This window comes from Amycolatopsis taiwanensis DSM 45107 (genome assembly GCF_000519205.1).
GTDB lineage: Bacteria > Actinomycetota > Actinomycetes > Mycobacteriales > Pseudonocardiaceae > Amycolatopsis_E > Amycolatopsis_E taiwanensis.
In genome coordinates, this window is sequence record NZ_JAFB01000022.1 from 1 (window position 1) to 57,671 (window position 57,671).

46 protein-coding genes and 2 pseudogenes (1 of these 48 running past the window's edge) are annotated in these 57,671 nt (G+C 67.9%); 26 read left to right on the plus strand and 22 right to left on the minus strand.

The genetic code is table 11. The annotated features are described in order from the left end of the window. Positions 1-616: 616 nt before the first annotated feature. Entirely contained in the window at positions 617-1,468 is an 852-nt protein-coding gene (locus A3CU_RS0116975) for a SwmB domain-containing protein (RefSeq protein WP_027943334.1), read from the minus strand. Between the two features lie 693 nt (positions 1,469-2,161). Between A3CU_RS0116975 and A3CU_RS0116980 the strand changes: the two genes are divergently transcribed. Next, on the plus strand, positions 2,162-3,667 hold the full coding sequence (locus A3CU_RS0116980) for a DUF7405 family protein (RefSeq protein ID WP_425388258.1): 1,506 nt from the start codon (positions 2,162-2,164) through the stop codon (positions 3,665-3,667). Positions 3,668-3,908: 241 nt separating this feature from the next. Here A3CU_RS0116980 and A3CU_RS0116985 read toward each other — a convergent pair whose 3' ends face one another. Next, a complete protein-coding gene (locus A3CU_RS0116985) occupies positions 3,909-5,114 on the minus strand; it encodes a hypothetical protein (RefSeq protein ID WP_027943336.1) in 1,206 nt (401 codons plus the stop codon). Between the two features lie 67 nt (positions 5,115-5,181). After that, entirely contained in the window at positions 5,182-5,706 is a 525-nt protein-coding gene (locus tag A3CU_RS0116990; protein WP_027943337.1) for a copper resistance CopC family protein, read from the minus strand. 951 nt (positions 5,707-6,657) lie between these two features. Between A3CU_RS0116990 and A3CU_RS0116995 the strand changes: the two genes are divergently transcribed. The 3 genes from A3CU_RS0116995 to A3CU_RS0117005 all read left to right on the plus strand — a co-directional run bounded on the left by A3CU_RS0116995 (position 6,658) and on the right by A3CU_RS0117005 (position 10,795). Beyond that, complete coding sequence (locus A3CU_RS0116995; RefSeq protein ID WP_211246441.1) at positions 6,658-8,805, plus strand: multicopper oxidase family protein; 2,148 nt, start codon at positions 6,658-6,660, stop codon at positions 8,803-8,805. Between the two features lie 114 nt (positions 8,806-8,919). Further along, positions 8,920-9,588: a hypothetical protein gene (locus A3CU_RS0117000; RefSeq protein WP_027943339.1), complete on the plus strand. Its 669-nt coding sequence runs from the start codon at positions 8,920-8,922 to the stop codon at positions 9,586-9,588. A 157-nt stretch (positions 9,589-9,745) separates the two neighbouring features. Continuing rightward, entirely contained in the window at positions 9,746-10,795 is a 1,050-nt protein-coding gene (locus tag A3CU_RS0117005) for a CopD family protein (protein WP_169739645.1), read from the plus strand. A gap of 5 nt (positions 10,796-10,800) precedes the next feature. Here A3CU_RS0117005 and A3CU_RS0117010 read toward each other — a convergent pair whose 3' ends face one another. From A3CU_RS0117010 to A3CU_RS0117040, 7 genes and pseudogenes are all read right to left on the minus strand, one after another. Then, a complete protein-coding gene (locus tag A3CU_RS0117010; RefSeq protein WP_027943341.1) occupies positions 10,801-11,304 on the minus strand; it encodes a hypothetical protein in 504 nt (167 codons plus the stop codon). 494 nt (positions 11,305-11,798) lie between these two features. Further along, a pseudogene (locus tag A3CU_RS55650) lies at positions 11,799-11,885 on the minus strand (SAM-dependent methyltransferase); the annotation flags it as partial. 54 nt (positions 11,886-11,939) lie between these two features. Continuing rightward, positions 11,940-12,824, minus strand: coding sequence for a bile acid:sodium symporter (locus tag A3CU_RS0117020; protein WP_027943342.1), 885 nt, complete (start codon positions 12,822-12,824; stop codon positions 11,940-11,942). 62 nt (positions 12,825-12,886) lie between these two features. Then, positions 12,887-14,215 carry a Dyp-type peroxidase gene (locus A3CU_RS0117025; protein ID WP_211246442.1) on the minus strand — a complete coding sequence of 443 codons (1,329 nt, stop codon included), beginning with the start codon at positions 14,213-14,215 and terminating at the stop codon, positions 12,887-12,889. A gap of 41 nt (positions 14,216-14,256) precedes the next feature. After that, positions 14,257-15,270, minus strand: a complete 1,014-nt coding sequence (locus tag A3CU_RS0117030; RefSeq protein ID WP_027943344.1) for a hypothetical protein — start codon at positions 15,268-15,270, stop codon at positions 14,257-14,259. A gap of 52 nt (positions 15,271-15,322) precedes the next feature. Then, entirely contained in the window at positions 15,323-15,853 is a 531-nt protein-coding gene (locus tag A3CU_RS0117035) for a hypothetical protein (RefSeq protein WP_027943345.1), read from the minus strand. 255 nt (positions 15,854-16,108) lie between these two features. Continuing rightward, positions 16,109-17,122: a YeiH family protein gene (locus A3CU_RS0117040; RefSeq protein ID WP_027943346.1), complete on the minus strand. Its 1,014-nt coding sequence runs from the start codon at positions 17,120-17,122 to the stop codon at positions 16,109-16,111. Positions 17,123-17,192: 70 nt separating this feature from the next. Between A3CU_RS0117040 and A3CU_RS0117045 the strand changes: the two genes are divergently transcribed. Then, positions 17,193-18,095, plus strand: coding sequence for a LysR substrate-binding domain-containing protein (locus A3CU_RS0117045; RefSeq protein WP_027943347.1), 903 nt, complete (start codon positions 17,193-17,195; stop codon positions 18,093-18,095). Positions 18,096-18,102: 7 nt separating this feature from the next. On the opposite strand, the pseudogene A3CU_RS51115 reads toward A3CU_RS0117045, so the two are convergent. Further along, positions 18,103-18,315: pseudogene (locus A3CU_RS51115) on the minus strand (transposase); the annotation flags it as partial. A gap of 477 nt (positions 18,316-18,792) precedes the next feature. Between A3CU_RS51115 and A3CU_RS0117060 the strand changes: the two are divergent. From A3CU_RS0117060 to A3CU_RS0117115, 11 genes are all read left to right on the plus strand, one after another. After that, a complete protein-coding gene (locus A3CU_RS0117060) occupies positions 18,793-19,218 on the plus strand; it encodes a cupin domain-containing protein (RefSeq protein ID WP_027943349.1) in 426 nt (141 codons plus the stop codon). A 72-nt stretch (positions 19,219-19,290) separates the two neighbouring features. Then, positions 19,291-20,505: an acyl-CoA dehydrogenase family protein gene (locus A3CU_RS0117065; RefSeq protein WP_027943350.1), complete on the plus strand. Its 1,215-nt coding sequence runs from the start codon at positions 19,291-19,293 to the stop codon at positions 20,503-20,505. An 18-nt stretch (positions 20,506-20,523) separates the two neighbouring features. Further along, positions 20,524-21,390, plus strand: a complete 867-nt coding sequence (locus A3CU_RS0117070; protein WP_027943351.1) for a fumarylacetoacetate hydrolase family protein — start codon at positions 20,524-20,526, stop codon at positions 21,388-21,390. A 45-nt stretch (positions 21,391-21,435) separates the two neighbouring features. Further along, positions 21,436-22,923 carry an MFS transporter gene (locus A3CU_RS0117075; RefSeq protein ID WP_156960402.1) on the plus strand — a complete coding sequence of 496 codons (1,488 nt, stop codon included), beginning with the start codon at positions 21,436-21,438 and terminating at the stop codon, positions 22,921-22,923. A gap of 532 nt (positions 22,924-23,455) precedes the next feature. Beyond that, entirely contained in the window at positions 23,456-25,282 is a 1,827-nt protein-coding gene (locus A3CU_RS0117085) for an acetyl-CoA carboxylase biotin carboxylase subunit (protein WP_084143316.1), read from the plus strand. Beyond that, positions 25,279-26,028, plus strand: a complete 750-nt coding sequence (locus tag A3CU_RS0117090) for an SDR family NAD(P)-dependent oxidoreductase (protein ID WP_027943354.1) — start codon at positions 25,279-25,281, stop codon at positions 26,026-26,028. The genes A3CU_RS0117085 and A3CU_RS0117090 overlap by 4 nt, the downstream gene beginning before the upstream one ends. Next, the gene (locus tag A3CU_RS0117095) at positions 26,028-26,909 is read left to right on the plus strand and encodes an HpcH/HpaI aldolase/citrate lyase family protein (protein WP_027943355.1); all 882 of its coding nucleotides are present in this window, start codon (positions 26,028-26,030) and stop codon (positions 26,907-26,909) included. Before A3CU_RS0117090 ends, A3CU_RS0117095 begins: the two co-directional genes overlap by 1 nt. A gap of 2 nt (positions 26,910-26,911) precedes the next feature. After that, positions 26,912-27,385 carry a MaoC family dehydratase gene (locus tag A3CU_RS0117100; protein ID WP_027943356.1) on the plus strand — a complete coding sequence of 158 codons (474 nt, stop codon included), beginning with the start codon at positions 26,912-26,914 and terminating at the stop codon, positions 27,383-27,385. A gap of 223 nt (positions 27,386-27,608) precedes the next feature. Beyond that, entirely contained in the window at positions 27,609-28,091 is a 483-nt protein-coding gene (locus A3CU_RS0117105) for a MaoC family dehydratase (RefSeq protein ID WP_043841389.1), read from the plus strand. Continuing rightward, complete coding sequence (locus A3CU_RS0117110) at positions 28,081-28,815, plus strand: SDR family NAD(P)-dependent oxidoreductase (protein WP_043841391.1); 735 nt, start codon at positions 28,081-28,083, stop codon at positions 28,813-28,815. Before A3CU_RS0117105 ends, A3CU_RS0117110 begins: the two co-directional genes overlap by 11 nt. Before the next feature lie 110 nt (positions 28,816-28,925). Then, positions 28,926-29,555, plus strand: a complete 630-nt coding sequence (locus A3CU_RS0117115) for a TetR/AcrR family transcriptional regulator (RefSeq protein WP_027943359.1) — start codon at positions 28,926-28,928, stop codon at positions 29,553-29,555. A 130-nt stretch (positions 29,556-29,685) separates the two neighbouring features. On the opposite strand, the gene A3CU_RS45085 is transcribed toward A3CU_RS0117115, so the two are convergent. Further along, entirely contained in the window at positions 29,686-30,153 is a 468-nt protein-coding gene (locus tag A3CU_RS45085) for a DUF2867 domain-containing protein (protein ID WP_052371800.1), read from the minus strand. 50 nt (positions 30,154-30,203) lie between these two features. Between A3CU_RS45085 and A3CU_RS0117125 the strand changes: the two genes are divergently transcribed. Next, positions 30,204-30,773, plus strand: coding sequence for a TetR/AcrR family transcriptional regulator (locus A3CU_RS0117125; protein WP_027943360.1), 570 nt, complete (start codon positions 30,204-30,206; stop codon positions 30,771-30,773). 104 nt (positions 30,774-30,877) lie between these two features. Here A3CU_RS0117125 and A3CU_RS0117130 read toward each other — a convergent pair whose 3' ends face one another. From A3CU_RS0117130 to A3CU_RS0117140, 3 genes are all read right to left on the minus strand, one after another. Then, entirely contained in the window at positions 30,878-31,258 is a 381-nt protein-coding gene (locus A3CU_RS0117130; RefSeq protein ID WP_245617135.1) for a nuclear transport factor 2 family protein, read from the minus strand. 92 nt (positions 31,259-31,350) lie between these two features. Then, on the minus strand, positions 31,351-32,469 hold the full coding sequence (locus tag A3CU_RS0117135; RefSeq protein WP_027943362.1) for an alkene reductase: 1,119 nt from the start codon (positions 32,467-32,469) through the stop codon (positions 31,351-31,353). A gap of 195 nt (positions 32,470-32,664) precedes the next feature. Further along, positions 32,665-34,227, minus strand: coding sequence for an acyl-CoA carboxylase subunit beta (locus tag A3CU_RS0117140; protein WP_027943363.1), 1,563 nt, complete (start codon positions 34,225-34,227; stop codon positions 32,665-32,667). Between the two features lie 145 nt (positions 34,228-34,372). Here A3CU_RS0117140 and A3CU_RS0117145 point away from each other — a divergent pair, with 145 nt between their 5' ends. The 5 genes from A3CU_RS0117145 (at position 34,373) to ligA (ending at position 41,006) form a co-directional block, all read left to right on the plus strand. Then, entirely contained in the window at positions 34,373-35,902 is a 1,530-nt protein-coding gene (locus A3CU_RS0117145) for a class I adenylate-forming enzyme family protein (protein ID WP_027943364.1), read from the plus strand. Positions 35,903-35,919: 17 nt separating this feature from the next. Continuing rightward, entirely contained in the window at positions 35,920-36,252 is a 333-nt protein-coding gene (locus tag A3CU_RS45090) for an EthD family reductase (RefSeq protein ID WP_043841394.1), read from the plus strand. 176 nt (positions 36,253-36,428) lie between these two features. After that, positions 36,429-37,823 (plus strand): four-carbon acid sugar kinase family protein, encoded by a 1,395-nt coding sequence (locus tag A3CU_RS45095; protein ID WP_043841396.1) that lies wholly within the window; start codon positions 36,429-36,431, stop codon positions 37,821-37,823. Then, positions 37,820-38,809: a D-erythronate dehydrogenase gene (gene denD / locus A3CU_RS0117160; protein ID WP_027943365.1), complete on the plus strand. Its 990-nt coding sequence runs from the start codon at positions 37,820-37,822 to the stop codon at positions 38,807-38,809. The genes A3CU_RS45095 and denD overlap by 4 nt, the downstream gene beginning before the upstream one ends. 145 nt (positions 38,810-38,954) lie before the next feature. Further along, positions 38,955-41,006, plus strand: coding sequence for an NAD-dependent DNA ligase LigA (ligA, locus tag A3CU_RS0117165; protein WP_027943366.1), 2,052 nt, complete (start codon positions 38,955-38,957; stop codon positions 41,004-41,006). Positions 41,007-41,063: 57 nt separating this feature from the next. Here ligA and A3CU_RS0117170 read toward each other — a convergent pair whose 3' ends face one another. Next, complete coding sequence (locus A3CU_RS0117170) at positions 41,064-41,585, minus strand: hypothetical protein (protein WP_043841398.1); 522 nt, start codon at positions 41,583-41,585, stop codon at positions 41,064-41,066. Positions 41,586-41,675: 90 nt separating this feature from the next. On the opposite strand from A3CU_RS0117170, the gene A3CU_RS0117175 reads away from it, so the two are divergent. The 4 genes from A3CU_RS0117175 to A3CU_RS0117190 all read left to right on the plus strand — a co-directional run bounded on the left by A3CU_RS0117175 (position 41,676) and on the right by A3CU_RS0117190 (position 46,088). Further along, positions 41,676-42,278, plus strand: coding sequence for a TetR/AcrR family transcriptional regulator (locus A3CU_RS0117175; protein ID WP_027943368.1), 603 nt, complete (start codon positions 41,676-41,678; stop codon positions 42,276-42,278). Between the two features lie 80 nt (positions 42,279-42,358). Then, positions 42,359-42,874 (plus strand): PH domain-containing protein, encoded by a 516-nt coding sequence (locus A3CU_RS0117180; RefSeq protein ID WP_027943369.1) that lies wholly within the window; start codon positions 42,359-42,361, stop codon positions 42,872-42,874. A gap of 23 nt (positions 42,875-42,897) precedes the next feature. Beyond that, positions 42,898-44,424, plus strand: a complete 1,527-nt coding sequence (locus A3CU_RS45100) for a PH domain-containing protein (protein ID WP_052371801.1) — start codon at positions 42,898-42,900, stop codon at positions 44,422-44,424. Between the two features lie 140 nt (positions 44,425-44,564). Then, the gene (locus tag A3CU_RS0117190) at positions 44,565-46,088 is read left to right on the plus strand and encodes an ArnT family glycosyltransferase (protein WP_027943370.1); all 1,524 of its coding nucleotides are present in this window, start codon (positions 44,565-44,567) and stop codon (positions 46,086-46,088) included. Positions 46,089-46,132: 44 nt separating this feature from the next. Here the strand turns inward: A3CU_RS0117190 and A3CU_RS0117195 are convergent, their stop codons facing one another. The 6 genes from A3CU_RS0117195 to A3CU_RS0117220 all read right to left on the minus strand — a co-directional run. Then, the gene (locus A3CU_RS0117195) at positions 46,133-51,646 is read right to left on the minus strand and encodes a type I polyketide synthase (protein ID WP_027943371.1); all 5,514 of its coding nucleotides are present in this window, start codon (positions 51,644-51,646) and stop codon (positions 46,133-46,135) included. 58 nt (positions 51,647-51,704) lie between these two features. Continuing rightward, a complete protein-coding gene (locus tag A3CU_RS0117200; RefSeq protein WP_027943372.1) occupies positions 51,705-52,868 on the minus strand; it encodes a hypothetical protein in 1,164 nt (387 codons plus the stop codon). Beyond that, positions 52,865-54,277: a cytochrome P450 gene (locus A3CU_RS0117205; RefSeq protein ID WP_027943373.1), complete on the minus strand. Its 1,413-nt coding sequence runs from the start codon at positions 54,275-54,277 to the stop codon at positions 52,865-52,867. Before A3CU_RS0117205 ends, A3CU_RS0117200 begins: the two co-directional genes overlap by 4 nt. A 365-nt stretch (positions 54,278-54,642) precedes the next feature. Beyond that, positions 54,643-55,683 (minus strand): alpha-ketoacid dehydrogenase subunit beta, encoded by a 1,041-nt coding sequence (locus A3CU_RS0117210; protein ID WP_027943374.1) that lies wholly within the window; start codon positions 55,681-55,683, stop codon positions 54,643-54,645. Further along, on the minus strand, positions 55,649-56,695 hold the full coding sequence (locus tag A3CU_RS45105; RefSeq protein ID WP_211246444.1) for a thiamine pyrophosphate-dependent dehydrogenase E1 component subunit alpha: 1,047 nt from the start codon (positions 56,693-56,695) through the stop codon (positions 55,649-55,651). The genes A3CU_RS0117210 and A3CU_RS45105 overlap by 35 nt, the downstream gene beginning before the upstream one ends. Next, a protein-coding gene (locus A3CU_RS0117220) for an activator-dependent family glycosyltransferase (protein WP_027943375.1) crosses the window boundary here: on the minus strand, positions 56,688-57,671 show its 3' portion. Its footprint extends 249 nt past the window's final position; 984 of the gene's 1,233 nt are visible here — the last part of the coding sequence; its start codon lies off the right edge, out of view; its stop codon occupies positions 56,688-56,690. Before A3CU_RS0117220 ends, A3CU_RS45105 begins: the two co-directional genes overlap by 8 nt.

Here is a 57,671-nt window from a genome sequence, read left to right on the forward strand (position 1 = left end):
TGCGAGACCTGGGCCAGATCAGCGATGTCGGGCACCGGCCAGCCCTGGGCGGAGGCCAGCACGACCATCGCCCGCCGCAGACGCACCCGGTCTTTCGCGGTCCGGTTGACCCGCTGCAACCGCTGTCCCTCAGCCATCGACAGCGGCCTCACAAACACTCCCGGTGGTCGAGCCACGATCATCCTTCCCGGTCCCGCCATCACGTTCGGGACCAGGATGGGACACCACTCCGGAAAGATCAATTACGACACCAACCAACATTGACGAGGCACTAGCGGACCGGCCCCCAGAACGAGGGTTCGTACCTCACTCTAATTCAGGCTCGGCCTGATCCCTACCGCAATTCGGCCGAATCCTCCGACCGGCACGCAACTCACCTGTCGACCCGCTCATCGAGCGGATCGGGAGGCCAGCGACTGGCTCGTTCTGCTAATTGTCCTCTCGATGTCCACAGTGGAGCGGGCTATGCGGCGGCGAGACCTTTACCGGACAACGAATACGCCGCGCAGCGCCGGGAGTTGCCAAAGCTCGCAACGCCCGCGCCGCCCCGGTGGCTCCGCGGTTGCGACGCGGGCTCCGGCCGGCGAGTGAGGAGGCGCCGGCCACAGTGGAACGGTCAGAAGGCGGGTATCGCGATCGGACCGAAGTTGGCCACGGTGTTCCCGTCGATGTCCTGCAATTGTGCCTGGTTCGCGGAGAGCGGCTTGCGGTAGGTCACCGAAACCGTTTGACCGGATGCCAGTGCCGCGCCATCGAAGGTCACGTCGACGACGGCGTCGGCCGGTGGCGAGTCGTTGACCACTTGAACGCCGGTGACGGTACGGGCAACCCCGTTGACCAGGATCTGGAATCGGCTGGCGGCCGGAATACCCTGAGCCGTGTCCAGCATCTCCTGGTCGAACTGCAGCAACACATCGTTGCTGCCGGAGTCGGCCTCCGTGGCCCCGGTGAGTGCCGGCGGGGTGTCCGGCCTGCCGATCGGGTTCGGCGGGGCGACCGGTCCGGGCGTGTTGGCCGGGGTGGTCCAGAAGCCCTGGGTCGTGCAGGTCAGCGGGGTCGGGGAGGTCCGCGTGGCGGTGTAGCTGTAGCCGTGGGTCAACCCGGATGTGTCGGTGAAGTTGGCGGTCGTGGTGAAGCCACCCTCAGCCAAGCTGAATGCGAGAGTCGGCATCGGGTTGGGCACGATGTCGACCGGGTTACCCTCGCGTCCGCCGGTCACCGCGTTGTAGTCCTGCTGCTGCGCGGTGAGCGTCCAGACCTCGTTCGGGTCCGAGCTCGGGATCGTGATCGTGACGATGAGCGAGCCGGCGACCCGTTCCCGCAGGTTCAGGATGTCACCGCACGCACCGATCACCTGGATAGCGCCGTTGCCGCCGGCCGCCGAGGCGGTGCTCGCTGACAGCAAAGGCAGTCCCGTACTGACCAGGGTCAGCGCCAGGAACAGCCCGACTTTACGTTTCAGATTCATATGTGCACCTGCCTGTGTGCCAGAGTCATAGGTGAATCGGGAATCCGCTGCAGCGTAGCCGGGAATCACTGCTGGTGGTTGAGCCATATGCCGTCATCTTCTGCGACATTCCGAAGTTCTGGGATTGGCCGTCGAACCATGTCGGGATTCCGGCCGGATCGACCGTTGTGCACGCTGAACCGGCTTAGCGCATAGGGATCGATTCGGAGTAGAGGACGACCCTCTACACGGAGCAGGGGACAACTCTTGAGGTAACTGGTCAGGTAGTTTGTCCGGTTTGATAATGGCGTTCGGGATTACCACTAGGGGAACAGTGTCGGAGGGCGTGACCGGTCCGGTGTGGTACGGGCCGCGGATCACGCGATCATCCTCGACTACAGCTACCTGCCCACCGCAGTCAGCAACCACGGAAAGCGCTTCCTCAAGGTGCTCGCCGAGGGCCGCCGCTATCCGCAATTCAGTAACCTGACCAGTTACCTCTTGCTTAGGATGGTGTCCTATGTGCTGGCGGATCCTTGGTCGTCGATCACGATGTCGAACTCCACCGGGACTTCGCCGCTGATGCCATGCCGTTCATCCTTCCTGGAACCAACGGCCTCCAGCGAATGGGTTGGTCCAAATGACTCCTCGACGCACCGTCTTGTTCTGGGTAGCTTTGCCGTATATTCGGAAATTTACCCTGGGGGAGTGGCCATGGAACAGGAGCATTTGGACCCGCGGCCACGGAAAGCGCTGCAGCGCCGCGCGGTGCTGAAGGCTGGGGCGGCCGCCGTTTTCCTTGCCATGCTGGACGAGCTGGCCTGGAGCCCGATGCGTCCCGCGGTGGCCGCGACCGCGCTGCCCGACATCCAGTTCGACCTGGGTCCCTTCATCGCCCCCGCCACCAGCGTCGACGGGGTGATGGTGCAGTTCCCGCCGGTGTTCACCGTTTTCCAGACGATCGATCTGCTGCGCCGGCCGACCAAGACGGAGCAGACGACCTTCGCCGACGCGCTGGCGACCATCGAGTCCGCCTATCCCTTCAGCCCCTCCGGCGTGATGCTGATCGTCTCCTACGGCCTGGGGTATTTCGGCTGGTTGCCCGGCGCGTTGGGCGCGGGCTCGGTGTCGTTCAACAACATTCCCCGCCTCACCCTGAACAACAGCCGTTTCGTGCTCGAAGAGGCGGTGCCGAGCCCGACCGACGCCGGCCAGCCCGGCATCGTCAAGCGCAAGTTCGACTTCACACCGGAGCTGGGCGGCACCGACATCCTGATCAGTGCGCGCAGTGACACCATGGCGAACGTCACCGACGTACTGGACTGGTTGGGCGGCAGCAACACACTTGCCGGCGAGTCGGTGCCGTCGCCGGCGCTGCCGTGGTTCTTCACCGGGCGCCGGGTGCAGTTCGTGCAGCAGGGCATGCCACGCCTCATGGCCATAGAGGACGGCCTCTATTACCAGGACCGGATCAACCCCGAGTCGCCGATGTGGATGGGCTTCGCCGATCAGCAGACCAGCGGCAGCGGCCCCGCCGACGCGGTGGTCTTCGGCGGTGGCAACGCGGGCAAGGAGCTGACCACCGCGACGCCCGGCAGCTATTTCGACAACGGCGCGATCCAGCACCTGTCGCACGTGATCCTCGACCTGGAGGCCTTCTACGCGCGAGCCGGTGAGGCGGGTGCGGCCGAGGACGAGACGTATCTGGAGCGGGTGCAGTACATGTTCCGCTCGGACCCGCCGCCGTCGCTCGGCAACGGCAGCGACCCGTTCCTCAATGGCGGTGGGCCCGCGTTCCTGCCCAACACGTTCAAGGGGATCAACGACGCCGCGCAGAACGCCCAGGGCATCGGCACCCTGAACAACGCCCACCGCATCGGTCACGTCACGGCGTTGCAACGGTTCTCGCGGGCCGACGACGGCACGCCGCTGCACATCCGCATGGACGGCCCCGGCATGGACAAGATGGACATTCCGTCGACGCTCGTGGTACCCGGGAACAACGGCACCGTGCCGAAGTTGCAGTTCTCCGCCTTCGTGCCTACAGCGGACTTCTTCGCCACGATGCGCGCCGACCAGGCCTCGCTCGACCTGCAGACGACGTTCGCGGTCAACCCGCTGGACAACGGCCTCGAGCGGTTCCTCACCGCCACCCGCCGCCAGAACTTCCTGGTCCCGCCTCGCCGCAACCGCGCCTTTCCTCTGTTGGAACTGACCTGACCCGACCGATACTCACCGGCCGAGGCAGGCGCCGCCGTTGACGTGCAGGGCCTGGCCGGGGATGTGCCCGGCGTCGGGTGAGGCAACGGTGTTTCGGCCCGACACACGCCGGGAGACGACCGAGCATCTCGGGCACGAGAAGAATCGTGCCGAGCCACGTCAGAGCCGCAGATCGTGAAGAAAATACAGGAATGGGCCAACCGTCCACAGCGCACCGCTGCCATGATCAACGTAGCACGCGTCACGTCTCCTCGGTCAGTACCCGCCATGCGGTCGAGTCGACGATCAGGTCGCCGGCCAGGGCCGCCCTGGCGCGACGGGCGATGGCGGCGCTGACCGGATCGAGGCTGTCGACCGCCCGCGAACTGTCGTCCTCGGGGCCGGCCTGGATCTGGCGCAACACGACCACCAGTTCCTGCCAGGCGTGCTGCTTTCCGAGTTCGGTGAGGGCGTCGTCCAGCAGGGCCGCGACCTCGCCGGCGTCCGGCTGCTGGGCGGCCACCAGCGCCGAGATGATCGGCTCCCACGCCGCGACGGACTCCTGGATCGCGGAGTTGCGTACGTCGGCGGTCAGCCGCATGATCTCGTCGACGGCGGCCTGGCCGCTGTCGGCGCGATCGGGCAGGGTGGCGAACAGTTCGGCGAACCGGACTTCGGGCAGGCCGTCCACCAACAGGCATACGTCGTTGAACGACAGCGGCGCAGACGTCTCCGCCTGCTGGCCGACCAGCCTGCCGATCGACCGGAGCGACGTGGTCAGGCGAGGGCTCTCGGTCTGGTAGCGGATTATGGCGGCCGCCAGGCGGTGTGCCCACACGGCCCGCGATTCCTGGCTGACCTGGAGGTAGTTGGCCAGGTTGTAGTGGCTGACCGCGATCGCCTCCGGATCCGAGCCCCGGTACTTGATTTGCAGCGCGTTGGTCTCCTGTGCCACGGCGCGTTCAAGGTGGCCCAAGTGGGCGTCCGCGTCGGCCAGCGCCGAGAGCGTGTGGCCCATCATGGTGACGTCCTCGGCCCTGCCGAATGCGGCACGACACTTGTAGAGCAGTTCACGCGCCTCCCGAACGCGGCCCAGCCGCAGCAGCGGACCGTAGTCGTTGAACCAGGTCACGGCCCGTTCCACCTCGGCGGCACTGCGGTTCTCCCGCGACTGCCGTATGGCGGCATTGAGCTCCAGTGCCTCTGGCCAGCGACCGAGGTCGTGGGCGGCGACGACGCCGAGGTCCAAGATGGACTCCCGAACCGCCCACGCCGCGCCAGTGCCAGTGCCGGTGTCGTTGTCGGTGTCCGACGCGTCGGCCAGGGTGGCCATGGTGGCGTGGTGCTCCGTCACCGCGGCCAGGACCTCGTCGAGGCGCCCCTGCTGGTACAGCGTCTGTAACCTACTGCCTTCGGCTGCCAGGCGGGCCCATGGTTCCAGCCCGGACCGGGTGTCGTGTTCGGTCATCGCGGCAGCGTCCTCCCTCTGTCACCCTCGTACCTGGTACATCACTCACGACAGTGGTCTCGTGAGGTCAGGAACTCGTCCGCCGCCGAGGGCGTAGCGCCGCATACAGCACCCCGGCCAGGACGACGACGGCGATCACGATCAACACCCAGGCCGGCACCGCGCCGGCACCGTCGCTGCCGGCCACCGATGCCGAGCTGACCGGGGTGCCCGGACCGGACCTGGTGAGCTGGAACGTGATGCTCCCCGACACGGGATGCGAGTCGGCCGAGAGGACGTGGTAGATGGCCGTGTACTTGCCGGCTGGGCCGAGCGGCGCCACCGACGTGAGCACCGAGCTGCCCAACACCGAGGCCTGCGAGGTGCGCTCCCAGTGCGTGCCGTCCGGCCCGATTACCATGATCGTGTCGTTGCCCTGCTGGACGGGCGCGTCGAAATCGAACCGGACCAACGACGGCCCGGTGGTCAGTTCCGCACCCGCCGCGGGTATCGAGCCGACCAGCACGTCGTGCGCCGACGCCGGTGCGGCGAGGCCAATGGTGGTCAGCCCGGCTATCAGCGCGCCGGCGACGAAGACAACGAGACGCCTCATATCAACGTCTCCTCGCTGGCCAGTATTCAGGCCGTGCCGGGCAGAACTTCACGGCACACCTGGAATGGACCCAGGCACCGGTCACAGGTCGAAGTTCGGTTTTGCACAACTGGCGACCCAACCTCCCCAATTTGGTTGGTCACGACACGTCCACACGATCGATCCCGAATCGATCATCCACAATGGATCAAAAAGCTCTGCGCAAACGTTACTCGCGTGGCGCACCAATGTCTATTGTTCGAATTGGTTCGACATAAACTGAAGGATCTCACCGGCTTTCGGGCGAGTCGGCCGTGCTCGAAATGGGTGAACGAGCGTGCCCTTTATGGCGAAACCGGACAACCGGTCCCGGCTCCGTACAAAGGGCGCAACAAGCCCAATTCCCAGTGGCACGCCAGTCGTGCCCACGCCCGCCTGCGTCGAGCCGAGGTCTTCTTCCACGATCGGTGTCACGAGAAAACCATGAGTGTCAAAGCGAAACAGATTGATCTATGGTGCTCCGAAAGTCCACGAGCACGGCCATATCGAGCACGGTCGACTCACCCTGAAACTCGATGGGATCGCCTCAATGGACCAATTGCGGCTGGTCCAATCGGTTGCATCCCCAAAGTATGGTCGGTCTTCCAGAAAGTAGGTGCACCGGCCGGGTCCGGGATGTAATGTATTCCCACTTAGTTCACGTCACCCGTACTCGGAGTGTGGTATGACCGCCCGCCGGTCATCGACGCTGCCCGCGCGTCGCCCCGCGCCGGGGAATTCGCAGGTATTTCGCTGTCCTGGCTCGGTCAACGAAAGGAAAGCAGATTATTCCTGAATCGCCGGCCTGCCTGATCGGCATTCTGATGAACCCGAAGACCGAAACCCCGGGAAAGGAAAGCGGATATGCCTGAATCGCCGGGATTGCCTGATCAACACCCTGATGAACCCGAAGACCGCAACGCCAGGAGAGGGTTGTCTCGCCGCATAGCGCTGAGGCTCGGCGCCGCCGGCGCGGCCGCGGCCGCCGTCGGGGTCGGGCGAGCGAAGGTCATGCCAAGGCTGCGCGAAAGGGGTCTCGCCAACCCCGACGGAATGATCGACGCCGCGTCGATCCAGCTCACGGACGCGACGTTCACCGAGGTCTTCCCGACCAGCCCGCTGATCCTCAACCCGTTCACCGACTTACTGCTCGTGCAGAAGGCAGAAGCTCCGATCCCGGTCACCGACCTGGACCCGCCGCCGGGTCCGGGCATCGGCCAGCAGAACTCGTTCGGCAACGAGACCCACCAGCTGTGGACGAGCGACATCGGCTTCCCCGACCCGATCTTCTACCGGCACAAGTGGGAACTCGCCACACATTCCTTCACCTCCTCCCAGGTGCTGCCGATCGACGACAACGGCAAACCAACGCAGTCGTTCGACGCCCAGGGCCACACGTTCCCGGCCGGTACCGTGCGAACCCTGCCCGACAGCGTGATCTTCAGTCACAACGGCCAGATGCCCGGACCGCTGATCAATGCCGAGTACGGCAAACCGGTGCTGGTGCGGTTCGAGAACCATCTGACCGAGAACCCCCAGAACCTGGACACCCAGGACTTCGGCGCCCCGGACTTCTCCGCCCTGATCCACCTGCACAACGGGCACACGGCGCCGGAGAGCGACGGCAACCCGCACTACGCGATGACCGCCGGCCCCAAGCACCGAGGCTTCCCACCTGGGTCATATGTGGACCAGCTGTACCTCAACTTCCCGGCGGGCTTCGACGACCGGGAGAAGGTCAGCTTCTGGTGGTACCACGACCACACCATGGATCACACCGCGGCCAACGTCTACAAGGGACTGTTCGGGATGTACCCGTTCTATGACCCGAAGGACGGCAGGGACGACGGCGACGAGACCACCGGCCTGCGGCTGCCCGGCGTGCGCACCGACCGCCCGGACGGTGCGTTCGATGTCGATTTCGACATTCCGCTGGCCTTCTTCGACGTCAGGTTGGAAGACGGTGTCACGCTGCACAACGACTTTCACGACGTGGAATACCCCGCTGCGAAAAACCCGAGGACGCACCCGGAGTGGTGGGGCAAGACCTTCTTCCGGCACTTCCCCGACCACGGCTTCGTCGGCGACGTCTTCACGGTCAACGGCACGGCCTACCCGGTGCTGGAGGTAAAGCGGCGCAAGTACCGCTTCCGGTTCCTCGACGCCTCGGTCTCGCGGATCTACGACTTCCAGTTGATGACCTCGACCAAGGGCCCGAAGTCCGCTGTGTCGCTCGGTTACGGCGGCGACGAACTGCAGGGCCAGTACCGTATCCAGGACGGACAGCAGTGCATGCAGTTCCACGAGATCGCCACCGACGGTGGCCTGCTGCCGCTGCCCATCGTCCGGGACAACTTCGAGCTGTGGCCGGCCAAGCGCCGTGAGGTCATCATCGACTTCACGAAGTTCATGGACGGCACGCCGACCACCAAGGGCGACGAGATCTACCTGACCAACGTGATGAAGATGAAAGACGGCCGGATGTGGGACAAGTCGTTGCGCTTCTCACCGGACCCGAACTACAAGATTCCGGTGCTGAAGTTCGTGATCGGCGACATCGCCGAGGACAACAGCCTGATCCCGACGACCCCGATGCGCGAGATCCCGCCGGTCCCGTCCAACTGGCAGAGCATGCTGAACGACCGGCTGATTTTCGAGGTGCAGCGCGGCAGTGCCAGCGGTGAAATCGAGTGGCTCATCAATGGCAAGCCGTTCGACCCGTTCAACGTCCTGAACAGCATGCAGAACCCGGCAGGCCAGTCCCCGCCGGCCACGCCGAGGAAGAACAGCTTCGGCATCTGGGAGATCCGCAACGGCGGTGGCGGGTGGGTCCACCCGATGCACCTGCACATGGAAGAACATCGGACGTTGATGCGCAACGGCAAGTCGATCCTGCCGAACTCGCCCGACCGGGCCCACCCGGACGACATCTCGATGGAAGACCTCGTCGCACTCGACCCGAGCGAATCGGTGGTCATCTATCGCGGCTTCCGCGATTTCGTCGGACCGTACGTCGTCCACTGCCACAACCTGATGCACGAGGACCACGCGATGATGTTCGCCTGGAGCATCATCTCCTAGCCCAACCGGCGGTGGTGCCCGATCAGCAGATTGATCGGGCACCACCGCCTACCACTGCCGACCACCACTTTCCGCCACGGAACCCGCAGAGCGGCGGAGGAAAAGCGAGTCACCATGCCGACGAGACCCTTCAAGGACCGACTCCGCGCATTTCTCGATCCACGGCCGGCCCGGTGGCGCACGGTCATCGTGCTGGGCATCGTGCTGGGCTATGGGGACGGCTACGTCCTGGTGGCGCTGACCGGCGCCGCCGGCGCCATCGAGCGCACCAACCATCCGTTCTCCTCGTGGCTGGAGGAGTCTGCCTTCTTGGTGCCGCTGTTCATTCTGGCCGAGCTGCTGGTCCTGCGGCGCATCCGGCGCCGGAGCGGACCGGTGCTGCGGTCGGGGAAGGCGGTGCTGGGCACGGCTCTGCTGATCGCGGTCGCTGGCACAGTCACCGGCTTCGTCGGCGTGGCCGTGAGCGCGGCGTTGGACTACCGCCTCCAGACCCAGCTGATCGAATTCTCGTCCCGGTTCGGCGACCAGAACGGGGATCCCCTGATCACGGCCGGCAGTACGGCGGCGCGGGGCAACTGCAACAGCATGGTCTGCAACGAGGAGCGCCTCTCGCTGGCCAGTGACGCTCGCGGCGTCGCGATCTCCGCCCCGATCCTGCTGGGCGTCAACGTGGTGCTGGTCGGCTGGGTGCTCGCCGGTTTCGGTGGCCGGCTGGGCGCGCCCGCTGGCCGCAGGGCCACCACGACCATCGCGGTGCCTACCTCCTCCACCGAGAAGGTCTGAGCTTCCGGTCAAAAGTCTACTTCAGCTGGCGTCTCGACCGGTCTTCGCCGTTTGCCAGGCCTCGAAGGCGTCTGGCAAATCCCAATGCGGTGGCCCGGTGGCCACCCTTGCCGAACAGTCCTGTGTGGAGCCTTAGATGAACCGGAGATTCGCAACCTTGACGTCGCCCTCGACCACCACCGGCCAAGCGGTCATCGATTCCCGGCCTCGGTACGTCTTGCTGGTCGTGCTCGCGGGGGGTGTCCTCGCCGGTGCGCTCATCGGCCTGGCGATCACCGCGACGGCGACGCGCGGTGCGGTGACCTCGGGCCCATTGGTCGCGGTCGGGCTGGCGCTGTCGAGGTCCGTCCTCGACGGAGCGGCCGTGGTCACGGTCGGCATGAGCCTCCTGCCGAAGTTGCTCGTCCCCGAGCCGGCCGCGAGCGTGGCGGCACCGCTCGCCCTGGCGCGATTGATCGCCACGGTCAGCTCGGCGGTGTGGCTGGTCGCGGCGTTGGTGTCGATGGTGCTGGAGGTCGTGGACATCAACGTCGGTGAGCCGTTCACGATCGCGGCGATCGGCCGGTACGTGCGAGGAGCCGGCGCGGGACAGGCACACCTGGTGGTCGCCTGTTGCGCCTTCGTCTACTTGGTCGTCACCGTGCTCGCGCTGCGCAGGGGCGAGGAGGTGCCTGCCGAACTACGGATCGCCGTCGCGGTGTTCGCACTGTTGCCGCTGTCGACCGCCGGGCACGCGGCATCCGGCGCGCAGGGCCTGGAGAATCTCGCCCTGGTCTCGATCGAGCTGCACGTGATCGCCGCCGTGTCGTGGACGGGTGGCCTGCTGGCAGTGCTGCTCCTGCTCGGCTTGGACCGGAACCTGCTCGCCGGGGCGCTGCCGCGGTTTTCCAAGCTGGCTACCGTATGTGTGTTCCTGACCGCGTTCACGGGCCTGTTCGACGGCTGGTACGAGCTGCACAGGACGCCCGGCATCCTGTGGTACCTGGCGCTGTTCACGACACGCTACGGCTGGGTCCTGATCGGCAAGGGCGCCTGCGTCGCCGCTGCCGGCCTGCTCGGCGGGTACACCCGGCTCCGGCTCCTGCCGAAGATCGTCGAGCGTCGGACGACCGCCGTGGTCACCTGGACGACCGTCGAGATCGGAATACTCGCCGAGGCGTTCGGATTGGCTGCCGTGCTGATCAGGGCTCCGGTGGTGACCGGGTAGCGGTGTCAGTTCGAGAGTCCGGAGCCGACGACGATGACGCTCCAGACCAGCCATGCGACGGAAACCAGACCGACGAGGCTCCACGCCACGCGACGTCGCGCCGGCTGCGGCAGCGACCTGCACAGGGCGACGACGCTCGTCGCCTCCAAGATGGCGCTACCCAGGTCCAGCACGTCGATCGGGTAGGGGCCGTTCATGATGGGGTACAACGGAACCATCGACAAGGTGGCCACGAGCCACAGCCCGATGAACACCAGCGTGATCATCATTGCCGCTACCGCTACTGGCGTGGCCGTCGTCCGCCGACCGCCGATGCTCAGCAGCACGCCGAATGCTATCTGCGCCACGGCGGCGACGAAGAACAGCACCCCGAAACCCACGGACACGCCGAGTTGTTCGGCGGCCGCGGTCAGCCGCAGCGCGCCGGCCAGGACGAACGCCGTCGCGGCGACGATCACGGAACGGCTGAGACTGGTCCGTACGGCCGACAGTTGTGATGACGCGGTCATGGCGCGTTGCCCCCTTCGGCGTGGCATGCCGCCCCCGGCATGGAGAACGGGTCGGCCCCCATGATCGGAGGGTCGATCATCCCGGTTCGGCGACGCAACCCCAACGAGGTGGTCTCGCCAAATTCGGGATGGGGTAGCTGAGTCCTGGCGCACCCTCCAGCACATCACCGCCGGCACCAGCAAGCTCGGTCCTGCCGTCAAGGCCGCATTCGTCCTCACCCATTTCGAGCACGGCCGACTCGCCGGAAAGTTGTTGGGACACCTCAATATACGGCAAGATTGCCGGGATGTCACGCTGGGCAAAGTCGGCCAACTCGACAATCCACAACGGACCGTTCGGGGTTCGGCGCCGGATGTCCTTCCATTTGTGATCCCGAGATCCATCAAATCAAATTCCCCGGCCACCGGCGAAACGCGATCTTTTTTCAGACCTGGAAGGTCTGGGACTCCGCGAAGTTGTAGATCTCGACGATCGAGGGAAGGTATTCGGACGTGGCGTGGCGCGGCACCATAGCGTCCACGAGGCGAGCTTCCCCGGCGAGGTCGTCGCCGGCCTGAGCCATGGAACGGAAGCGTTCGATATACCAGTTGGAGTGACCGGGTCCGCACCGATTCGTAGGGACCTTGTGGCCTGTTCAGTGCGTCTGTCTGGTTGCCGTGGGGCGGTTTCTGCGGCTGTTGAGTACCGCAGCGATCGGGAGGGCTGCTGCCAGGCCGCTGAGCAGAACTGCGGCGAGTGCGCCGAGGATGGCGGGCTGGTCGGCGAAGGCGATGCCGATCGCGGCCAGGGCGGGCCCGGCGTTGCGTACGGCGGCGACACCTCCCATGGTCGTGCGGCGTACCGCCGGTCCAGTGGCGAGCAGGGTGCCGGCTGCGAAGGCGGCGGCTGCGAGGACGAATCCGGCCAGCAGGGTGAGTGAGCCGAGCAGGGCGAGGATGTCACGCCAGTTGCCGAGAAGCATGCCCGCCAGCACGATCAGGAAGGTTACGTTCGAGACCGCGGCCGCGGTGGGGTGCCACCCTCGTGCGGTGGGCGTTGCGTAGCGGCGCAGAAGCAGGCCGACCGCGAACGGGAGGAGTTGTAGCAGGGCAACGGTTCCCACCAGTGCCGCGACGTTGAGGGCGACTCCCTGGCCGATGTCGGCGGCGTTGAGGATCCCGTTGGCGGTGGGGGCGAAAGTGAGGCTGCCGATGGTGGCGAGCAACACCTGCGTGGCCGAGCCAGCGATGACGTCGCCGCTTTGCACCATGGCCAGCTTCGCCCCGATGGGCCCGCCCGGTGAGCAGGCGGCCAGGACGAGGGCGATGAACGCCGCATTGGGCAGGCCGAACAGCGCGCCGGTGCCCCAGCCCAGCAGCGGGACGACCACCAGGTTGACGAGCAAGGCCAGCGCGAGCAGTGGGATGTTGGTGAAGACGCTCCGCAGGGCCTCGACGGTGGTTCCGAGGCCGGCCGCGAACATGGTGGTCGCGATGAAGATCACGGTGATGGCGTTGAACAGCAGACGCAGTGTCTCCATGGTGAAATCCCTTGGGCCTGCGGAGCGCCTCGAGCGGTGCCGGGGCGCTCCGCGCCGCAGCGTTAGTCCCCTAGATCGCCGAGCCAGCGCAGGGCGCGCAGGCCTGGCAGGAAGCAGTACTCGCCGCCGCGGGTGATGACGAACCGCGTCAGTGGGGGCAGGCGCCGGCGCACCGGCCGCCAGGGAATGGTGAAGCGGCCGCTGCCGTCGTGGGACCCGGTTATGGGGTCTTTGGCAGCGCCCGCGCCGAAAAACACACCGTCGTTCATCCACTGGGACTGGACGAACTCGAACTGCCGCCCCGGGTGGGCTCCGATGAACGTGAACATCAGGCCCCGGTCCACCCCGTCGTCCTCCAGGTCTCCGTCGGGCAGCGGCGGGCCGTAGACAGCGCCGCGTCTGATCATGCGGTGCAGACGCACCTCGCCCGCCACCGAGGCGTCGCGGGGGTTGGCCCGGCGGATGTGGCAACCGCCAGGGGTGATGAATCCCGCCGGATCCTCCCGCGCGTACCGGAAGGTGTTACGCCGCCCCGGGGCCGCACCGAGAGCGGGGTCGTCGTGTTGCGGGCTGAGCGCCAGCGGAGCTCCGCTGCGCCAGCGTCCCATGATCTTGGCGGCCAGCAGTTCCTCGTCCTCCGGACCGGTGGCGGCCTGGCGCAGGTAGCTGCGGAACGCGGCGACGTCCTGGTGGAGTTTGCGGAAGATCGCGTAGCTGCCGTTGCGTCCCAGCACCTCCGGCTGCGGCAGCTGGATGCCACCGATCTCGTCCCGGTAACCGCACACGAACTCGCCCGCCTTCAACGGCGCCTCCAGCCGGTTGGACCCTGCGATGCCGCTGCCTTCGATGGCCGGGTTGCTCACGCCGTCGCGGTATCCGAAGTGCTCGGCCTCGGTGGGCAACGCATAGCAGTCCTGCCGCCAGATCGGGGTTACCCCGGTGAGCTGGTCGTAGGCAAGGCTGGCCCGGTCGACAGCCGCCTCCAGCCCCGCGACGTCGGGTGCGACCGCCGCGAGAACCACATGAACATCCGGCGTGCCCAGCGGCGCTTCCCAATGCTCGGGGCTGCTTTCGCCGTCATCGCCCAGCGCTCTGGCGCGGGCGGCCATCCCCTGTCGGAACTCCCACGCGAACGTCTCCAGCGAGGCGCTGGGCACGCCGAGGGCCTCCAGCCCGCGGCAGGTGACCGCGACACTTACCCACGTCTGCTGGGGGCTGACCGAGTCGGCGGCCGAGGTCACCCCCGCGCTTGCGCGCCGCATCAGCTCCCGCCCGTGTGCTCGGTTATCGACGCGGAACACCAGATAGGTCGCCGCGTACGGGGTCGGCCGGGGGCTGAGCACTCCGCGCTGAATGTCGTCGAGTTCCAGCGCCACTCGCGTTTCGCTCACGAAAATCGCCTCCTCGCCGCTCTCTGCGGTGGCCTGCGGCGTTACTTGGTGACGAGGTTCCGCCAGAAATTGCGCAGGCTCTCATCGCCGCCGAACAAGGAGCTGAAGATCGTGGAGTCGGCGAGCAGGATGTCGCCGGCCCGCTCACTGTCGGGGGGCATCCACAGGAACATGTTGAACTCGGTATTGCCGGCTTCGGTGAACGGATGCGGCCTGGAGGTGTCGATCGGCTGCCTGGCCAGGACGTGGACGATGCCCGGCTTGTCCGTCGTCACGGCGTAGTGCGGCAGGTGCTGGTGGAAGTTGAAGTTGGTCACTCCTTCCAGCCATCCCTTGGCGTCGGAGTCTCTGAACGCGGAAAACGGGGCGATCTTGTTCTGCTCCCGCGCGGCGGGCCGCAGACCGTAGCGGTTCTCCACCGGCACGCCCAGCCCGTGCATCACGCCCCGCAGGTGTCCGGCGAAGCGCTGCTGCCGGGGGACCAGGGGATCACCGTGATGGTGGTACTCGATGTCCCGCACCGCCAGGTCGTCCGATGCCCCCACGTCGTGGTGTGGCCCGAGGACCAGGCGGGCATCCTCCCTGTCGAGGAACGCCCGCAGCGCCTCAACCTCGCCGGGCTCCGCCTCCTGACCGGTGACCATGTGATCCAGCCCGAACACGAACAGGGTGTCGGTGTCGGCCAGTACCCGCTCATCGAGCGGAGTGCGGAAACCGGCCTGGTCGATGCGCTGGTACACCGGGACGGGGTGTCCGGTGACCTCCTCGACGAACTGCTGGAACGGCACCCACGCCAAGAAGAACAACTCCAGCGATCCCGCGATGCCCTGCTGGAACCGCAGCGGGTCGGACCACTTCGGGTCCTCGTAGGCAGGCCAGGCCACCCGCCGGACCTCGGTCATCGTGGAGAACCGGTTGTCCAGTTCGGCCGGGTTCCTGCCCGCCTCGGCCGGATAGCTCCACGAGACATAGATACTCACCCGCCGCCGGCCAGGTGTGGGGGCGCGCGGGATGTGGTTCTGGTTGTAGGTGCGCGCGCTGGCGACCTCGCTCATTCCGCCTCCTTGCGGCAGTCGGCTGTTCGCGTGTCAGCCGCGCCGAGGGCGCTCACTGCAACTGGTCGAGCATTTCCGACAGGGCGTTCTTGATCCGTAGCGCCTTCTTGATCTCGTCGGCCGTGACGTAGGGGTATTCCCCGTACTCGATGAAGCTCGGGCAGTGGTGCTCACGCACGAACCTGCCAAACGCCTCAGGGTTGGTCTTCCAGTCCTCGGGAAACCCCTCGAGGTTCTCGAAAGCCGTGCTCACCCCGGCCTTGGTGAACAGCGCGATGGCATCCTCGGTGTACTTGTCGAAATCCGTGTCGAAAATCGCCTGATACATGAACCGCGTGTCATCGTCGAAGAGCACCCAGCGCAGGTAGTGCAGCTTCAACGGCGCGAGAAGATACGGATCGTTCTCCAGTGCCCTGGCCAGGGTGTAGCCGTACTCCCGGATGGCCTCAGCGTGGCCCGGCTTCACCCTCGCGACGATCGTGAAGCCGTAACACGCGGGCGTCTTCGGGAAAATCGGGCCGTACTTCCCCTGTTCGAAGTCGCTCTCCTTGGGGATGACGGCCGCCTGCGGCTTGATCTCCATGTTCATTCCTCCCGCCGCTTAACGGCCGGGCAGGCCCCCTTATTGTCGCACGCGGCGTCGAAGTCCGCGCGCGAGCACAGAACGTCATCAATGCGATCCGTCCGTACAGGGTGGGCCGCCCGCACCGGACCGCAGTGGCGGGGGGACTCGCCCGATCTTCCTATGATCAAGACCCCCGAGTGTCAACGCTCTCCGTCAGTTTTAGGCCGACTGCGCTGCCGCTGTCGGTCGCCCGCTGATCGTGGACCGCGCAAGTCACCAGAGACTGCCGGTCACGGCAAGGGCCGCATAGCCCGCCAGTCCGACGAGGACGGTGGACAGTGCGCCGAGGACCAGTCCGCGGCGCCCGGTGCGCAGCAGTGTGCCGATGCGGACGGCGCTGCCCAGGCCGAACAGAGCGGCGGCGAAGAGCAGCGTGGTCGTGACGTTGGCGACCGACAACACTGCTGACGGCACGACGTCCGCCGTCCGGACGGCCATCATTGCCAGAAAACCCACCACGAACAGCGGCACGATCGGTGGCCGTTTGCCGGTCGTCATCCCGGTGCGCCGGCGTTGGGCGATGCTGACGCCGGCGACCATGGGTGCCAGCAGCACGACGCGGGTGAGTTTGACCACGACGGCGATCGCGACCGCGGCGGCGCCGGCTGGGGAGGCAGCCGCGACGACCTGCGCGACCTCGTGCACGGTCAGGCCGGCCCATTCGCCGAGGTGGTACGGGCCGAGCCCGAGCGCGTGCCCGATGAATGGGACAAGGGCGATTGCGGCGCTGCCGTATAGGGTCACCAGGGTCACCCCGGTGGCCACGTCCTCTTTGTCGGTATCGGTGACGCTGTCCATGGCCGCGATGGCGGACGCACCGCAGATGGAGAACCCGGTGGCCACCATCAGCGTCAGGCCTCGCGAGGTACCGACGATCCGACCCAGCAGCAGGGTTCCGAAAAATCCTGTGAGCACGGTGAGAACAACCGCCAGAATGGTGCCAAGCCCCAGGCCCAACATCTCGCCCAGGCCCAGCTGAAGTCCAAGCAGCACGACACCCAGCCGCAGGAACTTTTTCGTCGCCCAGGCAAGTCCGGCGCGAGTCGTTTGTGGCAGGAAGCTTCCCACTGCCACTCCGAGCACGACAGCGACGGTCAGCGCGGAGAGTGCGGGCACTAGCTTGTTGAGTCCGAACGCGACACCTGTTCCGCCTGCGGCGACCAGTAAGCCGGGGAGGAGCCGGCGCAAACCCGAGGTCGCGCGGTCTGCTCGTGTTGTGGCGGTCATGACCCGATCCTCACCGCGGCCGTGGCGTTCCGGTACCCGCCAATCGCAGTGGACGTCATAACCTATGTGCATGGAACGGCTTCCGGACATCGAGTCCTTGCGGCTGCTTGTTCTCGTCGGCCGGCACGGCAGCCTGACCGCCGCGGCGGCCGAGTCCCGGACAAGTCAGCCCTCGGCCAGCAAACGCATGAGCGCTTTCGAAAGGATGCTCGGCGTGCAGCTCCTCGACCGCAGCCGCCGGGGATCGGCGTTGACGCCGGCCGGGATGCTGGTGAGCGGCTGGGCAGAGCGGGTCCTGGAGGAGATGACCGTCTTGCTCGACGGGGTCGAGGCGCTGCGCCGCGAACGCAGTGCCCAGCTGTCGCTGGCCGCGAGCCTGACCGTGGCCGAGCATCTGCTGCCCTCATGGATCGGGGAACTCCGCCGCAGCACGCCGGATCTGCACGTGGGGCTGCAGGTGATGAACTCCAGCCGGGTGCACGAGCTCGCCCGCCAGGGCGAGATCGACCTGGGTTTCGTCGAATCGCCGGGCGGGCTTCCCGGCGTGCGGTCACGCGTGGTGGCCAGGGATCGTCTCGTGGTGGTGGTGTCGCGTGAGCACAAGTGGAGCCGTCGCCGCCGCCCGGTCGGTCCGGCCGAACTCGCCGCGACACCGCTGATCAGCCGCGAACGGGGATCGGGGACCAGGGACACGGCCGAACGGGCCCTCGCGGCGGCGGGCACCGAAGCGGTGCCGCCTCTGCTCGAACTGGGTTCGGCGACCGCGGTGCGCAGCGCGGTCGCCGCCGGGGCGGGGCCGGCGCTGCTCAGCGAACTGATCGTGGCGCCCGACCTCGCCACCGGGCTGCTCGTCGAAGTCCCGACTGCCGACGTCGACTTCAGCCGGACGCTGCGTGCCGTGTGGAACGCGGCCAGGCACCCCACCGGCGCCGGCGCCCAGCTACTGGCACTCGCACTGCGCCGACTCCGCTGAGCAAATTGTTCAGACGCCCCAATGGGTTAGTGGACCAGATCTTCTTCCATCGCGGGACTGGCAAATCGGCGAAGGCAAGCAGATCGGGTGCTGCGTCGCAGCATGGCCTCGACCTTGGCCGACTGCCGCCCGAGCATTCCGGCGATCACGTTCAGCTGCTCACCGACCATGTCCGCCTTCGGTTGTGCGAAGATGGTGAGATCGGCGCGGCGACCATCTCCTTGAGGCGCGCGATCAGGATGTCGGGCTCGCTGCCGGCGAGCACCAGCTTCGACATGTCCTCAGTGACCTCGCCGTTGACCGGGCTGTTCGAGGCGCCCTTGACGGTGCGTGGCGCGGGATGAGCATTTCGGCGTTCTTGGCTGCGGTGGACCGGCACAGCAGAGCGAGCCACCCGAAGATCCGCGGGGCCGGCAGGTGGCTCGTCCGTACGAGCACGAGAACTGATCGCGCCGAACTGTTGGTCTATCGCATCGCACCAGGTCGGCGATGGTGAAGCAGTTTTGAAGCGCTACCGGCGCAAGCCCTGGGAAGGATCGTGGGGACTGACGCCGACGACCGTCGCGTCGTCGCTGATAGGCGAACGTGCGCTCGTCTGGACATCTTCTGAACTGCTGTTCGACGTCAAAATGATGCTAGACGAGCGATCGCACGTTCGTTACGCTTCGGGCGTCCGAGTCGATGAGGAGGAGCAAAGATGGCCGAGGACGACGTCCCCGTTGTGACCCGGAAAGGTCAGGAGCACACCGGCACCGGACAGTCCGGTGGTGCGGTGCGCATCTCCGGGGTCGGGCCGCAGCACACGCCCGCCACGAAGATCTGGTACGGCAAGGTCAGCAACGAGCCGGGTTACCGCTCGCTGCCGCACCACCACGGCGAGGCCGAGACCGGTGGGTACGTGCTCAAGGGGAAGGGCCGGATCTGGTTCGGCCCGAACTACTCGAAACACATCGACTTGGAAGAGGGCGACTTCGTGTTCGTGCCGCCGTTCATGCCGCACGTCGAAGGCAACATGAGCACCACCGAGGAACTGGTCTGGCTGACCTGCCGGACGCCGGACAACATCGTGGTCAACCTCGAGGAGGTCGACGACAGCACCCTCGAGGGTTACCGGCGTGCCTAGCCAGGTGGCTCCGAAACACGATCGGAACTGAACTCACGCCGCGCGGCGGCAGGTGGCAGAGAGAGGGGCGGCATGCGGAGCGGTACGGTGCGCGGGCAGGATCGCCCCGCGGGATGGCACGTCGAGGCGGTCACGACCGACTCGCCCGACCAGGCCGAGATCCGGGAACTGACCAGGTCGATACTGGCCGATCGCGCGCCCGACGACCGCGTCGCCCGGCTCGACGAGTCGGAGACCTTCGACGAGGAGTTCTACCGCCACCTCGGTGCCGCCGGCCTCATCGGCCTGGATGCCGATCCCGCGGCCGGTGCCGATGCCGATCCCCGGCACGAAATCGTCGTGCTGGAGGAACTCGGCGCCGGCCACACCTCGATGGCCGTCTGCCTGGTCGTGCAGTACATGGCTCTGCGCCTGCTCAGCCACTACAGCGGCGACGACCAGCGCAAGCGGGTCCTCGTGCCGCTCGCTGAGGGTCGCGGCCGCGTCGCGTTCGCGCTGTCGGAGGAGGACGGCGGCACCGACATCGCCCGCGCCATGCGGACGAAGGCGGTCCGCGACGGCGCGGGGTGGGTACTCACCGGCCGGAAGACGTGGATCTCGGGTGCCGCGACGGCCGGGCACGCGATAGTCCTCGCCCGCACGTCGGAGGAGACCCGCTCGGCGATCGACGGGATCACCATGTTCCTGGTGCCGCTGGACGCCGACGGGATCTCCGTGCGGGTGCTGGACACCGCCGGCATCCACGGCCTCGACACGTGCGAGGTCACCTTCGACGACGTCCGGCTCGACGACTCGACGGTGCTGGGCGAGGCCGGCGCAGGCTTCCGCCAGGTCATCGGCACCCTCAACGGCGAACGTCTCAACGCCGCCGCCGTGGCGCTGGGCATCGCCCGTGGGGCACTGCGCAGCGCGATCGAGTACGCCTCCCAGCGACAGGCGTTCGGTCGGAGCATCGGAAGTTTCCAGGCCTTGCAGCACGGCCTGGTCGACGGAGCGGTGCAGGTCGAGTCGGCGCGCGGACTGTTGACCAGGGCAGCCGAGGCCGCGCACGCCGGGGACGGGAGGTCGGAGGCCCTCTCCGCGATGGCCAAGGTCGCGGCCGCCGACGCGGCGACCGACATCACCGACACGGGGATGCGGGTCATGGGCGGCGCCGGGTACAGCCGCGAATACCCCATGCAGCGCTACTTCCGCGATGCCCGCCTCTACACGTTCGCGCCGCTGACGAACGAAATGCTGCGCAACTTCATCGGCGAGCGCTGGCTCGGCCTGCCGCGCTCCTACTGAACCGGAGTCTGGAAGACCATGAAGCTGCTGTCCTACCGAACCTCTGACGGCGAGTCGTGGGGCGCCCTCGTCGACGGCGAAATCGTCGACCTGGCAACCGCAAACCCGGGGTGGTCCTCGCTCGCCGCCGCGCTCGCCGACGCGGGTACCGACGGCATCGTGCGGGCGGTCACGGCGCGGGTGGGAACCGCACCCAGGCTCGCGCTCGACTCCGTGACGCTCCTGCCCGTGGTGCCCGCCCCAGGGAAGATCCTCTGCGTCGGGCTGAACTTCGAGAAGCACCGCATCGAGACCGGTCGCGAACGCACCGAGCACCCGGTCATCTTCACCCGGTTCCCGGACACCTTCGTCGGGCACGGCACACCGCTCGTCCGCCCGGCCGAGAGCGAGCGCTTCGACTTCGAGGGCGAACTCGCGCTCGTCATCGGACGCGGCGGCCGTCGCATCGCGCGGGAGAACGCCCTGAGCCACATCGCCGGGGTCACCTGCCTCAACGACGGCTCGATCCGGGACTTCCAGGCGCACACCCACCAGTTCACCCCCGGCAAGAACTTCCCGGCGACCGGGTCGATCGGACCGTGGCTGGTCACGCTCGACGACATCGGGGAGATCGCCGACCTCGAACTCGTCACCCGCCTCAATGGTGTCGAGGTCCAGCGGGCGCCGCTGTCGGACCTGACCTACTCGATCCCCGAGATCGTCGCCTACTGCTCGTCCTGGACCCAGCTGCGGCCGGGAGACGTCATCGCCACCGGAACCCCCGGCGGGATCGGCGCGCGCCGCGAGCCTCCACTGTGGATGCGGCCGGGAGACCTCTGCGAGGTGGAGATCTCCGGCGTCGGCGTCCTGCGCAACACCATCACCACTGAAGACGTGACCCCGTAAGGGGCCGGAACACCGACGGTTCTCCATCCGAGGAAACGTACGTTCGTGCTTAGGAGGTCCAGTTGGATCGCTCGTTCGCTGAGCGAGCGTTTGTCCGTATCCAGGCGAATCCGACCTTCGCCCCCGTGTCTGTCGCCTTCCTCCACGGTCGGTCCATCCCAGTCCGAGAAGAAAAGATCTCCTATGTCTGATTTCACTGAACGAACTGCACAGGCAGCGCAGCCCGTGCCAACAGTGTCCGCAGACCGGCAGGCTTCGCGACGAGCTGTGGCCAGCGGAACATTCGGGACCGCCCTGGAATGGTTCGACTTCGCCGTCTATGGCACGTTGTCGGCCACCCTGTTCCCGACCCTGTTCTTTCCGAGCTTCGACGCCAACACCGCCGTTCTGGCCTCCTTTGCCACCTTCGGCGCCGGCATGTTGGCTCGACCGCTCGGCGGCATCGTCTTCGGAGCACTCGGAGACCGAATCGGCCGGCGCAACGTGCTGATGTTCACCCTCGTGCTCATGGGCCTGTCCTCGGTCCTGATCGGACTCCTCCCCACCTACGCCGCCGTCGGGATCGTGGCGCCGGCTCTGCTCGTGTCGCTGCGGTTCCTGCAGGGCTTCGCCCTCGGCGGCGAAGCCAGCGGCGCGCAAATCCTCGTGGTCGAGCACGCGCCCGACGGCCGCCGCGGCATGTTCGGCGGGATCCTCGCCATCGGTTCACCGGTGGCCCAGACGCTTGCCTCGGTCGTACTCACGGGACTCGCGGCGTTCCTGTCCAAGGACGCCTTCGCCGCGTGGGGCTGGCGAGTGCCTTTCCTGCTGGGAGTGCTCCTTCTCGTAGTGGGCATGTTCATTCGTCGGCGCATCGAAGAGTCGAGTGCGTTCAAGGAGAGCAAACAGCGGGCAGCGGAGTCGGATACTCCGCAGGAACGCGCGCTTTCCGTGCTGCGGCGACGCCCCGGGACGGTCATCAAGCTGGTTCTGTCCTGGGCCGCCCCGACGGGCCTCTTCTGGATCTGCGTCACCTACGCCGTGAACTACATGACCAAGGAGTTGCACTACGCCAACTCCGTGACCTTCTCCCTCCTTATCATGGCGAACCTCATCTCCGTACCCGCCGCGATCTTCGGCGGCCGCCTCAGCGACCACATAGGACGCAAGAAAACCTTCATAATCGCCCTCACGATGCTGGGCATCGCCGCCGGAACCATGTTCCCCATCATGAAAAGCATGAACTTCGCGGCGAGCGTCGCTGTCGTCGCGCTTGCGCTTTGCGGCATCCAAGCCGCTGCGGGCACCCAGGCGGCCTTCTTCTCCGAATCGCTCCCGACGAGCATGCGGTACACCGGCTCTGCGCTCGGCATGACCTTCGCCGGGCTCATTTTCGGCGCCCCGATCCCCTTCGTCGCCGCCTGGATCTTCCAAAACACCAGCAACGGAACATTCGCGCTCTCGGCCATCGGCGTCGGACTGGTGGTGATCTCTATCATCGCTACGATTCTGCTCCCGGAAAACTACAAGAGGCCGCTTCACGAGGACCTCTGACTCGCTTTCCGCGAGCGTGGCTCGACTTCAGGCGAGCCAACCGGTCCCGCAGCCATCAGACTGACAAGAGGCCGGAATCTCGACAAGGAGAACGGTGGCCTGCCCAGCGGACGCGAGGCCGGTCGCCGTTCTCCAACGCCGGTCTGCCGGCACTGCCCGTCCACGACGGTGTGACAACGGAATGAAGCCCGCGCTAGGAGAGCTTCTCGCCGAGATCCGTCCGGTCATACCGGGGCTTCGCATGTTGTTCTATCGTGCTGAGCTGCCGTTTTAATATCAGGCCCTGAAGTCTCCGGCGTGCCCCGTCGTGATCATCGACGGCACGCTGATCCCGATCGGCCGGATCGCCGTCGACATCATCGTCCGGCAACCGGGCCCAGCCGCTACGTGAGCGCGGTCTCCCGAGGCAAGTTCCAATATGTACGAGTGACCGTTCGTTTTCATACTGGTCTTGATCAGCCCTTCTTGACCAGGATTCATGGGTAAGTCTACATTGCAAACGAGCGCACGTTCGTTAGAGAGGGAGGGGTCGATGGGCCAGGTGCCGCGACAGCAGGCAGAGCGAGGGCCAGGGGTGTCCGGCGGGTCCGCGGGGCGCCTGTCCAAGGTGCTGGTCGCCAACCGCGGCGAGATCGCGGTCCGGATCATCCGCGCGCTGGCCGAGCACGGAATCGCCAGCGTCGCCGTGCATTCCGACGCCGACGAGAAGGCCCTGCACGTGCGTCTCGCCGACGAGGCCATCGCGCTTGGTGGGACGGCCTCGAACGAGAACTACCTCGACATCGAGAAGATCGTCCGGGCGGCCAAGGAGACCGGCGCCGACGCGGTGCACCCGGGCTACGGGTTCCTGGCCGAGAACGCCGCCTTCGCTCGCGCGGTCACCGACGCCGGGCTGGTGTTCATCGGTCCGAGCGGGGACGCCATCGAGGTGATGGGGGAGAAGGTCGCCGCCAGACGGGTCGCCGCTCAAGCCGACGTCCCGCAGGTTCCGGGCACCACCGAGCCCGTCACCAGCGCGGACGAGATCCGCGCCTTCGGCGCCGAGCACGGCTACCCGGTGGCGGTGAAGGCCTCCTTTGGTGGCGGTGGACGCGGGATGCGCACGGTCGCCGGTCCGCATGAGGCTGATGACGCGCTGGAGGCGGCCCGGCGCGAGGCCGGAGCGGCGTTCGGCAACTCCGAGGTCTATCTGGAGCGCTACCTGTCCGCGGCGCGGCACGTCGAGGTGCAGATCTTCGCCGACACGCACGGCAACGTCGTGTGGCTGGGCGACCGCGACTGCTCCGTGCAGCGCCGCCACCAGAAGCTGGTCGAGGAGTCACCTGCCCCGGGCCTGCCCGATGACCTGCGGGAGAGCATGGGCGAGGCCGCCGTGCGGCTGGCGACGGCGGTCGGCTACGTGGGCGCGGGGACGGTCGAGTACCTCGTCGAGGACGGCCGGTTCTACTTCTTGGAGATGAACACCCGCATCCAGGTCGAGCACCCCGTCACCGAGGCAGTGCTGGGGATGGACCTGATCGCCGAGCAGTTGCGCGTCGCGGCGGGCGAACCGCTGAGCGTGCTCACCTCGGGCCCAGCCCCGCGGGGTCACGCGATCGAGTGCCGCATCAACGCCGAGGACACGGCCGGCGGGCTGTTCGTGCCGAGCCCGGGACCGATCCATGCCCTGCAGGTCCCGACACGGGCCGGGGTGCGGTTCGACTCCGGGTACGAGAGCGGCGACGATGTCGCGCCCTACTACGACAGCATGATCGGCAAACTGGTCGTGTGGGGCCCGGACCGCGACACCGCGATCCGGCGCACGCTCGCCGCGTTGGACGAGTTGGTCGTCGATGGCGTGCCGACCACGATCCCGGCCGCGAAAGCCGTTCTAGCGCACCCGGACTTCGCCGGTGTCGCCTTCACCACCCGCTGGCTGGAGAGCGCGGTCGAGTTCCGCGCCGCGGCCGAGGCTCCGCCGGACGCCGTCGAAGAAGACAGTGACGAGAGCAGCCGGGATGAGGTCTGGGTCGGTGGACGCCGTTACGTCATCCCGTTCTTCTCTCCGACCGCGGCTGTCGCGGCTGCCGAGCCACCCGCGCGCCGGTCGCGGGGGAGCGGGACGAGGCGCAAGGCCGCCGGACGTCCCGGGGCCGGTGGCTCCGGCGCGGTCAGCAGTCCGATGCAGGGCACGGTCATCGCGGTCAACGTCGTCGACGGCGACACCGTGTCCGCCGGTCAGGTCCTGTTCGTTGTGGAGGCGATGAAGATGGAGAACCCGGTGCGTTCCACTGTGGACGGAACGGTCGGTGAAATCGGGGTGGCGGTCGGCGATGTCGTCACCGCCGGTTCGCGGCTCGCTGTGGTGGTGCCCGCATGACAACCCTTGTGTCACTGATTACCGGTGCCGGCGGCGGTTTGGGGTCCGCGATCGCGCGTCGTCTCGCCGCGCAGGGCCATCCCGTGGTCTGTCTCGATCTGGAGCGGGCAGCCGCGGAGCGTACGGCGGCCGCTCTCACGCAGACCGGCGCGACCGCCGTCGCGTATGAAGTCGACATCACCGACGAAAAGTCCGTGATGGAGCTGCGCGAGTCGCTGGCGGCCGCGGACATGCTGCCGCAGCACGTCGTCAACGCGGCGGGCATCTTGTTCCGCGGCCAACTGGACACCACCGACACCCCGACTTTCCGCAAGGTGCTCGACGTCAACGTGACCGGGGCCTTCACGGTGACGCGCACTTTCGCCGCCGACCTGGCCGCGTCCGGCGCGGGCCGGGTGGTCAACATCGCCTCGATCGCCGGGATAAACGGCTACGAGTTCACCGCCTACGCCACTTCCAAGGGGGCGCTGGTCAACCTCACCCGGGCGCTGGTGCTCGACTTCTGGGGCAAGGGCGTGACCGTGAACGCGGTCTGCCCCGGGCCGATGCACACCCCGATGCTGAACACGGCGGCCATGGCGTCGTTCCTCCGTAAGACGCCCACCCGCCATATCCCGAGCGCCGACGAGGTCGCGGGCGTGTGCGCCTTCCTGCTGTCCGAGGACGCCGCGAACATCAATGGCCAGACGGTCGTCGTAGACGGCGGCGCGACCGCCGTCTTCCGGTACACCGACGAGGAGGCGTGATGAAGCCGTACCGCTCTCTGCTTTTTGTTCCCGGGCACAAACCCGACTGGGCGGACAAGGGCATACGAGCCGGTGCTCACGCCTTGATCCTGGACCTCGAAGATGCTGTTCCGGTGGAGGCGAAGCACGCCGGGCGAGCTGCGGTCACCGCCACGCTCGACCGCCTCGCCGGGGGGCCGACCGGTCTCGTGGTCCGGGTCAACCCGCTCGACACCGACCTGTTCGGCAAGGACATCGCGGCCGTCGTCCGGCCGGGACTGACCGCACTGCTGCTGCCCAAGGTCTACGGGCGTGACGACATAGTCGCCTACGACGCGCTCGTGACCGCCGCCGAGGTCGAGCGCGGACTGCCGCGGGGATCGGTGGGGCTGATCCCGTCACTGGAGACGGCCCGGTCTCTGTCCAATGTGGACGCCATTGCTTCGGCGCCCCGCGTGGTCGGTCTGATGGCCGCGGCGGCCAAGGACGCCGACATCTCCCGCGAGGTCGGGTTCACCTGGAGCCCCGCGGGCCTGGAAACGCTGTACCTGCGCAGCAAGGTCGTGCTGGCCGCCCGGTCGGCCGGGCTCGGCCACATCGTGCTCGGCCTGTGGCAGGACGTGCGTGACCTCGACGGTCTGCGGGCCTTCGCGCAGGCCAACCGTGACCTCGGCTTCGGCGGCCAGGTCGTGATCCACCCGTCGCATGTCGGTCCGGTCAACGAGGTCTACACCCCCAGCGACGCCGAACTGGACCGGTTGCGCCGCCTCGTCGCGGCCTACGAGGAGGGCGCCCGTGCCGGGCAGGGGGCCGTGATGTTCGAGGGTGAGCACATCGACCTCGCCCACGCCCAGAGCGCTCGATCCATCCTGGCCGTGGCCGGGCAGAACGAGGAGGAATGAGCATGGCAGGCCTCTACTTCGAGGAGTTCGTGGTGGGTGAGGTCCACCGCCACGCCGTCACCCGAACGGTCACCGAGACCGACAACCTGTTGTTCACGACGCTGACCATGAACCCGCAGCCGTTGCACCTCGACGAGGAATTCGCCAAGGGCTCGATGTTCGGCACCCGGATCGTGAATTCGGTGTTCACGCTCGGGCTGGTCGCGGGCATCCACGTCAACGACCTGACGCTCGGCACCACGGTGGGCAACCTCGGTTTCGAGGACGTTCAGTTTCCCAAGCCGGTGTTCATAGGCGACACGCTCCGCGTCGAGAGCGAGGTACTGGACAAGCGGGAGTCGAAGAGCCGCCCCGAAACCGGCATCGTGAAGCTGGAGCACCGTGCGCTCAACCAGCGTGACGAACTGGTCTGCCGCCTGCGTCGCGCCGCCCTGATGAAGCGCCGCCCGGCTGAGGTGTCAGAGGAGAAGGCATGAGTAGCCCTGTGTCAAGGCGCGGCAAGCAAGGTGACCAGCACGCGCGCGCCCCGAAGGCCCGCTATCGGGGCGGCGGGGCGCCCCGCGTTGAGCACGTGACTCGATCTCGAATGGAGCGCCCCGTCGACACGATCAAGGGGGTCTGGGGGCTTGCCCCCAGTTGGGGTGTGGGGGCCGAGCCCCCACAAGGCAGAGTCGCGCGCAAACTTGCGGAGGAAACAGCATGAGTAGCGTGACTGGGCAGGGGCACGTGTTCTGGGAAGATCTGACCGTCGGGGACACATTGCGCGGTCCCGGTGTCACGATCACCGACTCGCACCTCGTGCAGTGGGCGGGCCTGACCGGGGATTGGGTGTCGCTTCACTTGGACGAGTCCTATGCCCAGGCGGCAGGTTTCGCGGGCCGGATCGCCCACGGGCCGTTGTCGCTGTCGCTGTCGCTCGGGCTGCTCACTCAGACGGGCATTTTCGGCAATGTGAAGGCCTGGCTCGGGCTCGACGAGGTCCGGGCGACGGCGCCCGTGCTCATCGGCGACACCGTCCACCCGGAAGCCGAGGTCACCGCCGCCCGCCCGACGAGCAAGCCGGGACAGGGGATCTGGACGCTGGCGTACCGGACGGTCAATCAGCGCGGTGAGACGGTGATGACGTTTTCCAGCAGCTTTCTCCTCCGCCGCCGCCCGGGAGGTGGGTCCGATGCGGTCTGATCTGGTCGCTGTCGTCACCGGGGCCGGTTCGGGCCTGGGGCGGGCCACCGCGGAACTGCTGCTGGAGCAGGGGGCGCGGGTGGCCGGGTGGGACCTCAGCCAGGAAGGCCTAGGGTGGCTGTCCGGCCGCGAGGGCACGCTCACGGCGGTCGTCGATGTCACGGACCCGGCCCAGGTCGCCGCCGCCTCGGCCGCGGTCCGTAGCGCATGGGGCCGGGTGGACTTCCTCGTGAACTCCGCCGGCGTGTTCGTCGTCGGCTCGCTCGCCGACATCGAGCCCGCCTCGGTGCGGCGGCTGTTCGACATCAACGTCACCGGAACGACACTGGTGACGCAGGCGCTCCTGTCCGACCTGATCGCCTCGAGGGGTGCGGTGGTCAACCTCTCCAGCACGGTGGCGTTGCGGGCGTCGGTGTCCAACGCGCACTACGCGGCCTCGAAAGCGGCGGTCGCGCAGCTCACGCGCTGCTGGGCCCTCGAGTTGGCGCCGCACGGGGTACGGGTGAACGCCATCGCTCCGGGGCCGACCAACACCGCCATCTTCGCCGCGGCGGGGATGGACCCGGCCGCGACGGCGACGTTCCTGGCCGAGCGGGCGTCGACCATCCCGCTGGGCCGCACCGGGGAACCGGCCGAGGTCGCCCGGTGGATCATCCGCCTGATCGACGACGAGTGGGTCACCGGCCACGTCATCCCGGTCGACGGTGGCATGTCGATCGCCTGATCGCGACACCGCCAGGATACGAACGGCTGCTCGTTCGCTATCCGATAGACTTGCAGGTCAGGCACATCCACCGAGGCCACCAGGCTTCCCGCCCGGATCGGAGCACCCGCATGCCGCGCCCCACGAACGGCGTTCGCACGCCCGACGCGATCCGTGAGGCCGCGATCGAGCTGTTCTACGAGCACGGCTACGAGGCCACGTCGCTGCGTGAGGTGGCGGCCAAGGTCGGGATCCGGGTCGGCAGCCTGTACAACCACATCAGCGGCAAGGACGAACTGCTCAGCTCGATCATGCTGGGCATCATGGACGATTTGCTGGCCGCCCTGCGCGGCGTGTTGCGCGAGCACAAGAACGATCCGGTCGCCGCCCTGCGCGCCTGCGTCGACACGCATATCCGGTTCCACGCGCAGCGAGCCCGTGAGGTGTTCATCGGCAACTCCGAACTGCGTGCCCTGCCGGCCAAGGAACGCCGGCGGGTCGTCGCCAAACGCGACCAGTACGAAAAGCTCATCCGCGGGGTCATCGAGACGCTCGCCGACCAAGGGGCGGCCGAGGTCGTCGATGCGCGGCTGCAGACCTACGCGATCGTCGCGATGGGGACGCACGTGTCGTCCTGGTACAAGCCGCGTGGCGGGATGTCGCTCGAGCTGATTGTCGAGGCCTACACGGAAATGATCCTGCGGCAGGTCGGGGTCGGTTCGGGGGCCGGCGCCGAGCCGGCGGCCGCGACCGGGGCCTGAACCAGCCGGACGAACTGGGGTGGCCGGGGAAGATCTCGGCCACCCCAGTTCGTAATGCCGGTCGATCGCGGCTGGGCCGGTAGGCAGTTCGCACCCCGGGCCGCCCCGATTCAGGTGAACGCGAGCAGGTTCAACGGGTGGCGCGGGCGAGCAGGTAGCGAAGGGTCAGGTGGTGTACCGGCACCAGGGCCGGCCACAGGATCCGGCTGGCCCGGCGGTGATGCTGCACGAAGGTGGCGAGGGTGATCGCGGACGCCTCGGTGGATGTTTCCGTGCGCAACACGAGGTTCGCGCGCAACCCGACCGTCCAGTCCACTACCAGCCGGATGCGGTCGGGCAGGTTCTCCTCGATCCGCCAGCCCGCCAGGTGCGTCGGAGTCGTCGCCCACGGCCCGAGCCGCGCGCCGAACATCGACCAGCCGATCCGGAGGAACATCCGAACTGGAGCCGGCGCGGCTTCGAACACCTCCCGCATCCACCGCTCCGCACTGCCCGACGCGCCGTCGTCGACCTGGACCGTGAAGGTGTCGTGATAGTCGACGCTGGTCAGCGAGGTGTTGAGGTTGTCGGGTAGGTCGATTCGGCGTACGCGTGACATCGCACGACGCTATCGTCACTACGAGACACGTGTCCAGTAGTGTTGCCTGCATGGCCCGACGCCGACTGCCGCCCGACCAACGTCGCAACGAACTCTTGGACACCGGAGCGCGGTTGTTCGCCACCCGGCCGTACGACGAGGTGCATGTGGAGGAGGTGGCCGAGCAGGCCGGCGTTTCCCGCGCCAACCTGTACCGCTATTTCCCCAGCAAGCGGGACCTGTTCGCGGCGATCTACCGGCGTGCCGCCGACGACCTGCTGGCGGTGAACACCATCGACCCGGCCGGCTCGATCCTCGAACAGGTGTCGGCCGGCCTGGACGCGCACCTCGACTACTTCGTGGCGAACCGCCAAACCGTGCTGACCGCGAACCGGGTCCTGTCCGGCGACCCGATGATCCAGGCGATCATCTCCGACGAACTGGCGGAACTCCGCCGCCGCCTGATCGACGCCGTGGTGTGCGACGGCCGACGCCGCGCGGTCGCCGCGGCCACCCTGCACGCCTGGCTGGTGTTCGTCCGCGCGCTCAGTGTGGACTGGCTGGCCGAGCAGAACTTCGCTCGCACCGAACTACGCGACATCTGCCTTGGCGCGCTCCAAGGAGCACTGGACCGGACGTAACTGACGTGGACCCTTGGCGTCTGGTGAGTTCGATTTGCTGACGTCCGGCCGGCCGGCGGCCGTCGAGCGGACGCCGGCCAGTAAGCACTGACCAGCGTCCTTGCTCAGCTCGCCGGGATCGGAGTCGGTTGAAACGCCAGAAAACGCCAGCTGCGGTCGGTGTTCTTCCACACGGCCAGGGAGCGGTTGTGCAGCGTGACGGGCTTCCTGTTGATCGTGAGCTCCGCGTGCATCTCGCCGACGACGAGCGCGACGTCATCGACGACGGTGATGAAGTCGATGGGGTGGTTGATGGAGTGATAGGTGTAGAAGCCCGAACGGCACTTGTCGAGGTATGACTCGAGGCTGTCGGCCGCGCCGGAAGAGTGAGTGTAGATCAGGGCGGGGTGGCTGAGGTCTCGAAACGCCTCGAAATTACCGTTGAGGACGGCGGTATAGCGCATATCCTCCAGGTCACGGATGGTCTGTTCCACGTTCGGGGTCACGGTCTGCACCTCTCGGTTGGTCGTTTCCGAACCCGGCGCGCTGCTTCGCCGGAGACAGCCAGCAAGTGCAGTATGGACAAGTTCCGCGCACCCTACGCGCTCGCGGCCTCCTCGAGTGTGGGGTAGTCGATGTAGCCCGCGTCGCCGCCGCCGTAGAACGTGGCCCGGTCGGCTCGGGCCAAGGGGGCGCCGGCCGCGAGCCGGTTCGGGAGGTCGGGGTTCGCGATGTAGGGGCGGCCGAACGCGACGGCATCGGCGTGGCCCTTGACGAGTGCCGACTCCGCCGAGGCGGCCTGGTAACCGCCGGCGGCGATGATCTTGCCGCGGTAGCGTTCACGTGCCCAGGCCGAGCCGAGGGCGGGGAAGGACCGGTTCTGATCGTCCGAGATGTTCTCCGAGCCGTCGATCCCGGGTTCGACGATGTGCAGGTACGCCAAACCGGCCTCGTCGAGCATGTCGAGAACATGGCCGAAGAGCGCCGCGGGGTCGGAGTCGGCCATGTCCCCAAAGGTGCTGGCCGGGGAGATGCGGACGCCCACCCGGTCGGCGCCGATGGCCGTGCTGACCGCTGCCACGATCTCCGACAGGAACCGGACCCGGTTCTCGATGCTGCCGCCGTAGGCATCGGTGCGGATGTTGGCGTTGTCATGGAGGAACTGGTCGATGAGGTAGCCGTTGGCGGCGTGGATCTCCACACCGTCCAGTCCGGCCCGGATCGCGTTGAGCGCGGCGCGCTCGTACTGCGCGACGATGACCGGGATCTCCAGGGTTTCCAAGGCCCGCGGCGTGACGTGCGGAGTGCGGCCGCCCCGCGCGTAGGTGCACCCGTCGATCTTGATCGCCGATGGCGCCACCTGGGGCAGACCACCGGGCTGCAGCGACGGGTGCGAGGCGCGACCGGTGTGCCAGAGCTGGGCGACGATCGAACCGCCGGCCGTGTGCACCGCGTCGGCGACCTTCGCCCACGAGGCCGTCTGGTCGCCGGTCCAGATCCCCGGCACCTTCGGGTTGCCGACCGCCACGGGTGAGATGCAGACTCCCTCGGACACGATGAGTCCGGCCGTGGCGCGCTGGGCGTAGTAGGTGCTCGTGGATTCCGGCAGGGTGCCGTCCCGGTGCGCGCGGCTGCGTGTCATCGGGGCCATGACGAACCGGTTGCGCAGCTTTATGGCTCCGAGGTCGACCGGCTCGAAGAGCGAGCTGAGGGCCATGCGTGTGCTTCTCCTGGGTTTCGGGGCTCAGTGTTTGTTTGCAGACGCGCCCAGCCGATCTCGTGGACAGGGCTCCCCTGTGTGCCTATCTTCCGTTTTCCTTGGCCGGAGCCCTGCCCCCGAGATCGACTACCTTCGGATGGCGCGTGCGAGGACTCACCTTGACCAGGAATCTCAGGGTTCGCAGCCGGTCTCTCAGACGGGGGTGACGGCCTGACGGCGCGCGGCGGGCGGGGTGACGCGGCGCCGGTAAACGGAGAGGCGGCGGTGCAGCTCACCTCGCAGGTCGTTCGCCGGGACAACGGCCTCGACAGCGTTCTCGTTGGCGATTTTGAAGACGTCGATGCCCTCGGCGTACTCGGCCTGCTTTTCGGCGATGAAACGCTTGCGTTCCTCCGGGTCCTCGATCGCCTGGATCCGGTTGTAGTGAACGCCGTTGACCGCGGCGTCCGGACCCATCAGGGCGGGCTTGGCGGTGGGCAGGGCGATCACGGCGTCCGGCTTCATCGGCGCACCGGACATGGCGAGGTATCCGCCGCCGTAGGCCTTCCGCACCAGGACGGCGATGCGCGGCACCCGGCTTTCCGCGACGGCGAACAGCATCTTGGCGCCGTGCCGGATGATCCCCTGTTTTTCGACCTCCGAGCCGATCATGTAGCCGGCGATGTCGACCAGGAAGATCAGCGGGATGTTGTAGGCGTTGCAGGTCCAGATGAACCGGGCCGCCTTGTCGGAGGAGTCCGGGAACAGCACGCCGCCGCGGTGGATCGGCTGGTTGGCGATCAGGCCGACGCTGTGGCCCTCGATCCGGGCGTAGCCGGTGACCAGCTCGGGGGCGAAGAGATCCTTGTAGGGCAGGAACGAGTCCTCATCGACCAGCGCGTCGATGAGCTCGTGCACGTCGTAGACCTCGGACTCGCGTTCCGGCACGATCTCCTGCACCGTGCGTGGCGAGGCCGGGTTCGCGGCCGGGGCCACCGGCGGTTTCTCTTCCCAGTTCGACGGCAGGAACGACAGCCACACGCGGATCGCCGCGATTGCTTCCTCGTCGTCTTCTACCAGGCAGTCGCCGAGACCCGAGGTGCGGCAGTGCATCTCGGCGCCGCCCATCTCCTCCAGCGTCACTTGCTCACCGGTGACCATTTCGGCCAGGCGGGGTGAGCCCAGGTAGGCCGTGGCGTGACCGCGGACCATGATCGTGAAGTCGCACAGTGCCGGCACGTAGGCCGATCCGGCGGGCGAGGGCCCGAACAGCGCGCACACCTGCGGGATCCGGCCGGAGATCTGCACCTGGTTGTAGAAGATGTTGCCCCAGGCGCGCCGGCCGGCGTAGCTCTCGAACTGCTCGTCGATCCGGGCGCCGGCGGAGTCGAACAGGTACACCAGCGGGATGCCGTTCTCGTCGGCGATCTCCTGGGTGCGGGTGATCTTTTCGAAGGTCCGCTTGCCCCAGGTGCCGGCCTTGACGGTGAAGTCGTTGGCGATCACGGCCACCTCGCGCCCGTCGACCTTGCCGATGCAGGTCACCACGGCGTCACCGGGCAGGCCCTCGTCGTAGCGGGCGAGCAGCCCGTCCTCGAACGACCACCCGTCGTCGAACAGCAGCTCCAGCCGTTGCCGGACGAGCATCTTGCCGGACTCGAGCACCTTTGTGCGGTTCTTCTCCGAACCGCCCAGCCGGGCTTGTTCCAGCCGACGTTCGAGTTCGCCGTGCACGTCCCCGGCGCTGGTGTCGGGGCGGTCCTTGACGTCGGTCATCAGCACTCCTGGTCACGCGGTCAAAAACGAACGAGCGACCGTATGTTACCGCGACTTGCTGGGAAGACAAGAAATCGACATAGACAAACGTGCATTCGTTTCTTAAGCTCTCGGGGCGAGTCCGGAGTGTGCGGAGGAGACGACGATGTGGACCCTTGCCGACTGTGTGCGCCTCAACGCCCGCCGGCGCCCCGATGCCGACGCGCTGGTCGACGAGGCCGGCCGGCTGACGCACCGCGAGCTGAGCGCCCGGGCGGAGGGCATTGCCCGGGGCCTGCGGGCGGCCGGGATCGGCCGCGGTGACCACGTCGGGATCCTGGCCGGCAACTCGATCTTCTGCGCCGAGGCGTTTCTCGGCGTCATCGCCGCCGGTGCGGTGGCCGTGATGTACAACTGGCGCTGGGCCACCGCCGAACTGGTCCAGGGGATCATGTCCACCGACGCCCGGGTCATCCTGGCCGAGTCGCGGTTCGAAGACTCCCTGGACGCCGCGCTGGCGACCGGAGACATCGAGTCCCCGCCGACGGTCTTCCGGCAGGGCAGTGAATTCGAGGCGCTCGCGGCGACGTCCGGCCAGGCCGTCGAGCCGGGCGTTGGCCCGGACGATCCGATGTGCGTGCTGTTCACCGGTGGTACCACGGGGTTCTCGAAGGGTGTCGTGCTCGCGCACCGCTCCGGCATCGTGAACGCGCTGAACGAGCGGCTGGACGTGGGGATCGCGAACGCGGCCGAGAACGTCGGGCTCAACGTGACGCCGATGTTCCATTCGGCTGCGCTGCTTTGCGTGTTCGCGCCGCACTACATGAGCGGGGGCGCCAACGTGCTCCTGCACCGCTTCGACGAGCAGCAGATCGGCGAGTTCGTCGAACGCGAGCGGATCACCACCTCCTTCATGATTCCCAATATGGTGCGACGGCTGCTGCAGGCCGGCGTCTTCGAAACACCGGGTTTCCGGACGCACCTTCGTCAACTCCACAGCGGCGGTGGTCTGCTCCGGATGCCGGACAAGCTGGCCGTGCGCGAGCTGACCCCGCAGGTGCGCATGTTCTTCCGGTACGGCCTCACCGAGGCCGGGCCGATGGTGACCCGCCTGCTCGACCGCGACATCATGCGGCCCGAACTCGACGGCTCCATCGGCCAGGAGTACTCGATGGTCGAAGCCCGCGTGGTGGATCTGGTGTCGGGCGAGCCGGTCGGGACCGGTGAGCTCGGTGAGATCGCGGTGCGCGGTCCCGGGGTGATGCTCGGCTACTACAACAACCCTGAGGCCACGGCCGAGGCCGTGCGCGAGGGCTGGCTGCACACCGGCGATCTCGCCACCCAGGACGAGGAAGGCTACTTCTACTTCCGCGACCGTGCGAAGGACATGATCAAAACGGGGGGTGAGAACGTCTTCGCCGCGGAGATCGAGCAGATCCTCTACACCCACCCGGCCGTGATGGAGTGTGGTGTGCTGGGTGTCCCGAGCGCCGAATGGGACGAGGAGGTCCGGGCCGTGGTGGCCCTGCGTCCCGGGCAGCGCGCGACCGAGGCCGAGCTCCGCGAGTACCTGCGTCGTTTCCTGGCCGGGTACAAGATCCCGAAGCAGTTCGTGTTCATGGAACCGGGCTTCATGCCCGTCAACCCCAGCGGGAAGATCGTCAAGAGCAACCTGCGTCAGCTCGTCGGCTGGTAGCGGAAAGGATCGAGCCAGTGTCCGTCAAGATCGTCGCGATGCTGAAAGCCCTGCCTGGACTGTCGCGCAAGGACTTTCTCAGGTACTGGCAGGAGGAGCACCCGGCGCTTGTCTGGCAGCTGCCGGGCCTGCGCGCGTACCGGCAGAACCCGGCGATCGAGCACCGCAAGTCCTGGCCCTACGACGGGATGGCCGAGCTGTACTTCGACTCCGTCGACGACGTGCGCACCGCGTTCGCCTCCCCGCAGGCCGAACCGCTCCACGAACACGAAAAGCACTTCCTCGGCAGCATCGACTGGTTCATCGCGACCGAGACGACCGTGGAGCCGGTCGGCGGCGCACATGAGTGACGCCCCCATGAGGAGGTGAGCGCTGCTACCGCTCGGTGTACCGCGACGTGCTCTCAAGACCGGCAAACCCGCTATCCTGGCGGACCTGTTCGTCCCCATGGACGAGCTCGGCCTGTTCCCCGACCCGGAATTCGCCGCGCACCGCATACGCCCCTGTTCGCCCTGGGAGGTGTGGAGTGGACCCCGAGTCCCTGCCGGCAGTGCGGCCGGTGCCCGCTGCCGAGGTGCGCCAGGCGCTGACGGGTGCCCGCCGCGTGGTGTTCCTGGATGACGACCCGACCGGCACCCAGACCGTGCGCGACCTGCCGGTGCTGACCCAGTGGCGGGTCGAGAACGTCCGCTGGGCACTGCGGCAGGACACCGCCGGTTTCTTCGTACTCACCAACACCCGGAGCCTGGCCCCGGAGGACGCGGCGGCGCGTGACCGCGAAGTCGCGGAAGCGTGCCTGACCGCGGCCGAGCAGGAGGGGGTCAGGCTGGCCTTCGCCAGCCGGAGCGATTCCACGCTGCGCGGGCATTTCCCCCTCGAGACCGACGTCATCGGCGAATTGCTGGCGAAGCACGGTGGCGCGATGGACGGCGTCGTGCTCGCGCCCGCCTACACCGATGCGGGACGCGTGACGATCGGCGGTGTGCACTGGCTGCGGACCCCCGAAGGGCTGCAGCCGGTGGCCGACAGCGAGTTCGCGAAGGACGCGACCTTCGGGTTCCGGTCCTCACGGCTGGCCGAGTGGGTGGCCGAGAAAAGCCGCGGCCGCATCAGCGCCGACGAGGTTGTGGAGCTGACCCTCGACGACATCCGCGACGGCAGCACGCAGAGCCTGCACGACCGGCTGACCGGGGTGAGTGACGGCCGGGTGGTCGTGGTCGACACGGCCGAAGACGATGATCTCCGCGCCGCTGTGCTCGCCATCCTGTCGGCCGAACGAGCCGGTAAGTCCTTTGTGTACCGTGTCGGACCGTCTTTCGTGCGGGCCCGCACCGGGCAGGACGCGGAACCGCCGATCGAGGACGAGACGCTCGCTGCCCTCGTCGACCGGGAAAAGCACGGGCTCGTCGTGGTCGGCTCACACGTCGGGCTCACCAGCAGGCAACTGGCGAAACTCGGTGAGCGGCGCGAGTTCGTCAATGTCGAACTCGACGTCGTGGCGCTCCTCGAACGCCCCGCCGAGCACATCGCGACCGCGGTCGCGACCGCGGTGGCGGCACTGGAGCACGGTCTTGTCGTCCTGAGCACGTCTCGGTCGCTGGTCAAGGGCGGGAACGAAGCCGAAAGCCTGGACATCGCCCGGCGCGTGAGTGCGGCACTGACCGAGGCCGTCGGGCGGGTCGTCGCCACGCGCCGTCCCGGGTTCGTCGTTGCCAAGGGTGGCATCACGTCCTCCGACGTGGCCACCGGTTCGCTCGGCATCGACCGCGCGTGGGTCCGCGGTTCGCTGCTGCCGGGGATCGTGTCGCTGTGGGAACCGGTGTCCGGTCCGGCCCAAGGGCTTCCCTACATCGTGTTCGCCGGCAACGTCGGCGACGAGAACTCGCTGGCGGATGTCATCGACCGGTTGGAGGCGGTGTGAGCACGCGAATCGTCATCACTGGCGGCGCCGGGTTCCTGGGGACCCTCCTGGGGCGGCGGCTGCTGGAGTCGCCAGTCGCGCTGTGCGGAGCGCCTGCTGCCGAGGTCGGCGAGCTGATCCTCGTCGACCTCCTCCGGCCGCAAGAAGATCTGGCCGGGGACCCGCGGGTGCGGGCCGTGGTCGGAGAACTGGCGGACTCCCTGGGCGAGGTGGGTGAGGTGGACGCGGTGTTCCACCTGGCCGGGGTGGTCAGTGGCGCCGCGGAAGCCGACTTCGACCTCGGAATGCGTACCAACCTCGACGGCACCCGGGCCCTGCTCGAATACGCGCGCGGGCACCGGAAGGCGCCGGTGCTGGTGTTCTCCAGTTCGCTCGCCGTGTTCGGCAACGACCCCGCCTTGCCGCCGCTCGGCGCGGTGGACGACGACACGCTGCCGCGTCCGCAGTCCAGCTACGGCATCCAGAAGCTCATCGGCGAGCAACTGGTGGCCGACTACACCCGCAAGGGCTTCGTCCGGGGCCGCTCCGTGCGGTTGATGACGGTGTCCGTGCGGCCCGGCAAGCCGAACGCCGCCGCGTCGAGCTTCCTGTCCGGCATCATCCGGGAGCCCCTGGCGGGGGAGCGTGCGGTGTGCCCGGTTCCGCCGGCCACCCCGATCGCATTGTCCTCGCCCCGGCGCACGCTGGACGGTCTGCTGCGCGCCGCCGAAGTCGACGACGCAACCTGGGGGAGCCGAACCGCGATGAACCTGCCCGCTCTCACCACGACTCCCCGCGAGATGGCCGAGGCACTCGACCGTGTCGCGGGGAAGGGCACCAGCGAGCTGATCGACTGGACGGACGACCCCGCTGTCGGCGCGATCGTGCGCAGCTGGCCCGCCGAGTTCCGCACCCCTCGGGCGCAAGCTCTGGGACTCACCGCCGAGAAGTCCTTCGACGACATCGTGCGTGACTACCTCACCGATAACCCACGCGCACGACGGTGACCGGCCGGCAACGAAGCCAAGGTCCAAAGTGGACGCGCTCGGCGCCGGCGGGGCCGGGGTGTGCCCGTGCGGACGCCCTTGGCGGGGGGCCGGCGGTGGGCGTAGCAGCCGGAACTGTCGGTGGGCACGGGTAGCGTCCTGTGCTGTGGACGTTGGGACGAGGATCCAGGAACTGGCCGATCAGGTCGTGGTGCTGCGTGACGCCTATTACCGGGGCTCGCCGCTGGTGGCGGACGCCGAGTACGACGCGATCGAGGACGAGCTGCGGAGGCTGATCGAGGCCAGCCCGGAGCTGGCGCCCGAGGAGAACCCGCTGGAACAGGTGGGTGCCCCGGCCGTGCTGCACGCGCCGGTACGGCACTCGCGTCCGATGCTGTCGCTGGAGAAGGCGACCAGGCCCGAGCAGGTCGCGGCGTTCTTCGACCGTTTCGCGGGCCAGCCGGTGGTCGTCATGCCGAAGCTGGACGGCTTGTCCCTGGCGCTGGTCTACCAGGACGGGCGGTTCGCCCAGGCCGTCACCCGCGGCGACGGGACGACCGGTGATGACGTGTCCATCCTGGTGAAAGCCCTGGTCGACGGCGTACCGGACCGGATCGGCGCGCCGGGCAGGGTCGAGGTGCGCGGCGAGGCCGTGATGCTGCGCTCCACGTTCACCGCCTACAACACCGCGCATCCGGACCGGCCGCTGATCAACCCGCGTGGTGCCGCCGCGGGCACGCTGCGGGCCAAGGACCCGGCCACGGTCGCCGAGCGGCGCCTGCAGTTCTTCGCCTTCGACCTGGACACGGCCGAGTTTCGGGGGTCTGGGGGCTTGCCCCCAGTCGGGGGTGTGGGGGCGGAGCCCCCACAAAACGCAGACGCCGGTCGTGACCTGGAGGATGGACTGCGCACGCTCGGGTTCGCGGCGGCCGACATGCGGCACTGCGCCGACGCGGAGGCCGCGCAAGCGGTGATCGAGGAGATCGAGCGGCGTCGCAACGACTTGGATTACGACCTCGACGGTGCCGTGTTGCGGTTGGCGAACCGTGATGCGTACGCGGCCGCCGGAACGCGGTCGAGTTCGCCTCGCGGTGCGTTGGCGTACAAGTTCGCGGCGGAGGAGAAGACCACGGTTCTGTCCGACGTGGTGTGGGACGTCGGCAAGACCGGCAAGATCGCCCCGGTGGCGTCGCTGGAGCCGGTGTTCGTAGGCGGGACCACGGTCACCCGCGCGACGCTGGCCAACCAGGAGGTGATCCGTGCCCGCGGCATCAAGATCGGTGACACGGTGCTGGTGCGCCGTGCGGGGGACGTGATCCCGTTCGTCGCGGGCGTGCTGGACGAGTCCAAGCGCACCGGTGCGGAATCCGACATCGTGCCGCCCAGCGCGTGCCCATCCTGCGGGCAGCCGGTGACCGAGCAGGGCAACAGCCGGGAACTGTTCTGCACCAACGTCGCCTGTCCCGCCCAGACCGTGCGCCGGCTGATCCACTGGGCCTCCCGGGCCGCGGCGGACATCGAGGCCGTCGGTCCGGTCTGGATCGAACGGCTCGCCGAGGCCGGAATCCTCGAGCACCCCTCGGACTTCTACACGCTCACCAAGGAGAAACTGCTGGAGTTCGACCGCGTCGGCGAGGTCTCGGCCACGCGCATGATCGAGTCGATCGACGCCAGCCGCCAGGTGGGGCTGCGCCGCGCCCTGATCGGCCTGGCGATCCCGATGGCCTCCGAAGGCACCGCCACCAGGCTGTGCCGCGCCGGATTCGGCTCTCTCGAACTCGTCGCCGACGCGGGCGAGGACGCACTCGTCGCCGTGGACGACATCGGCCCCAAAGTCGCGGCGTCACTGAGCACTCATCTCGCGCGGCTAAGGCCTGAACTCGAACGCCTTCGTCAGAACGGTGTCTCTCTCGACGTACGCGACGAAGACCTCCCACCCGTCGTCGCCTCGGACGCACCACTGGCGGGTAAGACCGTCGTGATCACCGGTGCGATCAGCGACCCGCGCTCCGGCGAGAAGGTCCCTCGCCCGACTTTCCAACGCTTGTGCGAAAAAGCCGGAGCAACCGCGGCATCCTCGGTCTCGGCCAGTACCGACATGCTCATCACCGGTGCCGACGTCGGCGCGAGCAAGCTGACCAAGGCGGAGAAACTCGACGTCCAGGTCGTCGACCAGGGCGAGATCTGGCAACAACTGATCGCGGCCGGGATCGCGTGAGGCGGTCGGCGAAGACCTCGCCCCACCTCGGAAACCGGCGCTGCCCCCACACGTGTATCACGCCGTGGTGCTGCTCAGCCGGGAAGACCGGGAAGACCGGGTGCGTCCGACGATCACGGCGGTGCGGGCGAGCACCATGGCCAGCGAGAGGAACACCAGGGAGTTGGTGATGGGGTCGGCGCCGCTGATGTGGTAGTCGATGCAGAACCGCACGAGGGCGTCGGCGAACCAGTGCTCGCTGCCGTAGGCGAACAGGGTCCGGGCCGCGAACACCACGATCCAGAACGTCGCATATCCGGCGGCGCCGACCGTGTAGGCGCCCTGCTCGTCATGGCCTGTGCGCAGGAAGCTTGCGGAGATCGCGCCGAGCAGCAGCCCCAGGACGATTCCGATGCCTTGCAGGCCGAGGTCGTTGCCTTCGTGCGGCAGCGAGTGTACGAAGATCGCCACCACCACGACGACGGCGAGCAGCGGGCGGATCAACCGCCAGGCGGTGACGCGGCGCCGGCCGAGGTCGCCGGCCAGCACGATGGCGAGCACGGTCACCGAGGTGATCAGGGCGGACAGGAACGGGGTCATCGGTGTTCTCCTCTTGTTGCTGGTTTCAAGTCAACCGTATTGCCGTCATTATAATAAGTCAACAGTATTGGAAACGCGGAGGAGGTAGCGGTGCCAAGACACGTGGACCACGAGCAGAGACGCACGGAGATCGCGACGGCGTTGTGGCGGGTCGCCGAGGCCAGGGGGCTGGACAAGGTGAGCCTGCGCGAGGTGGCCACGGAGGCCGGGATCTCACTGGGCCGGCTCCAGCACTACTTCGCCAGCCGTGAGGAGATGCTGCTGTTCGCGATGGAGTTCATCAGTCGCAAGAACGTCGAGCGGGTGGCGGCGCGGATGATGACGCTCGGTGACCCGCCGCCCCGGGCCCGGCTCAAGGCGATCGTGATGGAAATGCTGCCCGTGGACGACAAGGCCGAAACGGGCAGCTTGATGAACCTCAGCTTCCAGCTCGAAGCCGCCCGCAATCCCACGCTTCGCGACCACGCGACCCAGCAGGTGATTGCGCTCCGTAGCGTACTCGAGGGTGCCATCGCGCTCGCCATGCAGTCCGGCGACATCGAATCCGGGCGCGATCCGCGCACCGAGGCCGCACTGCTCATCGCCCTTGCCGACGGGCTGCGGTCGGGCTTTCACCTCGGCGTCCACAGTGCGGCCCAGACGGTCGCGCTGATGGAGAGTCACCTGGGTCGGCTGTTCACCGCCGAAGCCTGACCCGGGGCCGTTGCCGCCCGCTCGCCCGGGCTGCTACCGTCCCAGTAGCAATACAGATGACTGGGAAAGGTTGACGAGGGATGGGCGACAGCCGCGTGAGTTTGCGGTTACCGGCGCACCGGGCGGATTCCCGCGCGCCGCGGTGGTGGACCCTCCAGGCGCTACTGGTGTTCTCCGGACCGGCGCTGCTGATCGCGCTGGCCCTGCTGATCGTTTCGACGTTGTTCTTCCCGTCCGCGCTGCGCTGGCTCGCCCCGCTGCTGCTGGTGACGTTGATTCTCCCGGCGCTGGGATACCTGCTGGTGATGCCGCGCTGGCGTTATCGCGTCCATGCCTGGGAACTCGGCCACGACGCGGTTTACGCGGCGAGCGGCTGGTTCTGGCAGCGACGGCGGATCACCCCGCTTTCCCGGGTGCAGACGGTCGACACCGTGCATGGCCCGCTCCAGCAGATTTTCGGGCTCGCCACGGTCATCGTCACCACTGCTTCCACCGCAGGGAACGTGAAGATCGCCGGGCTCTCCGACGCCGACGCGCGTGTCGTCGCGCAGCGTATCGGAGCCGCCGCACAGGCGGTTCCCGAAGACGCCTCCTGAGACGCTCCGGAAACGAGGACCCCATGCACACCGCCCTCAACCCACGGCCCGAAACGACCTGGCGCAAACCGGACGCGCGAATGCTCGCCGTGCACAGCGCCTGGCTGCTCGCGCCGCTCGGATCGTGCTCGCTCACCCTGCTCGCGAGCGGTGGCCGGCCCGGCATCCAGGCCTGGGCCACCCTCGCCGGCATCGCGGTGACCTTCGTGATCGTCACCGGACTCGGGCTGGTCCGCTGGCGGCGGACCCGCTACCGCGTCACGGCCGACTCCTTCGAGATCCGGACCGGTGTCCTCACCCGCCGGCAGCGATCCGTGCCGCTGGCCAGGATCCGGCACGTCGACCTCACCGCCGGGCCTCTGCTTCGCCTGCTCGGGCTGACCACGGTGAACGTCGGCACGGCCGGGGACCACGGGCAACTGCGCCTCGATGGCCTCGCCCGCCCCGACGCCGCGTGGCTGCGAACCACCCTCATCCGGCACGCCGCCCCCGCCGGCACGGAACCCGTGCTCGCCGCCTGGAACCCACGGTGGGTTCGCTATGCGCCGCTGACGTTCTGGATCTTCGGCGGAGTCTTCGCGGTCCTCGGTACCGTTTACCGGATCCTCGACAGCGCCGGCATCGAGCCCTGGCGTCTCGGACCTGCGCGCGCGGTGTACGACGCCTTCGGAGCCCGCTCCCTGTGGTTGACGATTCCCTTGCTGCTACTGGCAATCGCCCTCGTCGGTGCGCTCGGTGCACTGGCGCTCTACGTGGAGAACTGGTGGCATTTTCGCGTCGACTGGGCCGACCCCGGCACGCTCCGGATCCGGCGTGGGCTGTTCACCACCCGCTCCGTCTCGATCGACCGCACCCGCCTGCGCGGAGCGCGACTCCGGGAGCCCCTGCTGCTCCGTGCCGGCGGCGGAGCCACCGCGAGCGCCGTCGCCAGTGGCCTCGGTAACGAGGACGAAAACCGCCGCCGCAGCGCGCTTCTCCCTCCGGCACCACGGGAAAACGCGCGCCGCCTCTTCGACGACGTCCTCGGAAGGCGCCTGATCGACACCCCGCTGACCCAGCACCCGCGGGCGGCGCTGCGCAGGCGTCAACGGCGGGCGCTCCTCGTCGTGCTCGTCGTCGGTCTCGTGCTCGGCACGCTCGGGCTGCTGTTCGGCACGGTCCTGCTCTACGCCGCGTGCGTCATCACCGTGCTCACGATTCCCGCCGCCCTCTGGCTCGCCCACGACGCATACCGCAGCCTTGGCCACCACCTGCACCCCGAATACCTCATCAGCCGCTCCGGCACATTCAGCCGTGACACGGTCGCCATCCGGCGCGACAGCGTGGTGGCGTGGACCTTCACCACGACCCCCTTCACCCGGCGCGCCGGGCTCACCACGCTCACCGCGGCCACGGCCGCGGGGCAGCAGGCGTACTGGATTCGGGATCTGGACGCCGACACCGCGACCGGGCTCGCCGATGAAGCCGGGCCTGGCATCATCACCGAATTCCTTGTCGCGCAAGAGAACAATCGACGGCCCGTGGCCCAACAGCAGGCGAATGTCTCATGACCTCCAGCGGCGGACCTGGTGGCTGTCCAAGCGATCAAGCCCCGGGAGAAGGGCACCAGACCACTACCAACCTCAGTGCCGGTGAGGTGATCGACCCGGCTTTTGTGGAGCTACCTCTCAGCCGAGATCCGGGGGAAACGATGCATACCGAGCCGGTCGACCCGAGACCGCCGGTGCCGGCCAAACCCGAGTTGCGACCACTCGCGAAGGGGCCGGTGCTCGGCATCGCGGGCATCGTCGCAGTCGCCCATCTGGCGTTCAGCCCGCTCGGCGGCTACTGGATCGACGAGGTCTACCTGCTTGCGATCGGGAAGTACCACCTGGACTGGGGCTACGTCGACCAGCCGCCGCTGGCACCGCTGATCGCCGCGGCGATGGACTGGATCGCGCCGGGATACCTGCCCGTGCTCCGGCTGCCCGCGGTGCTCGCGACGGCTGCGCTGGTGGTACTGACCGCGCTTCTCGCCCGCGAGTTCGGCGGTGACCGGCGGGCTCAGGTGCTGGCCGCCGGAGCCGGTGCGACGGGGTTGTGGACGGCGATCGTCGGGCACTTCGTCACCCCGTACGTCTTCGAACCGGCCTTGTGGCTGCTGCTCACCTGGGTCCTCGTCCGCTGGATCCGGCTTCGCGCGCAAGGCCAGGGCGCTGACCGGCTGCTGCTCCTGCTGGGTGCCGTCATCGGCGTCACCATGCAGACCAAGTTCCAGGTGGCGATCCTGTCCGTCACGCTGTTGATCTGCGTTCTGGTGTTCGGGCCGCGAGACATCCTGCGGCGCCCGATGTTCTGGGGCGGAATGGGTATCGCCGCGCTGATCGCCCTGCCGACGCTGAGCTGGCAGGCGGTGAACGGATGGCCGCAACTGAAGATGGGCTCGATCGTGGCCGACGAGTCGGACGTGTGGTCCGGTGGCCGCGGCAGCACGGCGGTGACGCTGCTGGTGTTCTCCGGGGTCGCCGGCACCGCGCTGCTCGTCGTGGGACTGGTCCGGCTGCTGACGGCACGGGAGTTGCGTGAGTACCGGTTCCTGGCCGTCGCTTTCCTTGTGCTGTACGCGTTCTTCGTCGCCACCGCTGGCCGGCCCTATTACCTGATCGGCCTGTACGGCGTGCTGATCGCCGCCGGAGTGGTGGGGTTCCAGCTCCGCCGGGAACACCGCAGGCCGCGATGGACCTGGCTGGCTTGGCCGGTTTATGCGGCGTCCTTCGCCTTGGCTGGTTACCTGCTGACCTTGTCTCCCAAGATTGCCCCGTCATCCGGGATGACCGCCGAATCGGCCGCAGCGCAAACCTCCGCCGCCTACGCGGCTCTGCCACCGGACCGGCAGCAGCACACCGCGATCATCGGCGAGAGCTACGTCATGGCCGCGATGATCGAGGTGGGTGATCGCCACAAGACCTTGCCCGAGGTTTACAGCCCCCACCGCGGCTACGGGTTCTTCTCGCCACCTACCGACGAAATCGACTCGGTACTTTACGTCGGTGTGCACGGGGAGCCGACCGAGCTCCGGAAGTACTGCACCGACCTGCGCAAGGTCTCCGGTAGCGAAACGCCGAACCCTGAGCCGGAAGGCCTGACCACACCTGTCAAAACAGAAATTTGGTTGTGCAGCGGCAGACAAGGTTCGTGGGCCGAAATCTGGCCACAGATCAAACACCTGTTGTGAGTAAGAGCCGACGGTGGGGACGCGGAGCGCAGCCGCCAGCCGTCTCATGAGGCGGTTTCGGCGCCGCTGACGAGCGCGCGGAGCTCGCCGGAGGTGATCGGGCCGAGCAGGGTTCTGATCGGCACGGTGTGGCCGAACTCCGCTTTGATCTTGTTCCGCAGCTCCACCGCGAGCAGTGAATCCAGGCCCATGGCGCGTAACCGGTCGGCGGACCGCACCACGGAAACATCGGATATCTTGAGGGTTTCCATGAGCAGTGACTCCATCGGGTCGGCCTGTTCGACCGGTCCGCTGATCGCCGATTCGACTACAGCCGAGGGGATTTCACCGGTCCCGGCCGGGCGCAGCCCGGAGAGCAGGGCATCGCGTCGCAGCACCTCGTACCGCCCGCCGAACTCCGCCCAGTCGGCCGGATAGCACACCGGGAAACCGGTGCCTGGCGTGGTCAGCACGCGCCAGAGGAAGGCGTGGCCGTCGCCGTCGTCGATTTCCTGGACCCCGGTCGGCGTGAACGAACGGGTGGGGTCGAGATCGCGGAGCATGCCCGCCCCGGCCCAGAAGCCCCAGCGCACACCCCGCACGCGCAGCCGATCGCCGGCCGCAGCGAGGATCCCGTCCAACGCGCCATTGGCCGCGCCGTAGTGGGCGAACTGCGGTGAAGGCAGCACCGCCGACGCCGACGAGTAGGCGACGAGCATGTGCGCGCCGGTGCGGTGGGCGATCTCGATCAGGTTTCGGGTGCCCTCGACCTTGGGGGCCAGCACCCGCACCCAGTCGGCACCGTCCAGTTCGGTGAGCGGACCGGTCGACAGTCGCCCGGCGAGATGGAACAGGAACAGCTGATCGGCCTCGACCCGGCTCAGCCTCTCCTGGAGCAGTTCGACCGCCGGCGCCTTGCTGATATCACAGGCCAGATAATCGAACGGCGTCTCGATGCCGGGATTTTCCCGGGTCCCGACCAGGATGATCTCGTCAAATCCGCGGGCTGCCAGGTCGGCGGCGAGTGCCGAGCCGAGTCCGCCGCTTCCGCCGACGATCAGCGCCGCACGTCCCACCGCCGCGCCCTCCGCTGACCGGTCGTCCTCGACACTGCCGTTGGCGGGATCGGTCAGCGACAGCAACCCGATCTCGGTTTCCGAGAAGGCATGCCGGTACTCGATCGACCGGGGCCAGGTTCCGGTCGGCGCCAACTCGGGCAGATTGAGGCCGGCCGCCTCCGTCCCGAGCCGGGTAGCGCCGGCCGAGGTGATGAGCAGGTCGACATCGGTCGCGGCGTCGGGGAGTGCGGTTGGATCGCCCAACGCGATGCCGATGCGTCGTGTTCTTTCCGGACGTTCTCCACTTATGGAGGTTTCGAGCGCGACCCGCAGCAGTTCCGCGCGGCGGGAGTCGTCCATGACCATGAGGTCGTCGTTGCTGCCCAGCCGTGCCAATGTCCCGAGCCGCTGTGCGGTGTGCGCCGCCCACAGGATGTCCGGCAGCCGTTGCAACTGCGCGTATCGCTCGAGCATGGGCCGGATGCCGATGCCGCGTGGTCCCCGGTTCGGGTCGGACCAGATGAGCTCGACATCGCAGGACTGAGCCGGATGCAGCCGTATCTCGGCGGACCAGCGGTCGAGATGACGTTCGGTGGGGTGCGAATACGGCGTGGGGGACCGCCGCGGCTGGTCGGTCAGCCGAGCCACCCACAGCGCGCCACCGCTGTCCCGGCGCACCCGATGCTCACCCCGGCCGGAAAGCTCCCGTATCGACGGCAGATCACCGAGTGGCTCCCCGGGTGCGGCGGACACGACCGCCGCGGCAAGGGAAGGGAACTCGGCGGGGAGCGCCCCGCCGAGTGCGAACAGGAATCCGGTGGTGGCGGCGGCGAATTCGGCTGTGGGCTGGTTCGTGGGCGGGTGGTCGATGTCGGCCACGACGATGCCGAGCGGAACCTCCGCCTTGGCGGCCGCGTCCGCGAGCCGGGTCAGTACCTGTCCCAGCCCGGCGAGGTAGCCGGTCACGGTCTCCGTCGGGAGATCCGCGAATACCCGGGCGTCGACAAGCAGTTCGCGGCCCGTGCCAGCGCTGGCCACCAGTCCGGCACAGATGGATTCGACCCGATCGTGATCGGCAGTGCCCTCCTCGGCGAGGGTCCGTATCGCGGTGTCCAGTGGGGAATCGAACAGGTGGACCACCCGATGATCGCCGTGGCCGATCGTGGTGTCGGTGAGCGGCACCCAGGTTCGGTGCAGGGCCGGAATCGGCGATCGGCTCTCCAGCGGGCGAATACGCGCGCCTTCGCAGTGGATGACGACGCGATCCTCGGCATCGAGAATCGCGACGTCGAAACTCCCACCGCCGGCGCTCGGGGTGATGATCGACCGGACCTGCCCCGACAACCGATGCTGGTGGAAGGTGATACGGTCCACGCCTTCGAAGTAGAAGGGGCAGTTGGCCTTCGCGCCGTCTACAAGTCCATAATAGACGGCCGCCAGGCCGTGCAGCGACGCGTCGAACAGCGCGGGGTCGATTTCACCGCCGATCGAAACCGGCTCGCCGAGATGGGCGCTGACATACGCGTGGGAAGTGGATGCCCAAAGGTCGGTGATGGAGCGAAACGGTCCGGCCCAAAGGTTTCCGGCCGCCGCGAAATCGCGATAGAAGGCGTCGACCGGTATCGGAGACAGGTTCAGCGGCAGCCCGAGGGTCGACGCGGCGGGGGAGCCGGCCCGCGTTACCGTCCCGGTGCAACACAGGGTCGGTTTCACGGTGGAGCCGAGTGTGAAGTGGACGTCCACTTCGGACCCGGTGCGGGACACGGTGATCGCGAGGTGGTCGACGTCGTCGTCGATCACGATCGCCTCCACGAACCGTACGGTGTCGATGCGCAGAGGTTCGTCGGCCCGCTGCAGGGTGCGCGCGATATAGCTGAGCGTCACGGTTCCCGGAACCACGGTTTCGCCCCGGACCTGGTGACCGGCCAGCAGGCGTAGCTGCGGTCCATTCAGCCGGTAGGTCACCGATTCGGTCTGCTCCGCCACCGCCTGGGCGGGTGTGGGCGCGCGCCCCGCGGGACGCAGCGGCGGGATCCGCCGCGGCGTGAGCTTGCGCGTCAGGTCCGTCGCGAGCTCGGATGTCCAGGGCGGCAACTGGTTCGGGCGCAGCGGCACATTCGATTCGAAGAGCGAGCCGAGGGTACTGCGGAGGAAGTCGGCGCTGTCGAGCGCGTCGGTGGCCAACACGGTTCCGGTGAACTGGGCACGCAGGTGACCGGCCAACACCGCCCGTGGCCCGATATCGATGATGAGGTCGTAGCCGTTGCCGGCGAGTCGGGCGGCGACCGGCGGCAGCTCGACCGGGAAGCGCAGGTTGTCGAGCCAATGCTGTGGCGGCACGACCGTTCGCCCGGCGGCAGCGGCCTTGATCGTGGACGAGTAGAAGGGTATGCCCGCCGTCCGGTCGAGACCGACCGTTGTCGCGACGGGCGTGAAGGCCGGAATCGCCGGTTCGACGAACCGGCTGTGCGAACCGAAGACCACTTCCAAGGGGCGGGCGTCATGCCCTTGGGCGTTCGCCAGTTCGGCGATGGTGTCGATGGCGTCGTCAGGACAGGCGAGCACTACGCAGTTCGGGCTGTTCACCACGGCCACGTCCGCGCACGACGGAATCCAGTCGCGGTTGGCCGCCACCTGCTCCCCGGTGATGACGATCATCCGGGTGGCGTCCGCATGCGCTCGCACGGCCTCCGTGCGGGCCACCAGCAGGTCCGCGGCGGCCTCGACGTCGAGAGCGCCCGCGACACAGGCCGCGGCGATGTCCCCGAAGCTGTGCCCCACCACCGCGTCCGGCCGCACGCCGTAATCCTGCAGGGTGAACGCGAGGGCGACCTGCGATGCCCAGGTGGCGTACGGCTGCAGCGCCGCCGGAGTGGCATCGCCGCCGAGCAGATGCCGTTCGTCTTCGGGGAGCCGGGTACGCACCGCGGTGTACGCGGAGTGCAGGTGGGTGCGCAGGATCGGGTCGCCGACCGCGGACGGATCGAGCCAGTGCGCGCCGAAACCGCCGAAGGCGAAGGCCACCTTCGACGTTTCCCGCCAGAGTCCGGAGAGTAGCCCGGTGCCGCCTGTGCTCGCCGTCGGCTCGGCCGCCCCATCGGCCTGCCGGCGCTCGGTGGTGTGGTTGACCCGGTAGGCCAACGCGGCATCGACGCGTCCGGCATCGTCCGCGTCTCCGACGGCGACCGGCGGAACTCCGGCCGAGGTCAGCCGGGGCAACGACGGAAGCGGTTGTGGCGCGCGCTTTCCCGGCCGTGGCGGCGAAGCGAGGATGGCGTGTGCGTTGGTTCCGGTGATGCCGAAGGAACTGACACCGATCACAGCGTTGTCCGGCAGCGACAGATTGGAGTCGACCTGCGCGCACAGGCCGCGTTCCGCTGTGGACAGTTCCGGCCGTAGCTCGCCGTGCGCGATCATCGGCGGCACGGTCGAATGGTGCAGGCTCAACGCGGCGACGACGAGTCCCGCCATGCCGGAGGCCGCTTCGCAGTGGCCGATCCGCGTCTTCACCGACCCGATCGGCAGCGGATGCGGGCGGTCGGCGAACACCGTGGCGAGACCGTCGAGCTCGACCTGGTCCCCCACGGTGGTGCCGGTGCCGTGCGCTTCGACGTAGTCCACGTCAGCCGGTCGGCGCCCGGCCACCGCGAGGGCGCGTCGAATGACCTCTACCTGGCCCTCGACCGAGGGCGTGGGCAGCGAACCACTGCGGCCGCCGTCATTGCCCGTGGCAACGGCTTCGATCACCGCGTAGACACGGTCGTTTTCGGCCAGCGCGTCCGCTAACGGGCGCAGCACCACCGCGGCGAAGCCGTCACTGCGGACGAAGCCGTCCGCTCGGTTGGTGCCGAACTTGCAGCGCCCGTCGGCTGCGAGCATGTCCGATCGGTAGAACGACAGGGTTTCGTAGGGGTCGAGTACCAGGTTCGTCGCGGCGGCGATGGCGATGGCACAGTGCCCGGCCAGGATGTTGTCGACGGCCACGCCGACGGCCGCCAGCCCCGACGAACATGCGGTGTCGATGGTGAGCGACGGCCCGCTCAACCCGAAGACGTGGGAGAGCCGGCCGGACAGGCCGCTGCCGGTGTTGCCGACATTGCCCATGGCGTCTAAGCCCGCGTCGTGGCGCGCGCTGAGCCAGTAGTCACGGGTGATGTACCCGCTGACGACCCCCGTCGTGCGGCGCTGGAGATAGTCGAGGGTGAACCCGGCGTCACCGATGGCTTCGAACGCCGTTTCCAGCAGGATGCGCTGTTGCGGGTCCATGACCTCGGCCTCGCGGGCCGAGATGCCGAAGACCGCATGGTCGAATTCGTCCCAACCGTCGATGAAACCTCCGGTGCGGCAGACCGTGGCGAAACCGTGGTCGGTGACGTCGTGCGCGGAGAGGAAGCGCAGGCGGCTCTCCGGTGCGGTGCCGATCTCGTCCTCGCGACGGGAAAGCAGGCGCCACGTTCCGGCGGGTCCGCGTCCACCCGGCAGCCTCGCGCCGATCCCGACGATGGCGATCCGTCTGTCCATCAACAGTCACTTTCGTTGGTTTCGGAGACGATTCCGGGCGGCGGGCAGGCGGTTGGAGTTACGGTTGCTTTCCGATCTCCGTGAGGGTGTGCTGCAGCACGTCCGCGATGGTGCGTACCTCGTGCGCGGTGAAGTCGGCCGGATCCACGATGAAAGTGATGTCGACGGCACCGGTCGCGGGGCTTTCGTTCACCGCGATCATCGGCATCGCCGGAATCGAGTACTCCGGCAGGATGAGGACTTTGCCCGCGGTGGCAAGCCGCGAGAACCGCCGCGCCGCGCCACGTGCGTTCGAGACGACGAACTGGGGCGGGGGCGCGTTTTTCTCGGGCTGGTACAAGCGGCCGTCGAGAAACGGCGCGACGGGTGCCTCCGCTTCCAGCTGCGCCATGAGTTCGGCATCGCAGTCGGCGGCCGCGGTCAGCACCTCGGCCGGGGTGTCCGCCGAGAGGGGCACCGGCACCAGTGCGCCGTGACTGCAGTTGCCGATCGCACGCGGTGGAATCCCGCGCAGTCGTCCGGGGTCGATGAACACCCGGCAGTCCACCGGCGCGCCCACCACCACCCGGTCGAGATCGCGGCCGAACCGGCGCGCGGTGGCCGTGGCGATCACCGAGGTCAGCGACGTGTTCGCGCGGTCGCACGCACCGTCGATCGCCCGCACCTGTGGCGGTTTCAGCGCAACAGTGATCGGCTGTGCGGGTTTCAGCGGCGGCATGGTGATCCCGCTGAAGAACACCCGCGTCTCCCGGACGGCATCGGCGGACTGCCCGTCGCCGAACACCCTTTCCGCCGCGATCGGCCAATCCCGCGCCGTCTCCGGTGGTATCGAATCGGCGTGCGGGTCGATACCGACCACCCCGAGCAGGTGATCGACGATCGAGAGAACGCTCGTCACATCACCCAGCGCGTGGTGCAGGCGGCCCGAGACGGACGTGACATCCGGCCGCGAGGTATCGATCGCGAACGCCGACAGCGTGGCGTCCACGTGCGTGCCCCGTTCGGTCGTCTCGACCACGGGCCTGGCCAGGGGAGACTCGAACGCGAAGCCCTCCGCAGTGCGGACGATGCGACCACCCAGCATCGGGAAGGTGGCATACAACTGGGCCAACCCGGCCACCGCCGCGGCCGGAGTCACCGAGGCGGGGATGTCGATCGCGAAACCGGTCTGCCAGTCGAGCAGGGCGTGGTACGCCTCGCTCGGTTCCACCAGGCGCCTCATGACGACCTGCTTTCCGTCGCGGACAACCGCCGCACGGTGGCGTCGACGTTGCCCGGGATGATGGTGGCCAGCGGGCGTCCGCCCGGGTGCTGTGCCGCCGCCGACTCGATCCGTACCGCCGTGAGCACCTCGGCGACCACGATCCACATCATCTGCCAGGCATACTGCTCGCCGACGCAGTGCCGGGGGCCGAGGCCGAAGGGAGTGTAGGAACCTTTTGTGACGGGGCAGCCGCCGGCACCGAAGGTGTCCGGTTCGAAGGCCGGACCCGGTGGGAAATAGGTGCGATCCCGGTGCATGGCCCACGGGCTGTACATGACCTCCGTTCCCTTGGGCAGCCTGACCCCGCGCAGTTCGGTATCGCGCGCGGTCCGCCGGGAGATGACGAGGATCGGCTGGCGACAGCGCAGCAACTCGGAGAGCACCTTCTTGAGCAGGGGTGCCTCGGTCAGGTCCGGGCCATAGCTCACGCCGCGGGAACGCGCCTGAGTCAGTTCGTCGCGCAGACCGTCCTGCAAGGTCTGGTTGTCCGCCAGTTCGACGGCCAGCCAGGACAGGGCCGTGGCCGCGGTCTCGGCACCGGCCATGGTCACCGCGACGATCTGGTCGGCCATTTCGTCGGCCGTCAACGGCTTTCCGTCGGCCCCGCGCACCGTGCGCATGACCGAAATGAGGTCCAGCCGGTCCGCGTCGGCCGTGCCCGGCGAGTTCATCGCCGCGGTGATCGCCGAGCGCAGCCGGTCCATCGCGGTGTCGTGCCGCCGGTTCCGCTTGGTCGGGATGCGGAGATACCAGTTCGGGACGACGGTCCGGAACATGATCGCCTCGAGGACCAGCCCGAGCCACTCGTGGATCTGGTCGAACTCCTCGCGGTCTATCTCGGACCCGAACATGGTGGCGGCCAGGATCTTGAACGTCATCCGGTGCAGTGCCGCGTCGATGTCGAGCGTGCGGTCCCAGTTCGCCAGTTCGCCGCACACCACTTCGGTCATCAGCTCGCGCAGTCCGAGCACGTGGTCGCGTTTGAAGAACCTGTCCAGATACTCGCGCTGCCGCCGGTGTTCGGCGCCGTTGGCGAGCACGACGCCATTACCCGCCAGCCGTCGCACGCGGTCGTAGAACACGCCTTTCTCGAAAGCGCCGTCCCGGTCCACCAGCATGTCGTTGATCAGCAGGGGATCGGTCAGGAAGACGAAATCCTTGCCCAGCGCGGTGAAGACCTGGATATCCGCCGAGGTGTTGAGCTCGGCCACATAGCCCAGTGGATCACGGGCCAGCGAGAACAACTGCCGGACCAGCCGCAGGCCTCGATGCACGCGAATGGTGTGCCCGGCCGCGCGATCACGCCAGTCCTTCGGCAACGAGGTCGTCGTTCCCTTGGCGCCGAATGACTTGAGGATATCGGCCATCCTGCTGATGCCTTTCTCCGTTGCATCGTGTGTTGCGGTGGGACCCGTCGACGATGACTCGCTGGACCTGGCTGGACAACCACTCGACCGCTCGGTGAAAACCGCTCCACACCTCGTTCGCCGGAAAGGTTTTCCCACGCCGCGTCGCGCGGTCTGTGTGGACGAAAATACCAACGCCGGTTTTTCTCGTCAAGAAATCACCGGTCCGGACAGTAATCGTCAGCGCATGCGAAATAGCCGGTTTCCGGCGCGAATCGCCGTAACCGTGCTGGCGCCGTCGAACAGTCGGCTGGGGCGGTTTGTCTACCCACTCATTGTTTCCGTCCAATCTCCTTCCATTGATCGGTGGCAATTGCCGATATGGCTCAGTACGGTCCGTCGAAACCCAGCGCCGGCTGAGCGGATTCGGGCGGACCGATGCCGTTCCGGCCCAGGCCCAGCAGTTCGAGGCACGCCCGCACGATGGCGTCCGCGCCGGGGTTCCACGCCTCCTCCAGCGGCCAGGACACCGGGGCGGGGCAGTCCGGCGGGGTCACCCTGCGCACCGGCTCGCGTAGCGCACCGGGCAGGTTCTCGGCGACCACGGCCGCCACCTCCGCCGCGAACCCGTACCGCGCCCAACTGGTGTCGGCCACCACCAGCCGCCCGGTCCTGGCCACCGACTCGCAGATGATCGCGTCGTCCAGCGGGCGGAGGCAGCGCACGTCGACGACCTCCACGCTGATGCCCTGTTCGGCGAGGTGCCGGGCGGCCGACTCGGCCTCGTACACCATCAGCGAAACCGCCACCACGGTGATGTCGTTGCCGGGTCTCACGATGCGCCCGACGCCGAACGGGACCGGCAGCGGCTCGAGACCGACCTCGCCCTCCCTCGGGTACAGGCCGCGATTCTCGATCAGCACCGTGGGGTCGCCCGAGCGCAGCGCCTGCACCAGCAATCCCTTGGCATCGGCGGGCGAGGCCGGCGCGGCCACCACCATTCCCGGGTAGTGCGCGAATGTCGCATGTGGACTTTGCGAATGGGTCGCGCCCTGGCCCCAGCCCCGGCCCACGACGCCGCGGGTCACCACCGGAACCCCGCCGTGATCGCCGTACATGTAGCGCCACTTCGCGGCCAGGTTCACCATCGCGTCCATGGCGAGGAACAGGAAGTCGGCCCTGGTGTGCACGACCATCGGCCGCAACCCGTTCGTCGCGGCGCCGATCGCGACACCCGCGCACGCGTTTTCCGAGTTCGGCACGTCGATCACCCGCTGCGCGCCGAAGGAGGCGTAGGCCTGCGTGGTGGTGCCGAAGATCCCCTTGTGGTCATCCACGCCCTCACCCAGGACGATGATGCGGGGATCATCGGTCATGCACTGCACGGTCGCCTCACTGATCGCCTGCGAGTACGTCAGCGTGCGCATGTGCCTCCTCGGTTCGCGGGTCGGGTGCGGCGCCGTAGGTTCCGCGGGTGAGTTCGGAGAAGCCGGGCCACGGAGCCGCTTTGGCGCGGCGAATGGCCTGCTGGATTTCGGCGGTGTACTCGGCCTCCCACCCACGCACCCAATCGTCGATCCGCGGTTCGACTCCGCGCAGGGTTTCGACCGCACGGCGGATCGGACAGCGAGCGATCCAGGAATCGACCTCGGCCCTGGTCCGCTGACCGTGGTCGTAGCCCCAACCGGGGCCCACGTGCTCGCGCCACCGGTACGTGTGCGACTCCACGAACACCGGCCCCCCTCCGGCGCGTGCGCGCGCGACCGCCGCCCTGCCCACGTCTCGGATCGCGAACACGTCGTTGCCGTCGACCTCCAAGGCGTGGACGCCGTGTGCGGCCGCCCTCGCGGTGATGCTCGTCCCGCCGGGTTGGCGTTGCCGCAGCGGCGAAGCGACCGAGTATCCGTTGTTCTCGCAGACGAACACGACCGGTAGCCGGTGCAGGGCGGCCAGGTTGAGCGACTCGGCGAACACGCCTTCCTCCGTGGCGCCGTCGCCGAAGAACGTCAACGCCACGGTGGTACGGCCGGTGACGTGGAACGCCAGTGCGGCGCCCGTCGCGACCGAGATCATCTCGCCGAGAATGGCGGCCGAACCGGCGAAGTTCGCCGCCGGGTCGATCAGGTGCACCGAACCGCCCCGGCCACGGGCGCAGCCCGCTTCCTTGCCGTGCAGTTCGGCCACCATCGCCGGGAGATCGCCGCCCTTGGCCAGATACGGCGCGTGTGAGCGGTGCCCGGCGTAAACGACGTCGTCCGGCTCGGCGGCGGCGCACATGCCGACCGGCGTCGCTTCCTGGCCGATGGAGAAGTGCGTCGGCGTCCGCATCTGCTGCTCGTCCCGGTAGTGGTCGGCCAGCGTCTCTTCGATGCGGCGAATTCGCACCATCGCGCGGACGAGGTCGACGTCGGGATCGATTTCGGCCGGCAAGTCACTCACCTGTCCACCGTGCGAGCAAGGCGGCCACTTCGGCCGGACTGGGCTCGGCCAGCACCTGGTGCCGTAGCCGTCGAGCACTGTCCTGAAAGGACTCGTCAGCGAGTATCCGGCGCACCGCGTCACGGACCTCTGCTCCGGTGATGTCGTCGAAGCCGACGGTCAGCGCCGCGCCGAGCTCGACGAGTCGTCCGGCCCGCAGCGGCGTGTCGAAGTCGCTGGGTGCCAGCACCTGCGGCACGCCGGACAACAGAGCGTTGGAAGAGGTCCCGGTACCCGCATGGCTGACCATGACCGCGCAGGTGGGCAGCAAGGCGTGCAACGGCACGTACGGCACCACCCGGGTGTTCGGCGGCACCGGGTCGATCACGTCCGGCGGCAGCGTGGCGACCACCTCGACGTCGAGGTCGGCGAGGGCGGCGACGATGTCCGCCGCCTGCTTCTCGGTGATCTTGCGGAGGTCTCTGAACTCGCCGCGGCTGATGCCCAGACTGAGGCAGATTCGCGGGGCGGTCGGCGGTTCGGACAACCAGGCCGGCACCACCGCGTTGCCGTTGATGGGGACGTAGCGCATCGGCACGAGCCCGGGTGTGGCGGAGCAGCGCAGGTCCGCCGGAAGCTGGTCGATGGTCCACCGCCCGGTGACCGCCTCCTCCTCGAAGGCGAGGCCGAAACGGTCCAGGGTCTCGGCCAGCCAGTCGCCCACGGGGTCGACCCGCCTGCCCGCCGGCTTTTCCTGCAAGAGCTTCAGGTATCGCTGGCGCATCGGAGTCCACACGTCCAGGCCCATCAACAGGCGCGCGTCAGCCGCGCCACAGGCGCGCGCCGCCACCGCTCCGGCAAAGGTCAGCGGATCCCACACGACCAGGTCGGGGCGCCAGTCCCGGGCGAAGGTCACGAGGTCGTCCACGAGCGGGTCGTTGAACGCCTCCATCGCATAGCGGAACAGCTCGTAGCCGTGCCGCATCTCGTCCCAGCT

Coding starts and splice junctions, on each gene's coding strand:
- A3CU_RS0117095 (WP_027943355.1), top strand. CDS start 26,028: ATGAAGCCGTACCGCTCTCTGCTTTTTGTTCCCGGGCACAAACCCGAC.
- A3CU_RS0117000 (WP_027943339.1), top strand. CDS start 8,920: ATGCCGACGAGACCCTTCAAGGACCGACTCCGCGCATTTCTCGATCCA.
- A3CU_RS0117070 (WP_027943351.1), top strand. CDS start 20,524: ATGAAGCTGCTGTCCTACCGAACCTCTGACGGCGAGTCGTGGGGCGCC.
- A3CU_RS0116975 (WP_027943334.1), bottom strand. CDS start 1,468: ATGAATCTGAAACGTAAAGTCGGGCTGTTCCTGGCGCTGACCCTGGTC.
- A3CU_RS0116985 (WP_027943336.1), bottom strand. CDS start 5,114: ATGACCGAACACGACACCCGGTCCGGGCTGGAACCATGGGCCCGCCTG.
- A3CU_RS0117180 (WP_027943369.1), top strand. CDS start 42,359: ATGGGCGACAGCCGCGTGAGTTTGCGGTTACCGGCGCACCGGGCGGAT.
- A3CU_RS0117020 (WP_027943342.1), bottom strand. CDS start 12,824: ATGGAGACACTGCGTCTGCTGTTCAACGCCATCACCGTGATCTTCATC.
- A3CU_RS0117145 (WP_027943364.1), top strand. CDS start 34,373: ATGTGGACCCTTGCCGACTGTGTGCGCCTCAACGCCCGCCGGCGCCCC.
- A3CU_RS45085 (WP_052371800.1), bottom strand. CDS start 30,153: ATGTCACGCGTACGCCGAATCGACCTACCCGACAACCTCAACACCTCG.
- A3CU_RS0117170 (WP_043841398.1), bottom strand. CDS start 41,585: ATGACCCCGTTCCTGTCCGCCCTGATCACCTCGGTGACCGTGCTCGCC.
- A3CU_RS0117065 (WP_027943350.1), top strand. CDS start 19,291: ATGCGGAGCGGTACGGTGCGCGGGCAGGATCGCCCCGCGGGATGGCAC.
- A3CU_RS0117085 (WP_084143316.1), top strand. CDS start 23,456: ATGGGCCAGGTGCCGCGACAGCAGGCAGAGCGAGGGCCAGGGGTGTCC.
- A3CU_RS0117035 (WP_027943345.1), bottom strand. CDS start 15,853: ATGGAGATCAAGCCGCAGGCGGCCGTCATCCCCAAGGAGAGCGACTTC.
- A3CU_RS0116980 (WP_425388258.1), top strand. CDS start 2,162: ATGGAACAGGAGCATTTGGACCCGCGGCCACGGAAAGCGCTGCAGCGC.
- A3CU_RS0117010 (WP_027943341.1), bottom strand. CDS start 11,304: ATGACCGCGTCATCACAACTGTCGGCCGTACGGACCAGTCTCAGCCGT.
- A3CU_RS0116990 (WP_027943337.1), bottom strand. CDS start 5,706: ATGAGGCGTCTCGTTGTCTTCGTCGCCGGCGCGCTGATAGCCGGGCTG.
- A3CU_RS0117040 (WP_027943346.1), bottom strand. CDS start 17,122: ATGACCGCCACAACACGAGCAGACCGCGCGACCTCGGGTTTGCGCCGG.
- A3CU_RS0117135 (WP_027943362.1), bottom strand. CDS start 32,469: ATGGCCCTCAGCTCGCTCTTCGAGCCGGTCGACCTCGGAGCCATAAAG.
- A3CU_RS45100 (WP_052371801.1), top strand. CDS start 42,898: ATGCACACCGCCCTCAACCCACGGCCCGAAACGACCTGGCGCAAACCG.
- A3CU_RS0117200 (WP_027943372.1), bottom strand. CDS start 52,868: ATGAGGCGCCTGGTGGAACCGAGCGAGGCGTACCACGCCCTGCTCGAC.
- A3CU_RS0117195 (WP_027943371.1), bottom strand. CDS start 51,646: ATGGACAGACGGATCGCCATCGTCGGGATCGGCGCGAGGCTGCCGGGT.
- A3CU_RS0117210 (WP_027943374.1), bottom strand. CDS start 55,683: ATGCGCACGCTGACGTACTCGCAGGCGATCAGTGAGGCGACCGTGCAG.
- A3CU_RS0117100 (WP_027943356.1), top strand. CDS start 26,912: ATGGCAGGCCTCTACTTCGAGGAGTTCGTGGTGGGTGAGGTCCACCGC.
- A3CU_RS0117045 (WP_027943347.1), top strand. CDS start 17,193: ATGGAACGGCTTCCGGACATCGAGTCCTTGCGGCTGCTTGTTCTCGTC.
- A3CU_RS0117105 (WP_043841389.1), top strand. CDS start 27,609: ATGAGTAGCGTGACTGGGCAGGGGCACGTGTTCTGGGAAGATCTGACC.
- A3CU_RS0117060 (WP_027943349.1), top strand. CDS start 18,793: ATGGCCGAGGACGACGTCCCCGTTGTGACCCGGAAAGGTCAGGAGCAC.
- A3CU_RS0117190 (WP_027943370.1), top strand. CDS start 44,565: ATGCATACCGAGCCGGTCGACCCGAGACCGCCGGTGCCGGCCAAACCC.
- A3CU_RS0117205 (WP_027943373.1), bottom strand. CDS start 54,277: ATGGCCGATATCCTCAAGTCATTCGGCGCCAAGGGAACGACGACCTCG.
- A3CU_RS0117140 (WP_027943363.1), bottom strand. CDS start 34,227: ATGACCGACGTCAAGGACCGCCCCGACACCAGCGCCGGGGACGTGCAC.
- A3CU_RS0117090 (WP_027943354.1), top strand. CDS start 25,279: ATGACAACCCTTGTGTCACTGATTACCGGTGCCGGCGGCGGTTTGGGG.
- A3CU_RS0117030 (WP_027943344.1), bottom strand. CDS start 15,270: ATGAGCGAGGTCGCCAGCGCGCGCACCTACAACCAGAACCACATCCCG.
- A3CU_RS0117115 (WP_027943359.1), top strand. CDS start 28,926: ATGCCGCGCCCCACGAACGGCGTTCGCACGCCCGACGCGATCCGTGAG.
- A3CU_RS0117125 (WP_027943360.1), top strand. CDS start 30,204: ATGGCCCGACGCCGACTGCCGCCCGACCAACGTCGCAACGAACTCTTG.
- A3CU_RS0117110 (WP_043841391.1), top strand. CDS start 28,081: ATGCGGTCTGATCTGGTCGCTGTCGTCACCGGGGCCGGTTCGGGCCTG.